This window comes from Bartonella harrusi (assembly GCF_024297065.1).
Lineage (GTDB): Bacteria > Pseudomonadota > Alphaproteobacteria > Rhizobiales > Rhizobiaceae > Bartonella > Bartonella harrusi.
In genome coordinates, this window is the sequence record NZ_CP101114.1 from 518366 (window position 1) to 576036 (window position 57671).

The 57671-nt window shown below is 37.5% G+C and carries 46 protein-coding genes and 1 pseudogene (2 of these 47 running past the window's edge); 26 read left to right on the plus strand and 21 right to left on the minus strand.

The genetic code is table 11. The annotated features are described in order from the left end of the window. The 5 genes from NMK50_RS02365 to NMK50_RS02385 form a co-directional block, all read left to right on the plus strand. On the plus strand, positions 1-668 hold the 3' portion of the coding sequence (locus NMK50_RS02365) for a response regulator transcription factor (RefSeq protein ID WP_254770728.1). The gene continues 19 nt to the left of window position 1, outside the view; 668 of the gene's 687 nt are visible here — the last part of the coding sequence; its start codon lies off the left edge, out of view; its stop codon occupies positions 666-668. Next, positions 665-2047 (plus strand): sensor histidine kinase, encoded by a 1383-nt coding sequence (locus NMK50_RS02370; RefSeq protein ID WP_254770729.1) that lies wholly within the window; start codon positions 665-667, stop codon positions 2045-2047. The genes NMK50_RS02365 and NMK50_RS02370 overlap by 4 nt, the downstream gene beginning before the upstream one ends. Positions 2048-2140: 93 nt before the next feature. Next, positions 2141-5065: a bifunctional [glutamine synthetase] adenylyltransferase/[glutamine synthetase]-adenylyl-L-tyrosine phosphorylase gene (locus NMK50_RS02375; RefSeq protein ID WP_254770730.1), complete on the plus strand. Its 2925-nt coding sequence runs from the start codon at positions 2141-2143 to the stop codon at positions 5063-5065. 909 nt (positions 5066-5974) lie between these two features. Next, positions 5975-6808 (plus strand): outer membrane protein, encoded by an 834-nt coding sequence (locus NMK50_RS02380; RefSeq protein ID WP_254770731.1) that lies wholly within the window; start codon positions 5975-5977, stop codon positions 6806-6808. Between the two features lie 1596 nt (positions 6809-8404). Next, entirely contained in the window at positions 8405-8938 is a 534-nt protein-coding gene (locus NMK50_RS02385) for a methylated-DNA--[protein]-cysteine S-methyltransferase (protein ID WP_254770732.1), read from the plus strand. Here the strand turns inward: NMK50_RS02385 and NMK50_RS02390 are convergent. From NMK50_RS02390 to thiC, 9 genes are all read right to left on the minus strand, one after another. Then, positions 8925-11246, minus strand: coding sequence for an ATP-binding protein (locus NMK50_RS02390; protein WP_254770733.1), 2322 nt, complete (start codon positions 11244-11246; stop codon positions 8925-8927). The two genes, NMK50_RS02385 and NMK50_RS02390, sit on opposite strands and share 14 nt — an antisense overlap. A gap of 284 nt (positions 11247-11530) precedes the next feature. Beyond that, entirely contained in the window at positions 11531-14158 is a 2628-nt protein-coding gene (pepN, locus tag NMK50_RS02395) for an aminopeptidase N (RefSeq protein WP_254770734.1), read from the minus strand. Between the two features lie 78 nt (positions 14159-14236). After that, positions 14237-15061 carry a uracil-DNA glycosylase gene (locus NMK50_RS02400; protein ID WP_254770735.1) on the minus strand — a complete coding sequence of 275 codons (825 nt, stop codon included), beginning with the start codon at positions 15059-15061 and terminating at the stop codon, positions 14237-14239. Between the two features lie 413 nt (positions 15062-15474). Then, positions 15475-16221 carry a hydroxymethylpyrimidine/phosphomethylpyrimidine kinase gene (locus tag NMK50_RS02405; RefSeq protein WP_254770736.1) on the minus strand — a complete coding sequence of 249 codons (747 nt, stop codon included), beginning with the start codon at positions 16219-16221 and terminating at the stop codon, positions 15475-15477. Then, positions 16212-16817 (minus strand): thiamine phosphate synthase, encoded by a 606-nt coding sequence (locus tag NMK50_RS02410; RefSeq protein WP_254770737.1) that lies wholly within the window; start codon positions 16815-16817, stop codon positions 16212-16214. The genes NMK50_RS02405 and NMK50_RS02410 overlap by 10 nt, the downstream gene beginning before the upstream one ends. Beyond that, positions 16814-17587: a thiazole synthase gene (locus tag NMK50_RS02415; RefSeq protein WP_254770738.1), complete on the minus strand. Its 774-nt coding sequence runs from the start codon at positions 17585-17587 to the stop codon at positions 16814-16816. Before NMK50_RS02415 ends, NMK50_RS02410 begins: the two co-directional genes overlap by 4 nt. 4 nt (positions 17588-17591) lie before the next feature. Continuing rightward, positions 17592-17789: a sulfur carrier protein ThiS gene (thiS, locus tag NMK50_RS02420; RefSeq protein ID WP_254770739.1), complete on the minus strand. Its 198-nt coding sequence runs from the start codon at positions 17787-17789 to the stop codon at positions 17592-17594. Positions 17790-17792: 3 nt separating this feature from the next. Beyond that, the gene (locus NMK50_RS02425; protein WP_254770740.1) at positions 17793-18743 is read right to left on the minus strand and encodes an FAD-dependent oxidoreductase; all 951 of its coding nucleotides are present in this window, start codon (positions 18741-18743) and stop codon (positions 17793-17795) included. Continuing rightward, positions 18740-20575, minus strand: a complete 1836-nt coding sequence (gene thiC / locus NMK50_RS02430) for a phosphomethylpyrimidine synthase ThiC (protein ID WP_254770741.1) — start codon at positions 20573-20575, stop codon at positions 18740-18742. The genes NMK50_RS02425 and thiC overlap by 4 nt, the downstream gene beginning before the upstream one ends. Positions 20576-22308: 1733 nt before the next feature. Between thiC and bgtC the strand changes: the two genes are divergently transcribed. Beyond that, positions 22309-23289, plus strand: a complete 981-nt coding sequence (bgtC, locus tag NMK50_RS02435) for a gene transfer agent tail collar protein BgtC (RefSeq protein ID WP_254770742.1) — start codon at positions 22309-22311, stop codon at positions 23287-23289. A gap of 634 nt (positions 23290-23923) precedes the next feature. On the opposite strand, the gene NMK50_RS02440 is transcribed toward bgtC, so the two are convergent. The 5 genes from NMK50_RS02440 to NMK50_RS02460 form a co-directional block, all read right to left on the minus strand. Beyond that, a complete protein-coding gene (locus tag NMK50_RS02440; protein ID WP_254771159.1) occupies positions 23924-24718 on the minus strand; it encodes a heme ABC transporter ATP-binding protein in 795 nt (264 codons plus the stop codon). After that, complete coding sequence (locus NMK50_RS02445; protein WP_254770743.1) at positions 24715-25812, minus strand: FecCD family ABC transporter permease; 1098 nt, start codon at positions 25810-25812, stop codon at positions 24715-24717. The genes NMK50_RS02440 and NMK50_RS02445 overlap by 4 nt, the downstream gene beginning before the upstream one ends. A gap of 5 nt (positions 25813-25817) precedes the next feature. Continuing rightward, complete coding sequence (locus NMK50_RS02450; protein ID WP_254770744.1) at positions 25818-26720, minus strand: heme/hemin ABC transporter substrate-binding protein; 903 nt, start codon at positions 26718-26720, stop codon at positions 25818-25820. A gap of 16 nt (positions 26721-26736) precedes the next feature. Next, a complete protein-coding gene (locus NMK50_RS02455) occupies positions 26737-27783 on the minus strand; it encodes a hemin-degrading factor (protein WP_254770745.1) in 1047 nt (348 codons plus the stop codon). Positions 27784-28052: 269 nt separating this feature from the next. Next, the gene (locus NMK50_RS02460) at positions 28053-30233 is read right to left on the minus strand and encodes a TonB-dependent hemoglobin/transferrin/lactoferrin family receptor (RefSeq protein WP_254770746.1); all 2181 of its coding nucleotides are present in this window, start codon (positions 30231-30233) and stop codon (positions 28053-28055) included. A 241-nt stretch (positions 30234-30474) separates the two neighbouring features. Here NMK50_RS02460 and NMK50_RS02465 point away from each other — a divergent pair, with 241 nt between their 5' ends. Next, positions 30475-31257 carry an energy transducer TonB family protein gene (locus tag NMK50_RS02465; protein WP_254771160.1) on the plus strand — a complete coding sequence of 261 codons (783 nt, stop codon included), beginning with the start codon at positions 30475-30477 and terminating at the stop codon, positions 31255-31257. A gap of 110 nt (positions 31258-31367) precedes the next feature. Here the strand turns inward: NMK50_RS02465 and NMK50_RS02470 are convergent, their stop codons facing one another. Continuing rightward, positions 31368-33479 carry a lytic transglycosylase domain-containing protein gene (locus tag NMK50_RS02470; RefSeq protein ID WP_254770747.1) on the minus strand — a complete coding sequence of 704 codons (2112 nt, stop codon included), beginning with the start codon at positions 33477-33479 and terminating at the stop codon, positions 31368-31370. A gap of 243 nt (positions 33480-33722) precedes the next feature. On the opposite strand from NMK50_RS02470, the gene dapA reads away from it, so the two are divergent. After that, complete coding sequence (dapA, locus tag NMK50_RS02475; protein ID WP_254770748.1) at positions 33723-34607, plus strand: 4-hydroxy-tetrahydrodipicolinate synthase; 885 nt, start codon at positions 33723-33725, stop codon at positions 34605-34607. A gap of 15 nt (positions 34608-34622) precedes the next feature. Beyond that, positions 34623-35099, plus strand: coding sequence for an SsrA-binding protein SmpB (gene smpB, locus NMK50_RS02480; protein WP_254770749.1), 477 nt, complete (start codon positions 34623-34625; stop codon positions 35097-35099). Between the two features lie 41 nt (positions 35100-35140). Here the strand turns inward: smpB and NMK50_RS02485 are convergent, their stop codons facing one another. Next, entirely contained in the window at positions 35141-35809 is a 669-nt protein-coding gene (locus NMK50_RS02485; protein WP_254770750.1) for a uracil-DNA glycosylase, read from the minus strand. A 599-nt stretch (positions 35810-36408) separates the two neighbouring features. Here NMK50_RS02485 and rpoZ point away from each other — a divergent pair. The 11 genes from rpoZ (at position 36409) to panB (ending at position 45785) form a co-directional block, all read left to right on the plus strand. Continuing rightward, the gene (rpoZ, locus tag NMK50_RS02490) at positions 36409-36807 is read left to right on the plus strand and encodes a DNA-directed RNA polymerase subunit omega (protein ID WP_241438354.1); all 399 of its coding nucleotides are present in this window, start codon (positions 36409-36411) and stop codon (positions 36805-36807) included. A gap of 136 nt (positions 36808-36943) precedes the next feature. Then, positions 36944-39169, plus strand: a complete 2226-nt coding sequence (locus NMK50_RS02495; RefSeq protein WP_254770751.1) for a RelA/SpoT family protein — start codon at positions 36944-36946, stop codon at positions 39167-39169. 16 nt (positions 39170-39185) lie between these two features. Continuing rightward, entirely contained in the window at positions 39186-39764 is a 579-nt protein-coding gene (pyrE, locus tag NMK50_RS02500; protein WP_254771161.1) for an orotate phosphoribosyltransferase, read from the plus strand. Between the two features lie 95 nt (positions 39765-39859). Continuing rightward, positions 39860-40459, plus strand: coding sequence for a DUF2062 domain-containing protein (locus NMK50_RS02505; RefSeq protein WP_254770752.1), 600 nt, complete (start codon positions 39860-39862; stop codon positions 40457-40459). Then, positions 40456-40857, plus strand: a complete 402-nt coding sequence (gene acpS / locus NMK50_RS02510; RefSeq protein ID WP_254770753.1) for a holo-ACP synthase — start codon at positions 40456-40458, stop codon at positions 40855-40857. Before NMK50_RS02505 ends, acpS begins: the two co-directional genes overlap by 4 nt. A gap of 82 nt (positions 40858-40939) precedes the next feature. Further along, on the plus strand, positions 40940-41752 hold the full coding sequence (lepB, locus tag NMK50_RS02515) for a signal peptidase I (RefSeq protein ID WP_254770754.1): 813 nt from the start codon (positions 40940-40942) through the stop codon (positions 41750-41752). Then, the gene (rnc, locus tag NMK50_RS02520; protein ID WP_254770755.1) at positions 41733-42440 is read left to right on the plus strand and encodes a ribonuclease III; all 708 of its coding nucleotides are present in this window, start codon (positions 41733-41735) and stop codon (positions 42438-42440) included. Before lepB ends, rnc begins: the two co-directional genes overlap by 20 nt. Then, positions 42433-43332: a GTPase Era gene (gene era / locus NMK50_RS02525; protein ID WP_254770756.1), complete on the plus strand. Its 900-nt coding sequence runs from the start codon at positions 42433-42435 to the stop codon at positions 43330-43332. The genes rnc and era overlap by 8 nt, the downstream gene beginning before the upstream one ends. Before the next feature lie 7 nt (positions 43333-43339). Further along, positions 43340-44086, plus strand: coding sequence for a DNA repair protein RecO (recO, locus tag NMK50_RS02530; RefSeq protein ID WP_254770757.1), 747 nt, complete (start codon positions 43340-43342; stop codon positions 44084-44086). 27 nt (positions 44087-44113) lie between these two features. After that, positions 44114-44959 carry a pantoate--beta-alanine ligase gene (gene panC, locus NMK50_RS02535; RefSeq protein WP_254770758.1) on the plus strand — a complete coding sequence of 282 codons (846 nt, stop codon included), beginning with the start codon at positions 44114-44116 and terminating at the stop codon, positions 44957-44959. Between the two features lie 10 nt (positions 44960-44969). After that, positions 44970-45785: a 3-methyl-2-oxobutanoate hydroxymethyltransferase gene (gene panB, locus NMK50_RS02540; protein WP_254770759.1), complete on the plus strand. Its 816-nt coding sequence runs from the start codon at positions 44970-44972 to the stop codon at positions 45783-45785. 413 nt (positions 45786-46198) lie between these two features. Here panB and NMK50_RS02545 read toward each other — a convergent pair whose 3' ends face one another. Further along, positions 46199-46819, minus strand: coding sequence for a YfbR-like 5'-deoxynucleotidase (locus tag NMK50_RS02545; protein WP_254770760.1), 621 nt, complete (start codon positions 46817-46819; stop codon positions 46199-46201). 3 nt (positions 46820-46822) lie between these two features. Next, positions 46823-47686, minus strand: coding sequence for a CAF17-like 4Fe-4S cluster assembly/insertion protein YgfZ (gene ygfZ / locus NMK50_RS02550; protein ID WP_254770761.1), 864 nt, complete (start codon positions 47684-47686; stop codon positions 46823-46825). Positions 47687-47750: 64 nt separating this feature from the next. On the opposite strand from ygfZ, the gene NMK50_RS02555 reads away from it, so the two are divergent. After that, on the plus strand, positions 47751-49079 hold the full coding sequence (locus NMK50_RS02555; RefSeq protein WP_254770762.1) for a dihydroorotase: 1329 nt from the start codon (positions 47751-47753) through the stop codon (positions 49077-49079). Positions 49080-49242: 163 nt separating this feature from the next. Here NMK50_RS02555 and NMK50_RS02560 read toward each other — a convergent pair whose 3' ends face one another. Further along, positions 49243-49659 carry a TIGR02301 family protein gene (locus tag NMK50_RS02560; RefSeq protein WP_254770763.1) on the minus strand — a complete coding sequence of 139 codons (417 nt, stop codon included), beginning with the start codon at positions 49657-49659 and terminating at the stop codon, positions 49243-49245. Between the two features lie 493 nt (positions 49660-50152). On the opposite strand from NMK50_RS02560, the gene cysS reads away from it, so the two are divergent. The 5 genes and pseudogenes from cysS (at position 50153) to pssA (ending at position 56025) form a co-directional block, all read left to right on the plus strand. Then, positions 50153-51661 (plus strand): cysteine--tRNA ligase, encoded by a 1509-nt coding sequence (cysS, locus tag NMK50_RS02565; RefSeq protein ID WP_254770764.1) that lies wholly within the window; start codon positions 50153-50155, stop codon positions 51659-51661. A 42-nt stretch (positions 51662-51703) separates the two neighbouring features. Next, positions 51704-52374 (plus strand): annotated as a pseudogene (locus NMK50_RS02570) (DUF421 domain-containing protein). A 111-nt stretch (positions 52375-52485) separates the two neighbouring features. Further along, entirely contained in the window at positions 52486-54363 is a 1878-nt protein-coding gene (locus NMK50_RS02575) for an ABCB family ABC transporter ATP-binding protein/permease (RefSeq protein ID WP_254770765.1), read from the plus strand. Positions 54364-54478: 115 nt separating this feature from the next. Continuing rightward, positions 54479-55177 (plus strand): phosphatidylserine decarboxylase, encoded by a 699-nt coding sequence (locus NMK50_RS02580; RefSeq protein ID WP_254770766.1) that lies wholly within the window; start codon positions 54479-54481, stop codon positions 55175-55177. 8 nt (positions 55178-55185) lie between these two features. Further along, positions 55186-56025 (plus strand): CDP-diacylglycerol--serine O-phosphatidyltransferase, encoded by an 840-nt coding sequence (gene pssA / locus NMK50_RS02585; protein ID WP_254770767.1) that lies wholly within the window; start codon positions 55186-55188, stop codon positions 56023-56025. A gap of 79 nt (positions 56026-56104) precedes the next feature. On the opposite strand, the gene NMK50_RS02590 is transcribed toward pssA, so the two are convergent. Next, on the minus strand, positions 56105-56854 hold the full coding sequence (locus NMK50_RS02590; RefSeq protein WP_254771162.1) for an SDR family NAD(P)-dependent oxidoreductase: 750 nt from the start codon (positions 56852-56854) through the stop codon (positions 56105-56107). Between the two features lie 4 nt (positions 56855-56858). Further along, positions 56859-57671: the 3' portion of an amidophosphoribosyltransferase gene (gene purF, locus NMK50_RS02595; protein WP_374112193.1), read on the minus strand. Its footprint extends 681 nt past the window's final position; only the last 813 of its 1494 coding nucleotides appear in the window; its start codon lies off the right edge, out of view; it ends in the stop codon at positions 56859-56861.

Genomic DNA, 57671 nt, shown 5'->3' on the forward strand with positions numbered 1-57671 from the left:
AAGATGATCGTGAGACGGGTCGTTATCTCGAAAAAGCTTTCTTGGAGGTAGGACATTCAGTTGATGTTGCCTATGATGGAGATACGGGATATACTTTAGCTGATACGGAAAGTTATGACGTTATGGTTATTGATAGGATGCTTTTGCATCGTGATGGTCTTTCTATTATTTCTGAATTACGTGCTAAGGGTAATGAAACACCCATTCTCATTCTTTCAGCTTTAGGACAAGTCAATGATCGTGTGACCGGTTTGCGTGCTGGAGGTGATGATTATTTGACAAAACCGTATGCTTTTTCTGAGCTTCTTGCTCGTGTTGAGGTGCTACAACGACGAAAAAATCCTAAAGAGGCAGAAACTGTTTATTGCGTGGGCAATCTTGAACTTGATCGGTTAGCACATACAGTAAAACGAGGGGAAAGAAATATCATATTGCAACCACGAGAATTTCGTTTACTTGAATATTTGATGCGTTATGCTGGTCAGGTTGTTACACGCACTATGCTTTTAGAAAATGTTTGGGATTACCATTTTGATCCACAAACAAATGTCATTGATGTTCATATATCCCGTTTAAGAGCAAAAATTGAAAAAGATTTTGATGCTCCACTTCTCCATACAGTACGTGGAGCTGGATATATGCTGAAAGCACCAGATAATAAAAGATGAATCGTCTGCTCAATATAATACGTACGACAGCTTTCAGGCTTTCAGCCCTTTATATTTTACTGTTTGGGCTTGTTGCAACAGGGCTTTCCATTTATATGACGTCGTTTTCTGCTTCGTTGTTAATGGAACAAACCGAGCAGGCTTTACATGAAGAATTGAGGTATATTGAAAATGCTTACAATTATGGTGGGCTTCCTTTATTAATGCGCACTATAGATTATCGTTCAAGGCAACCGGGAGCTTTTCTTTATCTTGTTGCTGACCCTATGGGGCGCATTTTAGCAGGCAATGTCGCGCGTATTGAGTTAGGTCTTTTAAATCATAATGGTTTTATTGCAAATTCTTTTTTGTATTCACGTTTTGGAGAACATGGCAAAACAAGTGAACATCGCGCTTTAGCCATTGTTGTTGATTTACCTAATGCTATGAAAGTTCTTATAGGACGAGATTTAGATGAACCAGAACGTTTTGCAGCGGTTATTCGTAAAGCGGTGATATTTGCCCTTGCAGCAATGCTTGGAGGTGCTTTGCTCATATGGTTTTTTGTTGGTAGACGCGCTTTACAAAGGATTGATCATGTGACAGCGGCGTCACAGCGCTTGATGGATGGTGATTTCAGTGGGCGTTTGCCTATTTCTGGGGTAGGGGATGAATTTGACCGATTGTCTGCTAATCTGAATATTATGTTAGATCGTATTGAAGAATTAAATGTTAGTTTGCGTCAAGTATCGGACAATATTGCTCATGATCTGAAAACACCGCTGACACGTTTTAGAAATCGTGCTGAAGAAGCGCTTTCTGGACAAAAGACGAAATCTGAATATCGTCAGGTACTTGAAGGGGTTATTGCTGAATCAGATCAACTTATTCGCACTTTTAATGCTATTTTAATGATTTCACGCATTGAAGCGAGCAGTGCGATTGAACATCTTGAGGTTATGAATATGAAACTCATCCTTGAAGATGCTGTTGAACTTTATGAGCCTTTTGCTGAAGAATCGGGTGTTTTGCTTCGGTTAGGAGATACATTTGATAAAGAGCTTAAGCTAAATCGTGAACTGGTTGCCCAATCAATTTTTAATCTTATCGATAACGCAATTAAATATGCACCGAAAGATAGAGGGAAAGCAAAGGTTTGTTTATCGATGGAACATCGTGGTGAACATTTATTGGTTGTCGTTAGCGATAATGGTCCAGGCATTGCAGCGGATAAACGTGAAAAAGTAACAGAACGTTTTTTTCGCCTTGAAGAAAGTCGCACACAACCCGGTTTTGGGATTGGTTTAAGTATAGCAAAAGCTGTTATGAAACTTCATGGTGGTGAACTTTTACTTGAAAATGCAAATCCAGGGCTTAGGGCTGTTTTATTATTTCCTTAAAGGTATGTCTGCTTCATTATTTTAATATCTCTAACTCTTTTCTTTGCAGTATAATGCAAAGAAAAAGGGAAAACGCCTTTTAGGGAAGGACAGATGAAAAGTGCTTTTTTAAAAACACAGCTTCTCTCATTATGCCCCCTTGATGAGAAAGGTTCACAGTGGCTAAAAGATATTGAAGAACAAGCAAGGAAGGAAAATTTAGAATCGCTCGTTTCTTATATTACAAATAAGGGAACGCAAATTGATTTCATAAACGCGGTTATGACCTTATCTCCTTTTTTGCGTGAGATTTTAATTGCGCATCCATCTTATCTTATCCCTTTATTAAATGTTGATATAGAAACGAGGCTGGGTGAAATTATAGACGATATTGCAGCAATTGATAAGAATGAAGTTATACAGGAAACTTCGTTAATGGCTGCTTTAAGGTGCAAAAAACGAGAAGCACATGTTCTCATTGCTTTAGCTGATTTAAGTGGTGTTTTTACTTACGAAATTTCATGCACTTGGTTAACCCGTTTGGGAGAGGTTACATTAAGTGTAGCTCTCCGTTTTCTTTTAAGAGAGGCCCATGATCATGGTAAGATAAGTTTGTCGAGTCGTGATGATCCAGAAAAAGATTGTGGTTTAATCATTTTAGGGATGGGAAAATTGGGGGCAGGAGAGCTTAATTATTCTTCTGATATTGATCTTATTGTTTTCATTGATGAAACATCAGCGCATATTGGTAATCTTTCTGAGAGTGTTGATGTATTCTCTAAAATGGTACGCCGACTCATTCGGATTCTTCAAGAACGCACTGCGGATGGGTATGTCTTTCGTCTTGACTTTCGTCTTCGCCCCGATCCAAGCTCAACGCCATTAGCTTTACCAGTAAGGACTGCATTGCGTTATTACGAGGGGCGCGGGCAAAATTGGGAGCGAGCAGCTATGATTAAAGCACGCCCAGTCGCTGGCGATAAAAGGGCAGGTTTTCACTTTCTTAAAGAGCTTTTTCCTTATGTATGGCGAAAATATTTAGATTATGCTGCTATTGCGGATATTCATTCGATCAAACGTCAAATTCATGCCTATAAAAATTATGGTCAAATTGCTGCTTATGGCCATAATATAAAATTAGGGCGAGGGGGAATTCGTGAAATTGAGTTTTTTGTTCAAACACAACAACTCATTGCTGGTGGTCGTTTCCCTCAATTGCGTGGACGTCAAACAGTCGCAATGTTGGCAGAACTTCACAAGCTTGGTTGGATTAATGAAAAAACAAAAAAGAACCTCGTAAAAAGCTATGCTTTTTTACGAAATGTGGAACATCGTATTCAGATGCTTGCAGATGAGCAAACCCACCTCCTTCCAAGTGATATCTCTCAGTTTACGAGTGTAGCCCATTTGATGGGTTATCAAGAGAGCAGCAGCTTTATTCGTGATTTATTAAAAACACTTCGGGTCGTTGAAAAGCATTATGCTGCATTGTTTGAGAATGAACAAGAGCTTGGTTTAGAAATTGGCAATTTAGTTTTTACGGGTGAGGAAGATGATCCAGAGACATTAGTAACATTAAATCGTTTAGGTTTTGCAAGAGCAAGTGATATTTGTCGTATTATGCGCACACTCCATTGTGGACGTTATAAAGCAACGCAATCTGCGGAAGCACGTGAGAGATTGACCGAATTGACCCCAGCGCTTTTAAAAGCTTTTGGTGCGACAAAACGTGCTGATGAAGTGATGTTATGTTTTGATAGTTTTTTGCAAGGCTTACCTTCAGGAATTCAGCTTTTTAGTTTATTACAATCTAATCCCTCTCTTTTAAATATGTTGGTGCTTATCATGGGAGCTGCGCCACGTCTTGCCGAAATTATTACCCGTAGGCCACATGTTTTTGATGGAATGTTAGAGCCAACTCTTTTTTCAGAATTGCCAACAAAAGATTATCTAGAAAAACGGCTTGAGTGTTTTCTTGAACGTATAATTTCGTATGAAGAAATCCTTGATCACTTAAGGATTTTTGCTGATGAGCAACGTTTCTTGATTGGTATTTGCATTTTAAATGGTACAATTACGGGAGAAAAAGCTGGTTTTGCATTTACCGCGCTTGCTGATACTATGATTGCCAAAACATTTGCTGTGGTTCAAAAAGAATTTTTAAGTCTTCATGGTCATATTAAAGGGGGACGCGTTGGCATACTGGGTATGGGGAAGCTTGGAAGTCATGAATTAACTGCGGGTTCAGATATTGATCTTATTTTGCTTTACGAACATGATGAGGATGCGGAAATGTCTGATGGAGAAAAACCGCTTTATATTCCTCAATATTATACTCGTTTGACACAGCGTTTAGTTGCAGCTTTATCTACTCTTACAAGCCAAGGAATTCTTTATACTGTTGATTTGAGATTGCGGCCATTAGGAAATAAAGGGCCCGTTGCTGTTTCTTTTCCATTTTTTAAAAAATATTATCGCAAAGAGGCATGGATATGGGAACATCTTGCTTTAACACGAGCACGGGGTATTGCTGGGGATCCTGATTTTTTACAAAAGTTAGAAAATGAAGTGTGTGAAATTATTTCTTTTCCTCGTAATAAGAAAGATGTAGCAAAAGCTGTATGTGAAATGCGTACTTTGATTGAAAAAGAAAAACCGCCAGAAAATCAATGGGATTTAAAAACAATCCCTGGTGGTATTATGGACTTAGAGTTTATTGCTCAATTTGCTCTTATTACGCATGTGAGTGCATTTCAAATTGGAGCGACGACAGCAGATATTTTAGCTCAGTTACCGAACAATTTTCTTCATCAGTCATTTATCTTTGATTTACATCATGCCTATAGCCTCTATACAAATTTGAGCCAAATGATACGGCTTTGTTTAAATACTTCTTTCGATTCCCACGACATGCCACCTGGACTGAGTGACCTGTTATTAAGGAGTGTTGGGGAGCCGGATTTGCTTCGTGTTGAAAAATTACTAGAGGAAACTGAGCAATCAGTTTGTTCAATTTTTACACGTGTAATGAAATATTGAATATATTTTGTAATAATTGATGAAATCATTATGTATGATTGTTATATAAAATGTAACAAAGTACTCTATAAATAATATAACATGTAATAATTTGAATAATAGAAAATAAGCAATTTTTTATTAATATTGCTTTATATAAATTTATATGATGCTATAATTTACTTTATTTTTAAATAATTTTTATAAGAAAAAATTATGATTCTTGGCGTATCATCGTTTTTTGTCTATAGACTGTTTCTTTATAGATTTTAAAGTATGTTTTTTAAGAGTATAATCAGTATAAATTATTTTTACTTTTTCTCTCATACGGGTTTGGATGATTTTTTGTAATAAAATCAGTTCATTATTAAATTTTATTGTTTTGTAAAAAAATTGAAAAGTCTTTTTTAATTTTTATTGGATAATTTTCTTTATTATTTTTGCTGAGTTAAAGTTTATCTATGATACAATGTTGCTTACTTTATTATAGAGATGCATATGAGAAGCATAAAGAAGATACATTTATGATCTAAAAGATACTATAAATTTTTTATCAGAAAATAAGAGTCTCTTTAGTGCAAATATTGGGTAAAATTTCATAGAAATCATAATTTTGTATATTTTTACAATGGACAGAATAGCAACATATTAAGAAAATGAGAACAACAAGCTTCACATCACGATGGAAGACAACCTCCTTTTCTTTTGAGCAACTGATATTATTATCATATGCATATTGCTGCCACAATGATAAGACTATAAAAAGAATAAAAAATTATAATAAATAATATTGATAGAAAATTATTAAAAATTATAGAAGGGTTGTTAATTTTATTTTTCTATATTTGTATCATTTTTACTATAGATTTTTTGAAAAAAATATGAAAATATCAAGCCATTATGTGTCACATTAGCTTTTAGGTGAGCATTATGACTATAAAACGCTTCATCATAATTTCTCTTTTTTCTTTAACTTTAATTTCTGTCGTGCAGGCATCAGATGTTGTAATTCCTGAGCAACCAGTACCTGTTGTTGCTGTTTCTGCGTTTTCCTGGACAGGCCTCTACCTTGGAGGTCAAATTGGTAATTTTTCAAGTAAGACCAGTGCAAGTTATTTAAGAGGTGATAATCCAGGAAAGTGGATTTCAGTTAACAAAGAGTTTCTGCCAAAACTCTCTGGTTTTGTAGGTGGTATCTATGCTGGTTCCAACGTTAATATTGACAATGGTTTTCTCATAGGTATCGATACAGATGTGATTTGGACTGGTAAAAAGAATACAAAAGATATAAGTCCACAAGATATTCATTCGCCACAAGAAAGTCTGGATGGAGCAGCGTTAGGAGAGAGGAGTCGATCAACAACACATCAACATGATTCTAATGTTGCGGGCGCTGAAACGGTGCAGTATACTTTGAAACAAAAATGGACTGGTGCCACACGAGTACGTGTTGGTTTCCCTGTGGATCATATGATGCCTTATCTTGCAGGAGGGATTGCTTATGTGCGGCTTCAAAATATTTTTGCAAAGGCAACGGATACAACAAGCAGAGCAATGAATTTGTCTGATTTTTTACATGATGAAAAAAAGACAATGATTGGTTATACTCTTGGAGGTGGTATTGATTTTGCGGTAACCGATAATGTTATTATGCGTGCGGAATATCGTTACTCAGATTATGGTAAGAAGAAATTTGCAAATGGGAAAATTGAAATTGGTTACAAAACGAATGATTTTCGTGTGGGTGTAGCATACAAATTTTAAAGTGTAGCAGAATGAGGAGATTTCAAAGTCCCATTTTCGAGTGGGGCTTTTTTACATACGCTAGAAAATATTTTTAAAGAAAAAGATCATCCTCTTTGAATTACAAATGGCTTTCTTTATTTCATATATCATAATATATTTTAGGTAAAAAATAAGAAGAAAAATATAGTTAATTTATAGATAATAATCTTATATTTATAATATAATTTAATAAATAAGATATATATATTTTATAATGTCATTGAAAAGCTGATATTCAAACATTTCATGATTTATAATAGAAATAATATAGTTTTATATCATTGAATTATAGAATATAAAATATTTTTATTAAAGTGATTGATAGAAAAAATGAGAAAGGAATTCAAAATATAACGAAAACGGAGCAAGCATAATGATCTTTGACACTTTTAAAACAGAAGTTATAGTTTTTTAGATTTGCTGTGAAAGAAGCAGTTATAAGTAATGTTTTTTCATTTCAATTTTTATGAAAAATAAAAAATCAATTACTGACATCTCATACGAGAAAAACAATCTAGAGATGAAATCTGTTTTGAAATAAGTTAGAAATATTTTTATAAATTATTTTAATTTAAAATTTATTGCATCATTAGGGAATGAGGGAATACAATAATGGTACAGATTTTTTACTCCATAAGCGAAGAAATTGTGGTATTAACAACTCTATGCATAATGGAGTGTAGTGCCAAAAGTAAATTCGAAGCAAAGTAAGATGTTTCTTTCAAGCATGCAAGTCATAATCAGGTGTGTAATATATATTTTTCTTTGAAAAACTTATCTTCTCGAAGAAAAATATAAAAAAGCCAACACGGCAAGTTTCTGCAATATCAGCTCTTTTAAAAAATGGTGCTATGAATGTTTTTAAAAGCGTAAAGCTAAATTGAAAGAGGAGCGTAAAACATAAACTGATTTTGTTCCTTTTAGAACATTCATATTTTTTTCTCAATGAGGATGTAATTTTGTTTTAGAAATAAATAGACAGAATATCCGCAACACTTTACTGCAATCGAGCATACAAAAGTTGATACAATGGTAAAGTATTCAAACACTATTCCCAATAAGATAAAGCTATTTTAAAATTGTATGTTTTTATAAAAATGAGCAGTTGAATGCATTAAGGCTGATATAGTGAATCAATAAGGCGCTGTAACAAAAGGAGTTTTTTAAGCAGAAGTAATATATTAGATTTTTATTATAACAATGCGCTATTATACAGCAAGTGAATAAGTAGTAATCTGTAAAAAACTCTGTTCAGATGTTTGCATAATTTATGATAACTTTATAAAATTTTTTTGCTATGCTCTTCAGATATGCCCTCTTAGGATTTTCATTTTTTTCAGAGATTTTTCTGTATTGTGCAGGTTAATTTTTTATCATTTGAGTTTCAAGTGTAAGGGTATCAGTGCCTCTCATTGTTCTTTTAATTATTCTATAAAGTAGTAAAGGATGATTTTAGGCAAATGATTAAGGAGATGAATTTTTAGGGTGATTTTGTTTCGCCTTGTAAAGAGTGTGGTAAGAAAATTTTCTTTGATTTATGATGTGTGAATCTTTTTGAAATGTAGAAAAGCCAAAATGCAGCACATTCCCCAACAAAGAATATTTTATTTGAGAAGCACCTCAATAGGAGGGCTTTTGGTGGCAAAGTCTCAAAAAGGGATTTGTAATATAGCATTGGGAGAGACTACAGAACAATTATTACAAGAGTTTATGGAACATTTTAGTGATGCAAAACAGGTAGAGAATGATGATAGACTGAAGAGGGAAGTTGCACATATTGTAGCAATGATAGAAACGCCTCAGTTGGTAAGGAAATATAATTTTTCCTTAGATATAAAGGGAACGGTTTTTCAACAGAAAGTATGGGCAGTATTATGTAATGTGCCGTGTGGTTCAACAATTTCATATGAAGCATTAGCGGAACGTATTGGTATACCTAAAGCTTTTCGTGCCGTCGCGAATGCATGTGCATGTAACGAATTAGCATTAATTATCCCTTGCCATCGTGTGATACGCAAGAATGGTTTTATTTCTGGATATCGTTGGGGCGCTTGGCGGAAACAGATTTTGCTACAGCGGGAACAAAAAGAGGGATTTAACTTTGTTTGATTGGCATTGTAATTGTTACAGTTGTTCCCTTCATTTCTTTAGAGATAATTTCAAGTTTCCCTTTATGGAGCTCTAGAAGAGAGCGCGAAATGGCTAGCCCAAGACCTGAACCAGTATGGGTTTTAGTGAGTTGATTTTCAACTTGTTCAAAAGGCTGTCCAAGTTTTTTAATTGCTGATTGAGGAATCCCAACTCCCGTATCTTTAATGCTACAAATAAGGTTATTTTTTTTCTTAAAAGCGCAGATATCAATACTTCCTCCAGAGGGTGTAAATTTAACAGCATTAGAGATGAGGTTAAGAAAGATCTGCTTCATGGCACGGCCATCAACTTCTGCGTGCAGTTCTGGAGCAATATTTGTTGTAACAGAAATATTTTTCTCTTGAGCTTGTGGCGTGAGTGTTCGTGCCGCTTCACTAATGATCGGTTCGAGATTGATATTTTTATAATCAAGAGAAAATCTACCCGCTTCGATTTTGGACATATCAAGAATATCATTAATAAGAGTGAGAAGATGTGTTCCTGAATTGTAAATATCATGCATATATTCTTTGTAGCGTTGTGAGCCAAGAGGACCAAAGGTGGATTGTAACATGATATCCGAAAAGCCAAGAATAGCATTAAGTGGAGTGCGCAATTCATGGGACATATTGGCTAAAAACTCAGATTTAGCTTTATTAGCACTTTCAGCACGCTCTTTTTCAGCTTTCAGACTTTTATTAAGTTTTTCAACTTCTGTTGCACGTTGTTGCGCACTTCCTCGAGCGCGTTTGAGTTCTTGAATAAAAGAAAAAAGGCGTCTTTCACTATCTTCGAACTTTTCCTGCTGCTGTTTAAGTTCAGAAATATCTGTACCGATGCACACAAGTCCTCCATCTTGTGTACGGCGTTCATTAATTTTAAGCCAACAACCATCTGCTGTTTGGCGAATACTGGTTAAGTTACCACCACCATCATCTTTGAGGGGATATTCGCTGATTGCAGGGCGAGCCATAGCTTCGACGGTTGCACGTTGGATTCCTGACTGTAAAACCTGTTTAGGGATAGCAGCATATTCACAAAATTTGCTGTTGGACATAACCAAACGTCCTTCGGAATCCCATAAGACAAAAGATTCTGAAATATTTTCAATTGCGTCGCGAATCCGAAGATCAGCTTGTGCTGTTTTTTCTGCGAGTTGTCGTTGTTCACTAATATCGAAGGTAATACCAACCAAATGAGGTTCTTCTTCATCCGTAACTTCAGCACGAATGCGCATCCATATATAATGACCATCGGCATGACGCATGGGGACATTAATATCAATATGCTTTTTTTGACCACTCATTAATTCTTGAGCAAGATCGAAAAAATTAGCATCATTTGGGTCGATAATGGCGGTAATTTGGGAAATTGAAAGCAGTGCATCTTGAGGCACATAACCGAGCATTTCATAAATTGCCCGTGACCAGTAAACACGTCCGCTAGCCATATTCCAATCCCATAGGCCACAACGTCCACGCATCATAGCCATATCAATACGATTCTGAACTTTTTCTGAAATCAAATCTGTCTTGCGTGCTCTTATAATTTGATTATAATAGCCGTAGAGGAGAGCCAAAATGACAGCGCTTGTTCCTATGAACAGGGTCATATTTAACGAAAAAATTTTGCGCCATTCCATAGAGATATGTTGTGTTTTTTCGCTGATGAAAACACCATATTGTCCATTTTCTGTTTGCTGAAAGGAAGCAAGAGCGGGTACGTCTTTACCTATTGTAATTTTCATAACTCCAGCATGTTTTCTCAGAGATTGTAAAGCAATGCTGTCAGAGATAAAATTCTGTAAGGGTTTTCCTAAAATAATCTCAGAACTTGATGAAGCTAGGACAGTGCCTTTTTGATCAACTATGGCAATAACAATGTTGGGATTGACAAGTTTTTGATTACTAAAACGGGTAAGGATATTTTGTAAATGATTATGAGAAGGAGGAGTGCCTTTGCCTTTTTGTGTAGCAGAAAGTAAATCACGATCAATTATATTGGTAATATGAGAGGCTAAGAGAGTGAGAGTAGAACGTGTGTTTTTGTCAATCCCATGGCGCCAATCATAGATTGATATGAAACGAATTGTTGCCAGCACAACAAGAAAAGCAAGAATTACAAATGGGATGGAACGCCGCAGCCAAGGTTCAATAAAAAGAAGTTTTTGATAGGCAGAGCCAGAAAACAGATGAATATGCTCTTCCTGTGCTTTGTGGTTTTGAGCGTTTAATTTTGAACCAGCATACCCCTCTGTTGGCGCATTATATGCGTCCAATTTAGCCATTTCTCATTCCTTTAATTCCGCAATAATGTATTTTAAAAACTGCTTCGATATTCATAAACAACACCATGGAGTGCAGTGAATCAAAACAGGAGTCCTCTGTCCAGCTTTTTTTTAGAAAAAATAATTTTACTGTTATTGAATGTGGATTATAGAAGAGAAAAGAAATTCTAACATGACTTATAAACAGGTTTAAACTCCCTGTTTATAAGTTCAGTTTTCGCACCTAGAGCGCTGGTGTGATTTTAAAAAATATTATAACATATTGATTATAAATATTTTTTATTTCAAGCGAGGAGACGATTGATGATATCAGCAACATCACTTGATAATTGAGAAGTTTCTGCAATCCTTTTTAATGCAGTTTCAAGTTTTTGTTGCCGAATAGGTTCTAATTGTCGCCAAGAGCGCATCGTTGTTAATAACCATGCAGCGAGCTGTGGATTTTTTTTGTCAATTTCTAAAATGATTTGGCAAAGGAAATGATAGGATGCACCATCAGCTCTATTAAAACCGGTTAGATTATGAGAGGCAAACACACCAATCAAAGCGCGTACACGATTGGGATTATCTTTTGAAAAAAGCGGATGCTGCATGAGTTTTTGAATATGGCCAAGTGTTGATGTTCCTGCAACCATTGCTTGAATCGAAAACCATTTATCCATGACCAGAGGGTCATGCCGATAGCGGTTTTCAAAGTCATTTAAGGCATTTTGTGTTTGCTTACTTTCAGTAAAGTGCCGCACTAAAATGGTGATACTCGCCATACGATCAGTCATATTATTCGCTGTTGCATAGTGTATGGCAGCACGATTTTGTTGAGCTTCCGCAATGGAAAGATAATCTAACATAATATTGCGTAATGCTCTTTTTCCAGCTTGGATAGTATTTGGTAAATAAGGCTCATCGGTCTCCATTTGCATATAAATTTTTGTAAAGAGTTCCTGATGTGTATGTGCAAGTGAAGCTAAAAACTGATTGCGCACATGGTGAATACGTTCTGGATCAACATTTTTACCAATAGTATGGGCAAGTTCAATTTCGCTCGGTAAACTTAAACAAAACGCACGAAATTCTGGTTCAAGGCTTTCATCTTTAACGATGTTTTCAACCAATTTTAGTAAAGCAGAGGGCATATTCTCTTTTGTTTGTGTTTTATTCTGAATAGCTTCAATAAGAGCTTGCATCATCAAATGGTTAAGCGATTGCCAACGATTAAGTTGATTGCTGTCATTTTGTGCAAGAAAGATGAGTTCGCTTTCATTGAATGAAGTTTGTAGGTTGATAGGTGTAGAAAAATCTCTAAGCAGTGATAAAACAGGTTTTTCGCGTAGTCCTCTTAATATGAAGGTTTGGTTTTCTTTGGAGAGCAGCATAACATCTGATTGAATATCTGCGTCAGATTCATAAGTAAGAGATTCTCCATTATGTCCTAACAGGCCAAAAGCGATAGGGATAAGCATAGGCTTTTTTGTGTTTTGTTGCGGTGTTGCTGGAATATGTTGCTTTGCATGAATTGTTAGAACACCATCATTATAATGCGTATCGATTATCACATGAGGTGTACCGGCTTGTTCATACCACAGCATGAATTGTGAAAAATCTTGATGAGAAACTTCCGCAAAACAGGCGATAAAATCTTCAATTGTGCAAGCTTGCCCATCATGGCGTTGAAAATAGAGATCCATCCCTTTACGAAAGAGAGAGGAGCCTAAAAGAGTATGCACCATGCGAACGACTTCAGCGCCTTTCTCATAGACGGTTGCAGTGTAAAAATTGTTGATTTGGCTATATTGACGAGGGCGTACAGAATGAGCAAGGGGACCAGAATCTTCCGTAAACTGTTTATTTTTCAATATTTTTATATTTTCAATTCGCTGTAGGCTGCGTATATTTTGATCTGAGGAAAATTCTTGATCACGATAAACCGTTAAGCCTTCTTTTAAGCAGAGTTGAAACCAATCACGACAGGTAATACGATTACCGGTCCAATTATGAAAATATTCATGAGCAATGATACGTTCGATATTTCTATAATCCTGATCGGTTGCTGTTTCAGGATCAGCAAGAACATATTTATCATTAAAGATGTTAAGGCCTTTATTTTCCATTGCGCCCATATTAAAGTCGGAAACAGCCACAATATTGAAAACATCAAGATCATATTCGCGTCCGAAACATTTTTCATCCCAACGCATAGAGCGTTTGAGCGCATCCATTGCATAAGCTGCACGTTTGGTTTTTCCTTTTTCAACATAGATCCCAAGTTCGATACGCCGACCAGATATGGTGGTAAAATGGTCTTCTAACTTATCAAGATCGCCACCAACTAAAGCGAAGAGATAAGATGGTTTAGGATAAGGATCTTCCCAAAGAGCAAAATGACGGTTATCCTCAAGGGTTCCTGTTTCTACGAGGTTACCATTGGAAAGCAAGATAGGAATTTTCTGAGAATCTGCTTCAATTTTTACCGTATAGGTAGAAAGAACATCTGGGCGATCATAAAAATAAGTAATGCGACGAAATCCTTCCGCTTCGCATTGTGTACAATAGACACCATTGGAAAGATAGAGCCCCATGAGTTGGCGATTTTTTTCAGGATTCAGTTCTGTAATCAATTGCAATGTAAAAGGAGTTTCTGGTGGGGTGGTAATTTCTAAACATGAAGGAGTAACTTTATAAGCATCTTCAGACAATTTTGTACCATTAATAGCAACAGAAATTAATGTAAGATCATCCCCAGAAAGCACAAGAGGCACTCCTTTTTTTGCATTTTGGCGTGCTTCAATGAATAATGTTGCTGTCACAAAAGTTTTTTGAGGTTCTAAACAAAAGTAAAGCTGTGTTTTTGGAATAGCATAGGGCGTTGGTTGGTAATCTTCCAAACGATAAATGAGCGTTTTTGGTTGTTCCATAATTTTTTCCTGTCTGTATTTAAGAGTGGGAATGATTGAAAGGGTATTTACAGTTTGGTGTAAAGGAGGCTTAAGGAATTACGAGAGATTGTTTAAGCGATTCTTTACTTCCAAAAAGTCCATCCATGTAAGTTTTTTTTGACTCGGCGTTCGAAGAAGGTAAGCAGGATGAAAGGTTGGCATAACAGGTATTTTGATATTATTTTCGCTTTCATAGGTAAACCATTTACCTCGAGTCCGAATAATTCCATTTTGAGCTCCGGTAAGAAATTGCATAGCAATTCCTCCCAGCGCTATAAGAACACGCGGATTAGCTAAAGAAATTTGTCGTTCAATGAAGGGACGGCACAATGCAACTTCTCTTGGTGTTGGTGTGCGGTTTCCCGGTGGGCGCCAGGGAATAGTGTTGGCTATGTAAACATCCTTTCTTGTTAAGCCAATTGATGCGAGAATTTTATTAAGCAACATGCCTGCTTTTCCCACAAAAGGAATGCCTTGAATATCTTCTTCTCGTCCTGGTGCTTCTCCTATAAGCATGAGCAGACTTCCTGCTGTTCCATCTGAAAAACAAGTATTTTTTGCTGTCAGCTTTAAAGAGCAGCCATTAAAAGCGAGGAGGGCAGATTTTAATTCATCAAGTGTGTGAGTATTTTTTGCTATTTCTATAGCGGAAGGTTCACGTTGCACTCTATCATGGTTAGGGAGCAGATGATGAGCGAATTTGGTTGGTGATATCGGTTGATCATGAGAGGTATTTACGGTTTGTGTTGATTTTTTCTCTAAGGTGACAGATTGACTAAAACGATCAATAGGCCAATCTGTTAGAACAGCATCTACCCCACTTTCTTTATAAAAGTTTAAGAGTTCTTCATATGAGATTGCGTACGGTATTTGATTTAACATTTTATTTTTCTAATGATCTATGGACTACGAATAGATCAGACTACATTATCCTGCAAGCTTTTTGATATATTTATTTGTGATTTCTGTCTGAAACAATGATAGCTTCTTTTTTTGACAAAAAAACTATAAAGTAGACTCGTTTGCAGTTTTCAATGTGTTATTTTTATCGATTAGGACATATTACCCCCTCTATAATAAAAGATTATGCACTGAATGGAATATTTATAAATAATAATCTTATATATTTATAAAAAAGTAAAATATAATTTTATAAGAGTATATTTTTAGTTATCATTTTTTAATAAAATAAATAATTATTTTATATATTTACACTAAATTTAAGACAATAAATACACACACTAAAAAAATCAATAATATTTCATGATATTATAATTAATATTTTAATATTTTTTTCAATTATGATTTAACAACAATGTGTGGATATATGTTTTTGCTTTTTTGACGGCTTCAATGAGAGATTCATTTAATGCCAAATGTGCAGCAGTAGCAGTTGAAAGGATACAACCTGTTCCTCGCATTGTTCCCTTTAAACGTGGAGTGGAAATGTTTATTATCTCAGTTTTGTTAATGAAGCTATCAGTTGCGAGACGACCCTCTGCATGCCCACCTTTTATTAAGATAGAGCACGGACCAAAAGAGAGAAGCTTTTTTGCTTGTTGTATTGCTTGCTCATCATCAGATGCCAATGGACTTTTGCTGAGAAGAGCGAGTTCTTCTCTATTTGGTGTTAAAAGATCAACATGAGGAAGAAGTTTATTCATCATACTTTCGATAATTGTTTCCGTTGTTAGTTTTCCTCCTGATGAGGCGACAAGTACAGGATCTAGAATAACGGGAATATGGGGATAGTCTTCTAAGACATCACAGATTGCTGCTATAATTGTTTGTGTACCTGTCATCCCAATTTTTATTGCGCTTATGGAATTAGCTTCTAAGGCACAACGCATTTGCGCAGCGATAAGTTTGCCAGTCATAGGAACAATTTCAGTAACGTGGTGATCATCTTGTACATTAACGCATGTAAGAGCGATATTTGCTTTTATTTGAAAATGTGCTGCTGTTTCTATGTCACGAACAATACCAGCTCCCCCTGTTGGATCTGTTCCTGCAACAATAAGAATAGAAGGAATTAACGCCATTCTTGTGTTGCCTTTATCCACTGTTGGGTACGCTGTTCAGGTTTTTTGTGAAGAATAATATCGGTTACAACAGCAGCACTGTTGGCACCTGCTTTTAAAACACCAATTGCGCGTTTTGGTGTTAAGCCACCAATGCCTACTAAAGGGAGAGCACCAATTCGTTTTTTCCATTGTTTGATTTTTTCTAATCCTTGAGGTTTCCATTTCATCTCTTTTAAGATTGTTGGATAAATAGGACCAAGGGCGATATATTCAGGATGAACAGATATTGCAATATCGAGCTCATGTTCATCGTGTGTACTCAGACCAAGTCTTATACCGTTTTTACGAATTGCAGGAAGATCAGCATTGTTTAAGTCTTCTTGTCCAAGATGAATAAAGTTGCACTTTTCATCAATTGCTAATGACCAATGATCATTAATAATTAGTTGTGCTTCCAATTTATCGCATATATTTTTTGCACGTTTAATATGTTGGCTAATCGTTTTTGAGTCTTCATTTTTCATGCGCAATTGTATGAGTTTTATTCCAAGAGGAACCAAGCGTTCAACCCAATCAGCACTGTCAACGATAAGATAAAAGGGGTCCAGTTTCATGAAAATACTGCTTTTCCAATGACAGGTGTTGATGGAATTGCTGTGTCACGTGCTTCAAGAAGACCTGCTTTATACCCCATACGCCCTGCCAGCACGGCTTGAGAGAAGGCTTCAGCCATTAAGACAGGATCACCTGCTTTGGCAACAGCAGTGTTAAGAAGGACAGCGTCATATCCCAGTTCCATAGCAACAGCAGCATGGGATGGGCGCCCAATTCCAGCGTCAATAACAAGAATTACATCAGGAAGGTAAGCGCGTATAGAACGTAATCCATCGGTATTATGAGGACCTTTGGCAGAACCAATAGGCGCACACCAAGGCATAATGACACGGCATCCAACGTCTAGGAGTTTTTCAGCAACAATGAGATCATCTGTTGTATAGGCAAAAATTTGAAAACCTTCATTGTTTAAGATTTGCGCTGCTTCGATTAAGGAAAAAACATTTGGTTGTAAAGTGTCTGGATTACCAATGATTTCAAGTTTAATCCAAGATGTTTTAAAGAGATCCCTTGCGAGTTGAGCTGTTACAACAGCTTCTTTAACAGTGTAGCAACCTGCGGTATTGGGAAGCACGGTTACATCAAGTTTTTTCAGAAATTGCCAGAATTGTCCACCTTGTTTGCCACCAGCGGTTTCACGACGCAATGAAACGGTTACAATTTCTGTATTTGCTTTATGAATAGCCTTACGAAGGATTGCTGGTGAGGGATATTGCGCTGTACCTAACATAAGACGAGAAGAAAATTGACGTCCATAAAGATTCAGCATAGTCTTAGCCTCCTTGCATTGGGCTTAAAATTTCAATTTTATCTCCTTCATGCAAAATAAATTGGTGTCGTTCCTCTACGAGAACAACTTCAGCATTCACCGCAGTTGCAAGCCAATTGCCTTCATACCCCAATTCTTCAAGCAATAGACTGAGGGTAATAACTTCTGTTTGGATTATTTCACCATTGACAAATATCTGCATGTTTTACTCCAATGCCAATTCCATTGCGCGTTTTGCCATTTCTGGAGATAAAAGGAAACCATGTCTATAAAATCCATTAATAGAAATATGATTACCATTTTTATACACAGAAGGGAAGTTATCAGGATAGCATGGTCGTATACCAACGCCAGATTCAATAATTTCTGCTTCGGCAAAAGCTGGATGCAAGGTATAAGCTGCATTGAGTAATTCCATCATTGACCGCACTGAGATGCCTCCATCAAAGTCACTCTCAATCATTGTTGCACCAATCATAAAAATATTATCTTGGCGAGGAACAATGTAGAGAGGAATGCGTGGATGGAGAAGGCGAATTGGACGAGAAATTTTAATATCTGTACTGCGTACAAGAAGCATTTCACCACGCACACCGCGTATATTTTTATCTTTTCCTAAACGTGCTATTCCCGTTGCATCAATAACAATATCAAAATTTGTTTCAGATATTTCTCTATCAACAAAACACGCTCCATTTTTTATAAGATCTTCTTTTAAAACCATAAGTGCTTGGCGAGGATCAAAATGTGCTTCATTTTCATAGAAAAGTGCACAGTTGAAACGTTCGGCAAGATCAGGTTCAAGAAGAGCTATTTCAGCAGCATTTATCGTTTTATGATTGTGTGTGCGCATTGCAAATCGTTCAAGTTCTACTCTATCGCGTATAGGCGCAACAACGAGTGTTCCCTTTTTTATGACAAGATTGGGAAGTGTTTTATTCCACCAATCTATGGCCTTTATACCAAGGTCTTCAACAATTTGTTCAGCACTTTCTCTCTCACAGTAAGGTGCAAGCATTCCTCCCGCATACCAACTCGCAGACCCTATAGGAGAATGAGGGGGAGCCGATAGAGTAACAGAAACGCCTTTTTGCTGTAACATAAAAGCAACTGTTAATCCCCCTACACCGGCACCTTTGATAAGAATATTCTTCAACTGTTGACACTCTTTTTTTGAGCAGGAATAGCATTTACATAAAGATCACCATTCTTTTGATACTCCTTAGACATAACAATCATACCTTCATCTTTTGTTTTTTGCATTGCTGCTGCGTCACGAATATCATGAGAAATACGCATGGAACAAAACTTTGGCCCGCACATGGAACAAAAATGTACCAATTTATGGGCTTCTTTAGGCATTGTTTCATCATGGAAAGCACAGGCCGTTTCTGGATCAAGGGAAAGATTGAATTGATCATGCCATCTAAAATCAAACCGCGCACGTGAAAGAGCATTATCACGTAATTGTGCTCTAGGCAAACCTTTAGCAAGATCAGCAGCATGCGCAGCAATTTTATAAGTGATCACACCAGTTTTTACATCATTTTTATCGGGAAGCCCTAAGTGTTCTTTAGGCGTTACATAACACAACATGGCTGTTCCAAACCATCCAATCATAGCGGCACCAATTGCCGATGTAATATGATCATAGCCAGGAGCGATATCAGTGGTAAGTGGTCCCAAAGTATAAAAAGGTGCTTCATGACAGAGCTCTAATTGTTGCTCCATATTTTCTTTAATTTTGTGCATTGGGACATGTCCTGGACCTTCAATCATAACTTGTACATCTTTTTCCCAAGCCATTTTTGTTAATTCTCCCAGAGTGTTAAGCTCAGCAAATTGCGCTTCATCATTGGCGTCGGCAAGAGAGCCAGGGCGCAGTCCATCCCCCAAAGAAAGAGAGATATCATAAGTGCGTGCAATATCACAAATTTCATCAAAATGTTCATAGAGAAAACTTTCTTTATGATGATGAAGACACCATTTTGCCATAATAGAACCACCTCGTGAAACAATACCTGTTACTCGATCAATCGTCAGAGGGATGAAAGATAATCGTAATCCTGCGTGAATGGTAAAATAATCAACCCCCTGTTCTGCTTGTTCAATGAGTGTATCACGGAAAATGTTCCATGTTAAATTTTCCGCAATACCTTGGACTTTTTCGAGTGCTTGATAAAGTGGAACAGTTCCAATCGGTACTGGTGAATTTCTAATAATCCACTCACGAATATTGTGAATATTCCGCCCTGTTGAGAGATCCATAACTGTATCTGCTCCCCAACGAATAGCCCAAACCATTTTATCGACTTCTTCTGCCATAGATGAAGTAACGGCTGAATTACCAATATTAGCATTAATTTTAACACGAAAATTACGTCCAATAATCATAGGTTCGCATTCTGGGTGATTGATATTTTGAGGAATAATGGCGCGTCCACAGGCAATTTCATTGCGAACAAATTCGGCCGTATAAAATTCTGGTATTGAACCATGAAAATTTTCATTTGATTGCGTTTTTTGCGTATCTTGTATCACAAGTCCTTCATTTTCTCGTATAGCGACATATTCCATTTCTTCAGTAATAATACCTGCGCGTGCATAAGCCATTTGCGTAATTGCTTTACCATTTTTTGCTCGCAAAATAGGACGCTTATGCTCAAAGGTTGGTATAGGGGGACTCTCATAGGTTAACCCATTATCTTCAGGTTTAACAGGGCGTGCAGTATAAGCTGCAGTATCAGCACGTTTAGAAAGCCAAGATAAGCCAATCGCTGGTAAGCCTTGTGTAATATCAATCATCATATCTTTATCGGTATATGGGCCGGAAGTGTCGTAGATGTTTAAAGGTTCCTCACCGCTACCATCAGTCAATAAAATCTCACGCAATGGAACACGTACATCAGAAAAGACAGAACTTTGTTGGTAGATTTTACGTGAGGCGGGAAAAGGACTACAACTGATTGATGGAATATTTTTCTGCATAAATTTTTTCCTTATAAACAGAGAGTTCAAAAACAGATGATGATGGTCAGGGGAGATATATTCAAATTATCAATCATGTGTGCTTGAATGAAAAGGTGTATAGAATATCATTTTTATACCAAGACACCTTAGAGAAAAATCAAGACGCTTTATTGAAAAATTGATTGCAATATCTTTTATAATATTTGCATTCGCCCATTTAAAAATCTTTTACTTAAAAGAATATGGTTGGCTTAAATACTTGTCTTGTCAATCGTAAAGATATGTTTTTAACGATTTTTATGTATTTTGAGGAATGAACACAGGTGCTATGAAGTGAAAAGTTAAATTCTAAAGTTTTTTATAAAGAACAGTGAGAGCAAAAATTTCTTGCCAAAATGATAGGATTTGTGCCTATTGTTTCTTGCATATTTTTTAATTTATGTGCTCATTATTTTATTGACTTAGTCATAAGCTTAGAAGCACTTTTTGGGGTGATATTGAGTTGCTTTTATCCCACATAATCATTTTATTTTCAGTATAATGAGGATGTTGCCTTTATGAGGTAGGATTATTTAACAGAATAGTTTGGCAAATACTGACTTTGATATTCCTTAGAATTTATTATTCTTGCAAAAAAAAACGATATATAATAGAATATATAAGGAGGCACTTGTATTAGGTGTTAATGGGGGAAACGGCTACAGTAAGTGATTTGTCGAAGCGTGTTGCCGTGTTTTTACAGGGGAGGTAGGTTCACAATTCTTAATTTACCTAAAGAAGATTTTTAATTTACTTAAAGAAATTGTGCATATTCTTCATATGTAATGGAAATATGTGATGCACTCTTTAGTGCCTTTAGGAGATATCCATAAGTTGTTAAGTTAAAGTGTGGGATGATTGTCTGTATTGAATATATCCTCTTTGGTCTGTTAGATTGGAAAGAAGAAGCGTTCAATAAGAACGTTGGTCTTTATCAGCAAAAACAGTTTTCAGGGTAAATTTACAAACAATTTATGTCTGAAAAGGTTTTTGCATGCAAATAAAATGTGATAGGGAAGGCAAAGAACGAAAAGAAAACTTTTTATCTTATGTCATACAGAAAAAAGACAATAGAAATCATAATTTCTTTGAAAGAATGAGGTAAAATAAGCTATATAAATTTTGCAAATACAGATTGAGAGAATGCTGTTCTTTACAAAAGTTCTCATAATCATAATAAAATAATTGGTATGGAATAAGATATTGTAGACTAAATTATTAAAAGTGAACGAGCGTGCTACGAAATGCAGCACGATTTATTAAATATACAAGTGTTTCAATGCGTTTCTTAATTGATCGATAAGTCATTACATTTAACCTTAGCTATGTTTAATCAATGGCAAAGAATCTTATGAATAATATTGATAAAATTTATAAGAAAACTTCAAAGTAGGATTGCATAACGATAGCGAGAGCATAATAGACGCGTATTATCAAATGAAGTGATTGCATTGCAAAGCAAAGGCGGGAGCTGTTTTTATGAAAAAATAGAGTGAATTGAATTTATTGAATTGGGGGAATCAAGAGAAAAACAAACCATAGGAAGAGACGTACAGCAGAAATAATGTATCGACTGATGATGGCATTTTTCTACATTTTTGCATGTATCTACAATTCTATTGCTGTTAATTGAAATCTGTTGTGAGGAAGCGTTTCTTCATAGAGATTAACAACAAGAAAAAAATTCAAGAAGAATTATTGAGGGGGGAAGAATGTCTAATATTTATGACTGGTCGTTAAAGGCTGATGAAAACGCTAATTCAGATAGTATCATTAATTGGGCAGAAGGTCAGCCGCCTAGTTCTGTCAATGATAGTGCACGAGCAATGATGCAGCGTGTGCGTGAATATCTTGCAGATAGTGGAGGCTCTATTAACTCACATTTTATGGTGAACGTGGAAGATAAAACAACATTTATTACGTTGAAGACAGCTTCACCTATAGAGAAATACAAAAATGATATCATCATACGTTTTAAGTCTCGTGGTGTAAACCTTGGTACGACAACGATAGCCATTAATAACATAGGGGAGAAACCACTTTATAAAGCAACCAATACGGGTATTATGCCATTAGAAGGCGGAGAGTTACAAACAGGCGGTATTTATGAAATGGTATATCATGCCGATATTTCAATGGAAGATTGTGATGGTTGGTATCTCTTAAATCCTACACCTCTTCCACCACCAAAAGTAGAAATCTTTCCTTCAGGGTTTATTGCTACATTTGCGATGCAAGAAGTACCAAATGGTTGGCTTTTATGTGACGGTACTGCTTATAAACGCAAAGATTATCCGCAGCTATTCAAAGCCATAGGTGATAAATGGGGAAAAGACAGTGAGACAACCTTTAAAGTTCCTGATTTTAGAGGGATGTTTTTACGTGGCTTTGATAATGGCCGTGGTTTAGATAGAGGTCGAAAATTTGCAGATGAACAGCAAGATAGCTTTAAAATGCATACGCATGATTGCACTATTGAAGAGGCAGGTAAGCATACGCACGATTTTCAGTATGATGGAGTTGGGTGGAGTGCCAATGATATTGGTAGAAGGAATCCAAATTATCACTATAGCGTTATAGCAGGGAGGACAAAACCAGCTGGTGTGCACACGCATAAAGCAAAACTTGCCACAACAGGTGAAAGAGAAACACGACCTGTTAATACAACTGTTGTTTACGCTATAAAATCATGAAGACTATCAGGTGACAAATAAAAAAAACTCCTTTTGATGCTTTTGTTAACGCGGAGTCATTTCGCGTTATTTTTTTATGCAAGTAATAAAAGGTTTATCTCTCAATGAACAAGAATATTTGAAAGTATTAAAAAAAACTTTTGGAATGTTCTGGAAGCAATTTCAAAGAGCTATAGAGTTGAGGGACAGAATTGATTGACAAGAAAAAGAAAGTTATGATTTTTTAAATCTATCATTGCATAGAAAATGGGCAAACAATAATACATTTTTCTTAACAATTCTTTATCAATTGCAAAAGCATTCTCATGGATCCTTGATGTTGTTTTATAAAGATCAAAGTGATAAAAAAGAGGGAAAGTTCTTATTGATGTTAGAAAAAAAAAAACATCCTCGTATTAAAGCCTTAAGTATTTTCATTAAGGGAAGTTTCGAATACTATTGAAATTGAAAAGGCGTATTTTTTTCCGCAGTATTTTGGAGGAAAGAGGATTATAGTCTTCTTTTAAAATAGTATATCTACTATACAGAAAACTATTCATGAAAAAATGACATCTAAGCACGTTTTTACATTTTACTTTGCTAGATCATTGAATTCTTTGATTAAAAAAACAGAATTCAAAATAAATTGGTTATCTTATAGGCAAGATGCTGTTTGAGGTAATATAAATGGAATATCTGCTTTAGGTAATTCAGAAACAGTTAAAGGACAATGATAAACATCACGTAGATTTTGCGTTGTCAAAACAGTAGAGGCATTTCCTTCACAATGAACCTTTCCTTGCTTTAGCAATATCATTTTATCTGCATAATGTGAGGCAAGATTAAGATCATGGAGAACAGCAAGAACACCTCCACCGCAACGAGCAAAATTTTTAGCAATCTCCATCACAACAAGCTGATGTTGAATATCAAGGCTAGCAATAGGTTCATCTAAGATCATCCAACGAGAAATTCCATTATCAATGGGTTCCCAAACTTGGCAAAGCACACGAGCAAGTTGCACCCTAGCTTGTTCCCCTCCTGATAATTTATGATAATATTGCTTGCTATAGTCAGCAAGTCCGACACGCTCTAAAGCTTTTTGGATAAGATTTTGTAATTTAATTTTTGCAAAGGCACATTTATTTACCGAAAGACCAAGTTCTACAACCTCATGGACTAAAAATGGAAATGCCAGTATTGTTGATTGTGGAAGAACTGCGCGCATTTGCGCCATTTCACAAGTTTTTGTCTGACGAACATCATAACCGTTTAAGGTTATTTTTCCACTAAAGGAAAGCTCTCCACTCAGTGCTTTAATAAAAGTACTTTTCCCAGATCCATTAGGACCGATAATAATGGTAAGATCACCACAATTCGCTTGAATGTCTATATGGTTAAGAATTTGTTTTTTCCCGCGTTGAACGCAAATATCGGTTGCCTCAATCATGAAAATTCCGTTCCTCTTTTGCATATAAGAATCCACAGGAAAAAAGGAGCACCAAAAAGCGCTGTCACGATGCCTATTGGTAATTCTGCTGGAGCAACAATTAAACGTGCAAAGGTATCAGCAAAAACAAGCAACGCTGCTCCCAACAGAGCAGAGCAGGGGATGAGATAACGGTGATCTGGACCAATGAGTTGACGCAAAATATGGGGAACAACAATACCGATAAAACCAATGCCTCCACTCATAGCAACTGCACTACCACACATAAGGGCAACAAGGAGAATAGCAATATTTTTAACCCATTGAATATTAAAACCAATATGCCCAGCAACGGCTTCTCCAAGAGCAAGAGCATTGAGTGCTCGTGATAAAAGGGGCGAAAAAAGAAGACCAACACAGATAAAAGGCAGTATAAGCCAAACTTTTAACCATGTGGCACCTGCAAGAGAGCCAAGGCTCCAGAAAGTAATATCGCGCAGTTGTTGGTCGTTTGCAATAAAAATAAGTGTTCCCACAACAGCACTGCTTAAAGCACCAAGAGCAATACCTGCAAGAAGCATTGTTGCAATAGAAGTAAAACTATGGTGTGTTGCTATTGTATAAAGAACAATTGTTGACAGAAGACCACCAAAAAAAGCACCTATGATAACTTTGTAGGGTTCTAGAAAAGGTGCTAATGAAGCAGGAAAAGCAATACCAATAACAATGGCCAAAACAGCACCAAGACCTGCTCCTGCTGATACGCCTACAATTCCAGGATCTGCAAGAGGATTACGGAAAAGCCCCTGCATAAGAACACCAGAGACAGCGAGAGCTGATCCAATCAATAATCCTAACATAATACGAGGAAGCCTAATATCGATAAGCACAAGATAATCACGCGTTTTACTGCTTATGGAAAAGTCTTTAGTAAGCATACCATGAAAAAAATCAAAGAAAGAAACCTTTGAAGGACCATTTAAAATCGCAGCAAAAATGCTAAAGGTGAGAAATATAATAAGACCTAATAATATAGTCTTTCTCAAATTGGCACGGTCTATGTTTTTCTTCTCTTTTGTTTCAGGTGCATACATTATGGATGTACTATCGACCATTTTTATCAGCTCTTACTCTTTTTGTTTGCACCATAAAATAAATTAATAAGTTCTCTTGATGCATCTGCGGTGCGCGGACCAAACCCTAAAAGATACATAACATCCATTTTTTTAATGGCATTATTTTTTGCTGCATTGGTTGCTTGAACTGCTGGTATCGCTAAAATCTTTTCAAGGTTAGTTGATTTTCCTCGATGTGCCACAAACAAAATAACATCAGGATTTGATTTCAATAACGCTTCGCTGTTGAGTAACTTATACCCTTTGTAATCGCTTATGGCATTGATACCACCTGAAAGCTTTATCATACTATCTGCAGCTGTATCTGTTCCAGATGCCATAACACGCCCATTTTGTATGGAAAAAATAAAAAGAACACGCTTTGGTTTTGTAACTTTTGCCAAAAGAGCATCATTTTCCACAAAGTCACCACTTACTTTTTTAATTAATGCTGCTGCTTCTGCCTCACGATGAAGCGCTTTACCAACGAGGCGAATCTTTTCTATAACACTTTCACGGGAGTAGTTTTCCGGTATAATGACAAGAGGAATTGATGCTTTTTTTAGAATTTCAATTGCTGAAGGGGGACCGCTTCCTTCAACTAATAATATACCTTCTGGAGCAAGTGATAAAACACCTTCAGGTGAGAGAGCGCGCATATATCCAAGGACAGGAAGTTTAAGCGCTTCTTGCGGATAAACGCTTGTACTATCACGGGCAACAAGTTGGTCTTGTGCTCCCAATGCATAAACAATTTCTGTAAGAGAACCGCCAATAGAGACAATGCGCGCATTTTTAGAAAATTGTGTTGTAGGCTCAGCAATGACTGGTTGAGAAAAGATGGGAAGAGAAAACAGTATAAAAATAAAGAAAAATTTTAGCAGTCTATGCAAAAAAAGCGTAAGCATGTGACTTTACCTTGATCTAAGCGATTGCTGTTTTTCTGTACGAGGGCAAACTGTTTAATAAAGAACGCCAATCCTCACGCTCTTTTTGGCCTTCCTTTCGCAAGCCAAAAAATTGAATAATCATCTCACTTTTTTTATCAAAAACTTCAAGAGAACTAACATAACCATCACTGGTAGGTTTGCGAACATGCCATATTTTATCAATTCCAGAAAGTAACAAATGCATGTCGAACTTATGATCAAGAATATTAATCCAAGGTCCCATTTGCTTAATATTTTTTATTTTTCCACTGAAAATTTGGATACAGCCTCTGTTGCCAATAAAGCACATAATTGGGATCTCCTGTTGTGCAGCTTTGTTTAGCATAATTTCAATAGCTTCTATTGCTAATTCATCAGCAAATTCGCTACCAGCACATTTCACAGCATCATGTCGATTCATTTTCAGTTCAGAAATAATTTTATGAAGCTGATGTACGTCCGTCATTTGCCGCCAACGATCACGAAATTCTTCAACATTTAGTTTTGTTATATCACATTGAGCTGAATCTGGCGCAGGAAGAATATCAAGAACAGGGGACTGATCTTCATGAAGAAGCTTATCAACAAGTTTACTCCACTCTTCCATATCTGTTGTATCCTTAGGATAGAGTTTAAAAATAGCAACACCACTTTGATCAAAGAATTGCAAACTTTTCGTAGGCTTTCCAAGAACAATCATGTCATATTCGAAACCAAATTTCCATTGTTTTGGAAAAATACGCAAATCGATTTCACCAAGTGTGATTGGAATATGTTGGCTTTGAACAACTTTTTCAAAGCGTCCTGTTATTTCGTGAACAGCGTAATCATTACGCGTCAATGCCATAACTGTTCCAAATTTAGGAGCACTTTCCAAGAATACAGCTACATCAGCTTCTAGTCTTTTAGCTTTCCCGATTGTACAATAGGCAGCAATAAGCTCTGCCTCAGATATCCCAATAGAGATTGCAAAATCACGATTTCGTATTTCTTTTTTTTCTTCACGCAAGCGAAGAATCGTTTCGGCTGTATAGGATGACATGGACTTTCCTTATGTTACTTTAGAGAGTTAATTTTCAAAACATTACAATTCTAAGGCACTAGGTTGAATCACTCTCAATGAATGATTCAACCTTTCACAAAACAAAGCCGCTATTTCTAACAGCAGAACAACCAAAAACCGATTAATAAGGAAAAATAAAAGCTTTTCTTTCAAGTCTTTGTAATTTAAAGAACAACGATAACAAAAACACAATAACTCATCCTTTTATCGACAAAATTCTATATTGATCTCACAGTTAATAAGAGTGACTAAAATTTTTGTACGAACGACACCTTAAAATTACGCCCAGGTTGACTATAATAATCATCTGGTGTTGCACTTTTACTGGAAGGAAGATCAGACACATTCCAATATTTCGTATTGAAAAGATTATAGACACCAGCTCTTATAACAAACCCTTTTTCACCAAACGGTTTCCACCACCCAGTCATATCAACAATGTTATATCCTAGAATTTCTGGATAGCTAGCTTCTTTAGTCGCTTTATCACGTTTTGCAGATGAAGTGAGCACAACATCCGCTCCCCAAGTTTCTTTTGCATATCCTAATCCAATAACTGCTTTCAAAGGTGGAATGGAGTCTAGAGTTTCATTTTTATCAAGATCTTTTCCTTGCAAATAGACAAGGGCAAAGTTGCTATGTAATCCACTTTTAAGCGCCAAATGTCCTTTTGCTTCAACACCAAAAATACGTACATTTGAACGATTCATGTAATGCCGACGGGCAAACCGGAACTCTTCTGATGGCCCCTTATCTATGGTATCTATGAAATTTTTATATTGATTGACAAACCCACTAAATGAACCACCGAAGTTTTTATCCCCATATCTTATACCAACATCATATCCATTGCTTATTTCTGCTTTAAGGTCAGGATTTCCCTTCACATAATAAGCACCGGGTTTGATATAAGAGACGTACAGTTCTGAAACACGTGGTGCGCGAAAAGCTTGTGCCCATTGAGCATAAAGCGCTATTTGATCACGAACATCCCACTCCATCCGTAATTTAGGAGAAACATGTGAACCACTCTTTTCTGGTGGGAATTGATCAGAAATGAGAGCTTTCTCATAAGCGGAGGTTTTTTGAGGAATATTCTTATACCAATCATAACGAACACCAGGTGTTACACGGAAACGATTATGGGAAAAGCCAATCTCATCTTCAAAAGCTAAACCAAAGTTGTAACTCTTCGCATCTGGTGAATCGGATCGATTAGCAGGAACAAACAGACATCCTTGCGCATTTTCCTTCAAATGACAATTATCTCTTCCTAACAAATAATGATGAAATTGAGATGACGAAACATCGGTGGCAAACTTTAATGTATGGCTTACAGTGCCAATATTCACTTTTTTGGAAGCATGAGCATTTAAACCATAATTGGTATTGCGCACAAGATTATCTCTCAAATAATCTCCTTTTGGTGCTCTAACACGAAACCCGCTCATAATATCATTATTTGACTGTTTTAGCCAATACAATTGCCCGCGGAACGTATCAAAAAGCGCATCTCCATTACCATTATAATCATAAGAAAGAGAAAGACGTTCACGGCGCTTATTTTCCTGATCATAAACAGAACCAGGAGAGTATCTTTTGCTCATATTTAATAAATGCGTGTTTCTATTCTGGTCAAAGCGTTCTGATGTAAAACCAAGCCGGTGCTTGTCATTGAAATACTGATGAACTTTAAAAAGCAAATTATTTTGATCAAAATGAGCCGGGTTTTTACGGGTGCGCTCTTCATAATACCCTTCTATGGTTCCCATATTTTTGCGTTCATTGCCTTGCTCATGTGAGCCTTGGAAGAGCAAAAATGTTTGTTGAGCACGCACAGCAAAAGCTTGGTCTATGCGCCAACTGTTATTAACAGAATGATAACCACCTTTTATAAGGCTACCCCAATTCTTTTCATCAGAAATAAGATCTTCAGGATTAAGAGTACGTAAAGCAATAACGCCCCCTAGCGCACCAGATCCATAAAGACTAGAATCCGATCCGTGAATAACATCAAGTGTGGAAATTGCACTAAAGTCAAACGTTGCATTGCCACTGTTTCCACGCAATATATCACTTACCCATGGAAGAACAATGCCATCCATCGTTGTGAGAATACGATCTCCATTCAAACCACGAATCACAAAGCTATTTTTTTCCGAATTATAGGCTACGGATGGATCGAGACGACCAATTTCATGAACATCACTGATTTGCTTTTCATCAATATCCTTAGCAGTTTTACGATCGGTTAGAATGGTTACGGGACCCGAATTCCCCTCTGTTTTGTTCCCTTTAATCACAATTGGGTTGAGCTCAGTTACAGAATTCTTTTCATTGTTTTGCGCAAAAACAAATGAAGGTATAAAGACTGACAACGCACCTAAAATCACGCAGTTTTTATGAATATTCTCTCGTCTTATTCGCATAACACATTATAACCTTTATCTTAAACATCCCCTCTCTCGCTTGAAACTTATATCAAAACGCTTGACTCATCGACTAGGCATTAGCTCGCCAAGCAAAAGTGATTAATTCAGCAAAAAACCACGCAGAGACCATATTAAACATGATAAAATCAGTCAAGAAAAAAGTTGCAATTTCAAAAGAGCCTGTTTTAATAAAACTTGTACACCAATGTTGGGCTTCAGAATAGCGGTTGAAGAAATGATGATTTTTACAAATACGAGACGGTTATTCATTCTTTGGATTGGTGCGTTTATTTGCGCTTTTTCTTTGCATATAGCATTGGGTGCACAGTTTTATTCTTACAGTACTGGTGTAAGCAATGGAATACATTCATCTACAATTGTGCTGTCTTTTGTGCAAGAGACTGTAGATCCAAATGCTAACACAGATTCTTTCGATATTGATACAGATTTATCGAATGTGAGTGCAGAGTCAGAATTGTTGCAGTCTGGCCCTTTAGAGCAAGAATCAGAGATATTAGAAGCAATGGATAAGGTTCAACCTGAAGAGCCTCAGCATATTGTGGAAAAGAATGATTTTGCAGTTCTTAAATCTTTGGAAAAACCTCTTCCTCAAAAAGTGGAGCATAGAGTCCTCGATAAAAAACTGATACCAATACGAAAGACTATGGTGAGCCGTGCCCCTGTGAAGGCCGTTCGTTCGTCTGCGAGCAGTCAGGGCGGTGATACAGCTGCACTTGAAGATGCCTTGTTAGTAGAATGGTTGACAAAAGTGCAGGCGCAATTAGAAATGCAAAAAGAATATGTTGTAAAACAACGTGTCAGTCGTGCCAAAGGAACAGTCAAGTTAGAATTTAGGGTGCGTGAGCAGGGTAATATTTTTGCTAGACGCGTTGTAATCTCTTCGGGTGATGCGGAACTTGATCGATTAGCTATGGCAGCACTTTATCGGGTTGGCTCTTTTCCTCCTCCTCCTTCATCAAAAGTAAACAAGATTATCAGAGTATCATTGATATTTAGCTAATTTTTACGATTTTTTTCATTTTCATATCTCTTATTTTATTATTGCTGTAATGATGTGGTTTGTGTATTGAGAAACGAGAATGAATGACCTTGAGATAGATTGAAATGATGTTATTTCAATCGCCCATAAAGAAGGGCCGTTTTTATATCTATTTTTCCTGTAAACCTTGCTTTATAAACCTCATAATTTTCCATGACACGCATCACGTAATGACGTGTTTCTGTATAAGGAATACGTTCGATCCAATCTACGACTTTATCAAGGGGTTGTCCTCGAGGATCGCCATAACGTTCTATCCATTCGTCGACACGACGGGAACCTGCATTATAACCAATAAGAGTCAATATATAAGATCCGTTAAAGCGTTCCAATTGCTCGCTGAGAAAATAGGCGCCTAATTTAGCATTATAACTGGCATCGCTACTCAATTTTTGGGGAGACCATGTGATTGAATATTTTTTTGCAAGTGTTTTTGCTGTTGTCGGTAGTAATTGGAGAATGCCTCGTGCACCTGCTTTTGATATCGCTGTTGGATTAAATTCACTTTCTTGGCGCGCAATAGCATAAACAAGCGCTTGTCCTGCGGCAGAAACATTGGTCGAGGCTGGAATAGCACCTATTGGGTGCGAAAGTGCACCAACATTTTTTCCTTGAAAAGCAGCAGTTTTTCCAATTTTGAGACTGGTATAATAGTCTCCATTTTTTTCTGCCATCACAGCAAGGAGAGCTAATTCGCCAGGACTTTCTATTGTTTTACCAAGTTCTCTATAAAAAATTTTAGCTAAATGTGTATAATCAACTGCTTCGAGGCGTCGAATTGCTTTAATAGTAGTGCGTGTATTAAAGCGATGTCGCTCATTGGCTGTTGGTTTAGGAAAAGAAATTTCAAGCTTTTTTTTGTTAAGTCGTGCTGCCGCTAATTGACCATAATAAGTTGCAGAAAAATGAGCGGCAAGACGAAAATAATTTTGGGCATTTTTATGTTCACCAAGAGTCTCTGCTGTTCGTCCCATCCAATAATATCCACGAGATGTATAAAGAGGTGCAGAAGATAATTGAGGAATACGTGAAAAATGGTGCATTGCTAATTGAGGATTATGAAGAAACCGTAGCGCGTACCATCCTGCATGAAATTCAGCATCAATTGCCAACGAGGATGTCATACCAGGGTATGTGGCAACCAGTTGATAAGCAATTTTAGGTTTGTTTAAATCAAGCATTTCGCGAGAAAGGGCACGTTTCTCTTTCCATAATGCATGAGGATCCATAAGTTTTAATACACCGCTTGGTGTTTTCATCATGAGTGATGCAGCGACATTATATTGCCCCGTTCGCCGAAGATGGCGCATTCGAGCAAATTGTAACAGAGGATTTTTTTGCCATGATCGCTCCGCAGCACGTAATTTTTGTGCAGCTTTAGGGTCATTCTTTTCAACGGCAACAAAAGCATTAAAAAGGGATTGAGCACGGGCTAATTTTGCAACACGCTCAGCAGAATCGAAGCGATGTGCATAAAGCATAAATTGCATGCGTTTTAGGTGATCGATAGGTTTTAATGCAGCATTTGCGTTTTTAAGAATAAACTCTTCTTCTTTTGCATTAAGCTTTTCTTTATGCCACCATGGTGCAATGACTTGTCGAGCACGGACGGTTTGTCCGGTTGCGATAAGTGCTTTAGCAAATAGAGCTATACCTTGTGCTGTAAGGGGGGGATGATGAGAAAATTTTTCGATGATGAGATGTGCGGAATTGGTTTCATTAATAAAAGCACGTTCAGCATTACGTTGCATAATGTTTATGCCGGGCCATCCTTTTAGTTCTTTGATTGCATGAAATATTTCAGAACTTGGCACATTGGCTTGGTTTGATATACCGATTGCCCATGTCAAAATATGACGGTCGAGGCTCTCTTTTCCCATGGAGTTACGAAGGCTTATTGTTGTTGCAATATTGTTGTTTAAAAGTGCATCTAAACCAGTTTTAAGTTGCTTGAGAGTAAAATTATTACTTGATATGGGGGTATCATGGGGGGAGATATAAAACTGTTTTAGAGGTTTCTGAGTCTCTTTTTTTATGACAAAGGGGGTAGGGCGTTCCAGAGGGATTGGTGCTTTCCCATGTAAAAGGTGTGTTTGTGCACATGCACTTGAAAATAAAATCGTTGTTTCCAGTATAAGTGCAGTAAGGGATTGTACAAAAAAGGGGGTAGAAAGTGTACGCATAGAGAAAAACTTTGAGACCTTGATTTTGGAAAACACTTAAAAGATTTTAGAACATAAACATGAAAAACGCGTTAATAGAGGTGAAGACTGTTAAAAAAGATTCAGAATTGAAGGAGATCCATATTAAATCTTATGAAAGCTGTTATGAAATTCATCTTGCTTCAATGAGAGAGCGATACTATGCTCTATCATGAGTAATTTTAAAGGCTAAAAAAATAAAGAGAACATTACAGGGAGTCTATCATGCTCAAGGGAGCTGTAACCGCGCTTATCACACCATTTGATGGTGAAGGTGCTATTGATGAGAAGGCATTTTGTCATTTTATTGAGTGGCAGATAGCACAGGGTATTAATGGTGTAAGCCCTGTTGGGACAACAGGTGAATCACCTACTTTAAGTCATGAAGAACATAAGAGGGTTATAGAATTATGTGTTAAGCAGGTCGCCAAGCGTGTTCCTGTTGTTGCTGGAGCAGGGTCAAACAGCACAAGTGAAGCAGTAGAGCTTGCGCAGCATGCGCAAAAGGCTGGTGCAGATGCAGTTTTGGTTGTCACACCTTATTATAATAGGCCTAATCAGTCTGGTTTATACACGCATTTTTCTTCTATTGCGAAAGCTATTTCTATTCCTATCATAATTTATAATATTCCTGGTCGTTCTGTTATTGATATAGCTGTAGAAACGATGAGAGACTTGTGTCAGGATTTTAAAAATATCATTGGTGTTAAGGATGCAACAAGCAAAATTGAACGTGTAAGTGAACAGCGTGAAAAGTGTGGTACGGATTTTGTGCAGCTTTCCGGTGATGATTGTACAGCGTTAGGTTTTAATGTCCATGGAGGTGTTGGGTGTATTTCTGTTTCATCCAATGTTGCTCCAAAACTGTGTGCAGAACTTCAAGCTGCGTGTTTGCGTGGTGATTATAAAACGGCTCTTAAATTAAATGATCTTTTGATGCCTCTCAATCGTGCAGTATTTATTGAACCAAGTCCTGCGGGTATTAAATATGCTGCTGAAAGATTAGGGATTTGTGGTAGCTTTGTTCGCTCTCCGATTGTTCCGCTAAAAGACAGTACAAAGGAAATGATTAATGCGGCTTTGCAGCATGCAGGTCTGCTTAAAGAATAAGATGATATTGTAGCCATGAACAAAAAAAAGAACGCGCCAGTACGAAAAATAATTGCTGACAATCGTAAAGCCCGTTTTAATTATGAAATTCTTGATAATCTTGAAGCTGGTGTTGTACTTCAGGGAGCGGAAGTGAAGTCTTTGCGTTCCAATCAGGCAAATATTGCCGAAAGTTATGCCAGCTTTGAAAATGGGGAATTATGGCTCATCAATAGCTATATTCCTGAATATACGCAAGCTAATCGTTTTAATCATGAGCCGCGTCGTTTGCGTAAATTATTAATTTCAAAACGTGAAATGGCACGATTTTTTAATGCGATTTCTCGTGAAGGAATGACTCTTATTCCCCTTAAACTTTATTTTAATGAAAGAGGGCGCGCCAAGTTGGAAATTGCTCTAGCACGTGGGAAAAAGCTTCGTGATAAGCGTGAAACAGAAAAGAAACGTGATTGGGGGCGTGAAAAAGCGAGACTTTTAAAGAGATATGGATGAGAAAGTAAGTTTCTATCTCTAATTTATAACTCTATGCTATTTTAGCATTGATCAAGATATGTTTTTACTGCTTCAAAAATTTGATGAAACATAGCATCTGTTAAACGTCCCGTATTGGTGTTGTAGCGTGAACAGTGATAGCTTGAAAAAATGCGTAATCTGCCAATGTTGTTTATTTTTCCATGCCCAAAAGGATGGGCTAAAGTTTTTGCATTGAGAGCACGCAGTGTTGAATGATGTGCTATAGTGCCGAGGGTAATAACAGCTTTAAGTTTGGGAAGGTTTGTAAGAAGAGGAGAAAAGAAATATCGGCAAGTGTTAATTTCTGCACCCGTGGGTTTATTTTCTGGTGGAACGCAACGAACTGAGTTAACAATTGCTGTATCAACCAATTCAAGAGTGTCATCTGCTCTCTCTTCAAAAATGCCTTGAGCAAAACCAAATTTTTTTAAAGTGGAATACAGTAAGTGCCCGGCATAATCGCCAGTAAACGGGCGTCCAGTTCGATTTGCTCCGCGTAATCCAGGAGCAAGACCAACAATGAGAAGGCGTGTTGTGTCTGCACCCTTATAAGGAAAGAATGGGCGTACTGGTGCGTTATGCCAGTTTGGTTCTTTCATACGCCACTCAGAGATAAACTTGTGTAAGCGTGGGCATAAGTTACAATTTTTCGGCGGTTCTGGGCAAAGAGATGTTAATTGGTTATTCATGAGGTGGTATTCATCATTTCTTATAAAAATTATATTGGGCTGTTTATAGGGTATATGACGGATTATATCTTGGTAAACAATTACGATGAATACAAATGAACTATTTAATAACAGTAATAATAAGCTTTCACATAAAGTCATTGCTTGTTTTTTTTCAAAGAACTACAGACATTTAATGATTTTTTCCATGAATAAAGAGAGGAATGGATGATGATGTTTAATGTGTAAAGTTTTTATTCGCAACGAAAGATATTACCATAAAGTGTGTGTAACTGTTGCTCTTGCAGAAGATTTTTAATAAATTCGAATGGTTGGTACAATTTAAAGGGTGAATTTTTTAAAGAGAGAGAGGAATTTGAACAGATAAAGAGAATTTTCTGTTGTGAAACCACCACTCTTGGGGCTTTTTGTTATGAGTGGTCCTGATAACAGATGTGAGAGGGTTAGGGGGTTATGCACTTTGATAAAGCGTCCAAGTTTTTTAATAAGCTTTTGAGCAAAAAATAAATCTTGTGTTGTTTTTCTTGTGTTTTATTTTGATTATTGTATATACTCCATAATTGCGATGAAATTTTTTAATCTTTAAGAAAGAGATGTAAATGGCCCGCGTAACGGTAGAAGATTGTATTGATAAAGTCGATAATCGCTTTGAGTTGGTACTTTTAGCGGGACATCGAGCACGACAGATTTCACAAGGTGCACAGATTACGATTGATCGTGATAATGATAAAAATCCAGTTGTTGCTTTGCGTGAAATAGCAGAAGAAACATTGTCACCTGCCGATTTGAAAGAAGATCTTATTCATTCATTGCAAAAGCATGTGGAAGTGGATGAGCCAGAAGCAGAAAATGAATTGATTACACATTTAGGTGAAGCTGAAGATGTCTTTAGATCCTCATCAGAAGAAGGGGGAATTTCATTTGATCATATGTCAGAAGAAGAACTTTTAGCAGGGATTGAAGGTTTGGTTGTTCCGGAGAAGAGTGACGATTATTAATTGCGGTGATTTATAGTTACGGAAGCGTATATAGGTTATTATAGAGTGACAGTCGTTTTTTCTCTTGTGCTTTATTGACGGAATGCATTCATGTTCAATAAAGATTAGATTGTGAAGAGATAAAGGATATGCTCGTATGATGCGTCAGTGTGAGCTTGTTGGGCGTGTTCAACGTTACAAGTCTGACGTGGATGAGGTTTTGTTAAAGAAAGCCTATGATTATGCAATGCGAAAGCATGGTCATCAAAGGCGTGCTTCGGGTGATCTTTATTTTTCTCATCCTTTAGAAGTTGCCACTATTTTAACAGATATGCGGTTGGATGAGGCAACAATTGCCGTTGCTCTTTTGCATGATACAATTGAAGATACGAGTGCGACACGAGCAGAAATTGATCAACTTTTTGGGTCTGAAATTGGCAAGTTGGTTGAAGGGCTTACAAAACTTAATAAGCTTGATCTTGTATCGAAGAAGGCTGTACAGGCAGAGAATCTCCGAAAGCTTCTCATTGCTATTTCTGATGATGTTCGTGTTCTTTTAGTCAAACTTGCTGATCGTCTTCATAACATGCGCACCCTTGGCGTTATGCGTGATGAGAAGCGTCGGCGAATTGCTGAAGAGACGATGGATATTTATGCGCCACTTGCAGGTCGTATGGGGATGCAAGATATGCGTGAGGAGTTAGAAGATCTTTCTTTTTTTTATTTAAATCCAGAAGGTTATCGTACGATAACCAATCGACTTTCTGAATTATCAAAGCGCAATCGTGATTTGCTTTCTAGGATTGAAAACGAATTGGCAAAACTTTTTTTCGAGTATGGCATTAAAGCCGATGTTAAAAGCCGTCAGAAAAAATCTTATTCAGTTTTTCGCAAAATGGAAAGTAAAGCATTATCTTTTGAACAATTATCAGATATTTTTGGATTTCGAGTGATTGTTGAAACAGTAAATGATTGTTATCGTGCTCTTGGTGTTATCCATACGATGTGGCCAATGGTACCGGGCCGCTTTAAAGATTATATTTCTATCCCCAAGCAGAATGATTATCGTTCCATTCATACAACGATTGTAGGTCCTTCGAGGCAACGTGTAGAACTACAGATTAGAACTGCTGCTATGGATGAAATTGCTGAGTATGGCGTTGCAGCACATTCTATTTATAAAGAGCGAGGTTCTCATTATTCGACTTCGAGGTTATCAAATGAAACAAATGCGTATGCATGGTTGCGTCAAACGATTCAATCTTTGTCAGATGGGGATAATCCAGAAGAGTTTTTAGAGCATACAAAGCTTGAGCTTTTTCAAGATCAAGTTTTTTGTTTTACTCCGAAAGGTCAATTGATTGCTTTTCCAAAAGGCGCTACTCCAATTGATTTTGCTTATGCCGTTCATACAGACATTGGTAATTCTTGTGTGGGGGTCAAAATCAATGGTCGTATTATGCCTTTAATGACCAAATTAAAAAATGGCGATGAGGTTGATATTATACGTTCACAAGCCCAAATTCCGCCAGCGGCGTGGGAGTTTCTTGTTGTAACCGGAAAAGCACGTTCAGCTATTCGTCGAGCGACCCGTGCAGCGGTACGTAAGCAATATTCAGGTTTGGGATACCGTATACTCGAGCGTTCGTTTGAACATATGGGAAAACAATTTTCAAAAGATATTCTGAAGCAAGTTTTGCCTCGTTTGGCACGCAAAGATGTGGAAGATGTATTGGCTGCGGTTGGGCGTGGTGAATTACTTTCTGCTGATGTGGTTAAAGCGGTTTATCCTGATTATCAAGATCACCGCGTTGTACAAAAGCCGTCTTTTAAGCCAGGAGAAGAAGGTTGGTTTAACATTGAAAATGCTCAAGGGATGATTTTCAAAGTTCCAGAAAATGAAAAGGATGCAACTGCGGAGAAACATCAGTCCAAAGCATTACCTATTCGAGGAACCCGTGGAGATATTCCTGTTCGTTTTTCTCCTGAAGGAGCAGTGCCAGGAGATCGGATTGTTGGCATTATGCAGCCAGGATCGGGGATTGTTATTTATCCGATACAATCTTCAGCTTTGATGGCGTATGATGATCAACCGGAACGATGGATTGATGTCCGCTGGGATATTGATGCTCAAATGAGTGAACGTTTTCCTGCTCGTGTGAATATTTTAGCTGTTAATAGTCCAGGCTCTTTGGCTGAAATTACTCAAGTGATTTCAGCGCATGATGCTAATATCCAAAATTTATCATTGATCCGCACAGCACCAGATTTCACAGAAATTTTGATTGATTTGGAAGTTTGGGATTTAAAACATTTGAATCGTATTTTTTCTCAGTTAAAAGAAGCAGGTTCAGTGAGTGCAGTACGGCGCGTTCATGGGTAAGAAGAGAGGTTTTGCGATGGATACACAAGATGTCATTGATATATTTAAACAAGCAGACGCTATTCTGGAAGGGCATTTCATTTTAACATCAGGCCGTCATAGTGCTACTTATATGCAAAAGGCGAAAGTTTTTATGCATGCTGATTTGACAGAGAAGTTATGTCGTGGTTTGGCTGAAAAAATCAAAAAATTGATTAAAGAAAAAATTGATTATGTAGTTGGTCCTGCAATTGGTGGCCTTATTCCTTCTTACGAAACGTCACGTCACCTTGGTATACCTTCTCTTTGGGTAGAGCGCGTAAATGGTGTCTTTGAATTGCGTCGTTTTGAAATCAAGAAGGGTGCACGCGTTGTGATTGTTGAAGATATTGTCACAACAGGTCTTTCCATTCGTGAGACAATTGAGGCTCTGGTGGCGGCAGGGGCAGATGTATTGGCGAGTGCATGTATCCTTGATCGTTCTGGTGGTAAGGTTGATGTCGGAGTTCCATTGATTGCACTTGCTGAATATGAGATAGCATCTTATGCGAGTGATGCACTTCCTGCTGAACTCGCTACGCTTCCAGCCATTAAGCCAGGAAGTAGAAATATTTAATTGCTTTTCTCTTTTTTTTGTGCAAAGGCCTAGAGGAATTAATTTGAGTTATACGGGTTATTTTTTCTTGTCACAAGATATGTATTGAGAATTATATGCTTTTTCGTCCCAGAGAACCAGTAGATTTTATGAAGCGTATTCGACTTTGGTTGTGGCCGCGTCGTTCATTCTCGCGTTCATTTTGTTATATACGCAAACGTATTTTGCGTATATCAGCAACACCACATAAAGTTGCGTTAGGGTTTTCTATTGGCATTTTTTTAGCTTGTTCACCTCTGTTTGGGATGCATATTATTTTGGCAATATTTTTTTCTTGGATTTTGCGCGGAAACTTTGCGGCAGCAATTATTGGAACGGTTTTTTCTAATCCACTCACATTTTTATTAATAGTAATGGCCGATTATAAGGTGGGTTACTTCTGTTTATCGCTTTTTAGTGATGTAAATGAGATTTCCCTTTCTCAGATTCGCCTTTTGTTTAATGATTTAACACTTTCAAATGTCCCTTTGCTTTTTAAGGGCGCTTGGGATTCTATTATGAGACCAATGATTATAGGTGGCACCCTTTTAGGCATTATTTTTGGTGCTCTCTCTTACATAGGTGTTTACAGAGCAATTGCCCGCTTTCAACAAAGGCGATATCAAAAGCTTATAAAAAAGCACTTCTATCAAAGGAATTCGGGTAATATCTCATGATTATTGGACTTGGAAATGATCTCGTTGATATCAGACGCATTGAAAGAATGTTGATTCGTTATGGTGACCGTTTCATTCAGCGTATTTTTACTGATATTGAGCAAAAAAAGTCTGAAAATCTTCAAAAGAGGTCTTTTTCTTATGCCAAAAGATTTGCCGCTAAAGAAGCATGTGCTAAGGCTTTAGGGACAGGAATTGCTCGTGGTGTGGGGTGGAAAGATATGGGAGTGGTCAATTTGCCCTCCGGTAAACCAATCATGAAACTTACCGATCGCGCACAAATGCAATTGCAAAAATTATTGCCTCCTCATTATGAAGCTGTCATTCACTTGAGCATGACAGATGATTTTCCTTGGGCGCAGGCATTTATTATTATCGAAGCACTTCCGCGTGGATAGAGAGTGTTGGAGATTGTGCTTTTGTTATTTGAATATTATGATAGGAAATGAATTATATTCTGTGATGGGAAGGTAGTCTGTAATGATACAGGAAGAGAAATTGTATAAAAAGAAAGAAAAAGGTGGAATTCTTGAGTTTATTTGGGTTTTGATACAAGCTCTATTTTTAGCAGCGCTTATTCGTACAGTCTTTTTTCAACCTTTTAGTATTCCTTCTGGTTCAATGCGTCCTACTCTTCTTGTAGGAGATTATCTGTTTGTTTCTAAATATGCATATGGATATTCTCGTTTTTCCATCCCTTTTTCTCCTCCTCTTTTTTCGGGGCGAATTTGGGCATCTCAGCCTCAGCGTGGAGATGTCGTGGTTTTTCGTTTACCAAGTAATCCTAGTATTGATTATATAAAACGTGTTGTTGGGCTACCGGGTGATCGTATACAAGTTCGTCAAAGTGTTCTTTATATTAACGATCAGCCTATTTCGCGCCATTTTATAGGGAAGATTAGTAATTCTGATATAACGGAGGTAAATTCCCCTGTTGATGTTTATCGCGAGACTATGCCAAATGGTGTGAGCTACGATACACTTGATTTAGCTTTCATCCCACAAGTTGATGATACGAAAGTCTTTGAAGTTCCACAGGGGCATTATTTCATGATGGGGGATAACCGCGATAATTCAGACGATAGTCGTTTGGATGTAGGTTATGTTCCAGAGGAAAATCTTATTGGGCGCGCAAGTATGATTTTTTTCTCTATCAGCAATGGCTCAAGTGCTTGGCAAATTTGGCGGTGGCCGTTTGATGTACGTTGGAGTCGTTTGTTTTCTTTTATCAATACTGTTCATGATTTGCCGCTTGTCAAGCAAGGAAACAACGATGAAGCGTCCAATAATTGATCAGCTTAAAAAGCTGACAGGGCATCGTTTTCAAGATGAGGAGAGATTAAAAAGGGCATTAACACATTCTAGTGTGCAAGATTCGGAACAGGGCAATTATGAAAGGTTGGAATTTTTAGGTGATCGGGTTCTAGGTCTTTTGATTGCAGAAATGCTCTATCAGTTTTTTCCGCAAGCAAGCGAAGGTGAGTTATCTGTACGTTTAAATGGTTTGGTCAATGCGCAGACATGTGCCGATATTGCGCGAGAGATGGGTTTACCTAGTATGATTCATGTTGGTTTTGAAATGAAAGACTTTGAAGGACGCCGACTCATCAATATGCATGCTGATGTCGTAGAAGCTTTAATAGCTGTAATGTATCTAGAGGGAGGGTTGGAGAGTGTTCGCCCCTTTATCGAAAAATATTGGCAAAGTCGGGCAAAACAAATGGATGCTAGTCGACGTGACGCCAAGACGGAATTACAGGAATGGGCGCACATGCAAGGAAATGCACAACCACATTATAGAGTTATAAAACGTTCCGGCCCAGATCATGATCCTGTTTTTATGGTAGAGGTAAGCATTTTGGGGTTTGCTCCAGAGATTGGGCAGGGCAGCTCTAAACGCTATGCTGAAAGAATGGCAGCTGAAAAAATTTTACAACGGGAGGGTATATGGGAAAAAATGGGAAAAAATAATCATGGATGACGCTATGAAAACGCGTTCTGGTTTTGTTGTGCTTATTGGGATGCCGAATGCTGGAAAATCAACATTGGTTAATCGGTTAGTTGGAACAAAGGTTTCAATTGTAACGCATAAGGTACAAACAACACGAACTTTGATCCGTGGTATTGTCATTCATGACAAAACGCAAATTGTGTTGATTGACACACCAGGTGTTTTTCATCCCTATAAGCGATTGGAACGTGCAATGGTGTCTGCTGCGTGGGGGAGTGCTAAGAGTGCTGATATTCTTTTAGTTTTAATTGATGTGCAAAATGGTCTTTCCGACGATGTTTATGCAATGTTAGATATTGTCAAAACTATTAAACAGGATAAGATTCTCGTTCTTAATAAGGTTGACACAGTTGTTAAGTCGTCCCTTTTAGCGTTAACCACTAAAATTAATGAGCATGTGCAATTTGTGCAGACATTTATGATTTCGGCTCTAACCGGGTCTGGTTGCAGCGATTTGCTCTGTGCTTTGAGTAACATGATGCAGGAGGGGCCATGGTATTATCCAGAGGATCAAATTTCAGATATGCCGATGCGTCATCTTGCTGCTGAAATTACCCGTGAAAAACTTTTCTTTCGCCTTCATGATGAGTTACCTTATTCTTCAACAGTTGAAACAGAAAACTGGGAAGAGCGTCCAGATGGTTCAGTTAAAATTAACCAAGTGATTTATGTGGAACGTGATAGCCAGAAAAAAATTGTTTTAGGAGCAAAAGGCGATACAATTAAAGCGATTGGTCAGGCCGCACGTAAGGAATTAATGGAAATTATGGATCAGAAGGTTCATCTTTTTCTCTTTGTGAAAGTGCGTAATAGTTGGGATACTGATCCAGAGCGTTATCGTGAAATGGGGTTGGATTTTTGAAAATAACATGAAATGGAAAGAACAAGCCATTATCCTTGCAACACGCCAATATGGTGAAACGAGTGTTATTCTCGAGATTATGACGCGTCAGCATGGCCGTTATATGGGAGTGGTAAAAGGGGGACGTTCGCGTCGTATGGCGGCTCTTCTTCAACCTGGGAATTTAGTTGAAGCTGAATGGTGGGCGCGTTTAGAAGAACATCTAGGACTTTTTAGACTTGAAGCACTTGATCTATATGCAGCACGATTAATCCTTTTACCAGAGGCACTTTATGCTTTGCAGCTGATGGCGTTTCATTTGCGTTTTCTTCCTGAGCGTGATCCACATCCCATATTATATGATCTGTTACATCTTTTTATGCGCAATTTTGAGGAAGCATCTGTCATTGCAGAATTGCTTGTGCGTTTTGAAATGCGACTCCTTGAGGAGTTGGGCTTTGGTCTTGATTTATCTCGTTGTGCAGCAACAGGGAATTCAGAAAAGCTTTGTTATGTATCTCCAAAATCAGGACGGGCTGTCTGTGAGGAAGCGGGGCATCCTTGGAGAGAGAAGCTTTTACGTTTACCGCAATTTCTGTTACAAAGAACTGTTCGCCCTATTGATTTTAAAGATATAATAAATGGTTTTACTCTAACAGGTTTCTTTTTAACACGTCATGTTTGGGAGCCACGGGATATAAGGCATCCATCCGTCCGTACTCATTTGATAGAATTATTTGAACGGCGATTTCATATGCAAAAATTAATTTGTTGATTTTGATGAGAATGGATAATTGTAAATATGCGAATTTTAAAAACAATTACTGAGGTACGTCACTTTCTCAAAGAAGAGAGACTTTTAGGACACTCTATTGGTTTTGTGCCAACCATGGGGGCATTGCATGAAGGGCACCTTGCATTAGTACAGCAAGCAAGGGCCATGTGTGATCGGGTGGTGGTGTCTATTTTTGTCAATCCAAAACAATTTGGTCCCCATGAAGATTTTGATAAATATCCAAGAGATTTGAGAGGCGATTGTGCTTTGTTAAAGAAAGCAGGTGTTGAATATGTTTTTGCACCTTCTGTAGAAGAAATGTGGCCCCATGGCAATGACACAATTGTAAAGGTAAAAAAATTATCACGTATTTTGATGGGAAGATTGCGTCCAGGACATTTTTGCGGTGTAACCAGCGTTGTTGCTAAGCTTTTTAATATTGTTCAACCAGCAAAGGCTTTTTTTGGAGAAAAAGATTTTCAACAAATTTTGATTATTCGTCGTATGGTTGAAGATTTGGCTTTTCCTGTTGAAATTGTTGGAGTGCCTATTTTACGCGAAGCAGATGGTGTGGCTAGTTCTTCACGTAATCAACTTTTAACATTAGAAGATCGCAGAGCGGCAAAAATTATTCCTAACAGTGGTAAAGTTGCTGAAAAGCTTTATCACCAAGGGGAACGATCGGTTGTTAAGCTATGCAAAATTGTGCGCGATATTTTACAACAAGAATCCCGTGCGGTCATAGAATCAATAGATTTACGAGATATGGAAACTTTATCTGTAGTGAAGGGGATGTTAGAGAAACCTGCTGTTTTATTACTCACTGTCCGCTTTGGTGAGGTTAGGCTTATTGATCAATATATTTTGCAATGAAGGGCTTAAAATGAGTGTACAGAAAACCATAAAGCGAATGACTGCTTCTGAAATAAGGTCGAGAAAAGGACAAGCGCCAATTGTATCTTTAACAGCTTATCAGGCTTATAGTGCACGGATTGCTGATCCATATTGTGATTTTCTTTTGGTTGGTGATAGCGTTGGTATGGTTGTACATGGGTTTGAAACAACTCTCCCTGTGAGTGTAGATATGATGATTTTGCATGGGCAGGCAGTTATGCGTGGCTCTCAAAAGGCTCTTGTCGTTGTGGATATGCCTTTTGGTTCTTATGAAGAAAGTCCACAACAAGCTTTTTCTAATGCGTCACGGATTGTTGCAGAAACAGGGTGTGGTGCAATTAAGCTTGAAGGTGGTGTTTATATAGCAGAAACAATTGGTTTTTTGTGTAAACGCGGTATTCCCGTTATGGGCCATATTGGTCTTACACCACAGGCCGTAAATCGTTTTGGTGGTTTTAAGACGCAAGGGCGTGATGAAAGAAATTGGCGACAAATAGAAGAAGATGCGGTAGCGATTGAAAAAGCAGGGGCTTTTGCTGTTGTTGTAGAAGGGGTTATTGAACCATTAGCGGTAAAGCTGACAGAGATGCTTTCTATCCCGACCATTGGTATTGGAGCATCTCGTCGATGTGATGGGCAAATATTGGTGATGGAAGATATGTTGGGTTATGGCACTTGGGTTCCTAAATTTGTACGCCGTTATGGTGCTCTTGAACAAGCAATGGAGACCGCAATTAAGAGTTATGCAGAGGATGTGACATCTCGTGCTTTTCCAACAGATAAGGAAGTTTATAAACTTAAATAAAATCCCATTTCATACAAAAACTTTACGAGAGAGAGTTTATTATTAAAACTTTGATAAAAAATTAATGCGTATTCTCTGATATATTCTTTATTCATATTTAATTTGAACTCTGATTTTTTGCCTGTTATCTGTTGATATTATAGAAAAAAGTTATTTTTTAAGTTTTCTGGACTCTTACTAAAATATCTTTTACAGAAGATCTTGGGATTTAATAGCAGCCACTTTTTGTTAGTTATGAAGCTACAAGTTATTATAAAGGAAGAAATTTTAGATATCAGATAGTTATGGGGCAATGGGGGTAAGGAGAAGATTTGTTTTTTATGAGTGTATTCAAGGAGGGAATAAGGGAAAGAAGTTTGCTCCATTCATTTTTTAAATAGGAGCTATAAAAGAAGAACGATGCAAGGAAAATATTAGTATGATCTCTGAGTATCAAGGTTGTGAAAACGGATTAAAAACGTGTTTTCAATTTGTTGTGTAGAGGATGGTTGCAAATTGAGGTCATTGGGTAGAATATTATTTGGAGAGCCAAAATAGCGAAGAGCTTCTTCTCTATGAAATCCAGCAAGTGTGATAGCTTCGTAGAATGCAGCGATACGGTCAGCTTGTTTGATTTTTTTTAAAAGTTTTTGAGAAGGATTCACAGGGAGAGAAAAGCGCATGTGGATAGCATCTTGTATACGCTTTTCGATAAGTTCATATTGTTTTCCTATGGCAGCTTTAAAGGGTGAAATCATGTCACCAATGACATATTCTGGTGCATCATGCAAAAGAGCGCATAAGCATTCATCATTACGCGATTGCGGAAAAAGCTTCTGGAATATTTGTTCTACCAAAAGTGAATGTTGTGCAACAGAATAGGCATGTTCTCCTCGTGTTTGACCGTTCCAACGCGCAACGCGGGCAAGCCCATGGGCAATATCTTCAATTTCAACATCAAAAGGGGAAGGGTTGAGCAAATCAAGTCGCCGACCAGAAAGCATTCTTTGCCAAGCCCGCGCGTGTCCATTTTGTGCGAATTCAGCTTTAGCCATGCGTTAAGTTTCCGTAGTATTTTCAGGAAAGGTAAAGTTCATATTTTCAGCAATGCTTACAGTGACGGGAACATTGTCTACTGTCAATGGAAGGGCTTTGTCCATAGCATTTTTGACATGGTCAATACGCATTAAAGCGAGCGCTTCATTTGCAACACATGTTCCCAAAAAACCAAGGACTTTTGTTCCAGCTACAATACTAGAACCTGAGGTTAATTCATGCTGGCTTTTGATGATGAGAACACGGCGACGCGTTGCGCGACGGTGATGCATTCGTGAAACAACTTCTTGCCCTATATAACAGCCTTTATCAAAGGCTAATCCACCAATTTGATCGTAGTTAATATCATGGGGAAAGACTTTTCCTATTTCATAGTCTTGACCGCTTTCAGCAAGTGCATAACGGATACGCAATTGCTTCCAATTGTCATGGTCTTCTGGAGCAGAAAAGGGTATTTTCCCATAGATTCGTATTACTTTTTCTTTTTGTGGAAATCGTTTATCCATAAAACTTGAATCAAAATCTAAAGTATCAGATTCATTTTTCCAAAAAACTGTAATAAGTTCTTGTAATGGTTGTGTAACTTCTACTTTTTTATGAAGTTTATAGAGGAGCAGGCGCTTATAGAAGATATCAGCTAAAGAGACAATGATATCAATAAAATAACCGTCATCTTTTCTACCGATAAGAAAATCAGCAATAACTTTTCCTTGTGGTGATAAAAGAGCTCCAGGAAAAATTTCTTGTGCACCGATTTTTGTCACATCTGTCGTGATAAGAACTTGCAAAAAATCTGTTGCTTCTTCTCCAGTAACTTTAATAATTCTACGGTTTTTAAAGAGAATGGCATTTTGTTTTTCAATCATGGTTCTTGCCTTTCTACCCAAAGTTACATAATCGATAAAGAAAGGATATGTAAGGAGCTCGGCTATGTTTAAAACATTTGATACAATTTTTAAAGGTGCAACAGTTGTAAATCATGATGGCAGTAGTAAACGTGATATTGGTATTACCAATGGCCGTATTGCTGAAATTGGTGATCTCACATGTGCCTCTGCTGGTGAAGTCATTGATTGTACAGGGCTCCATATTTTGCCGGGAATTATTGATAGTCAAGTTCATTTTCGTGAGCCGGGCAATGAACATAAGGAGGATTTAGAAAGCGGCTCCTATTCTGCAGTGTTGGGTGGTGTGACAGCAATATTTGAAATGCCTAATACCAATCCATTAACCATATCGGAAGAAGCATTATCCGATAAGATGAAACGTGGATTTCATAGGATGCATTGTGATTTTGCATTTTGGGTTGGAGGAACACGTGAGAATGCACATCAATTGGCAGAATTAGAAAGACTTCCTGGTGCTGCTGGGATTAAAGTCTTCATGGGGTCTTCTACCGGCGATCTTTTGGTAGATGATGATGAAAGTGTGCGTCTTATTTTGCAAAACACACATCGTCGTGTGGCTTTTCATTCTGAAGATGAGACAAGGCTTAGAGAGCGCAAAATATTGCGTATTGAAGGAGATGCGTCATCACATCCGGTTTGGCGTGATGAGGTTGCAGCATTAAAATGTACACAACGTTTAGTAAAAATTGCGCATGAAACAAAGTCACGTATCCACGTGTTGCACCTTTCTACAGCAGAAGAAATTGCGTTTTTAAAACATCATAAAGATGTTGCAACGATTGAAGTAACACAGCATCATTTAACTTTAACGGCAGATGATTACCAGCGATTTGGGACATTGATTCAAATGAATCCACCAATTCGTGAGAGCCACCATCGTGAATCTCTTTGGTATGGTGTTCAACAGGGTATTGTTGATGTGTTAGGTTCTGATCATGCTCCTCATACACTTAAAGAAAAGAGCATATCTTATCCTGCTTCACCCTCAGGGATGACAGGTGTGCAAACAACAGCAGCAATTATGCTAACCCATGTCAATGCAGGGAAGATATCTCTTGAACGTTTTGTTGATCTCACGTCGCATGGTCCTAGTCGCGTTTTTGGTATAAGCTGTAAAGGGCGCCTTGCTGTTGGATATGATGCAGACTTGACTGTTGTTGATCTTAAACGGGAAGAAGTTATTACAAATGCATTGATTGGTTCGCGCGCAGGGTGGACACCTTATGATGGTAAAAAGGTTAAAGGTTGGCCTGTTGGGACTATTATTCGCGGCAGGCGTGTTATGTGGGAAGGGGAAATTATTGTATCTTCACAAGGTGAGCCTGTTAAATTTATAGAAGCTTTGGCATAAGTACACAAACTTGATGGATTTTTTAAAATAATTTTATGGGTGAAGAGGTGCTTATGGTGCTTTATTATAGGAAGATAAAAGCATGTGAAGGTTTTATTCTTCAAAATTTACTATAATTTATAGAAAAGTAAACTTATTGATCTCTTCGTTTTAAAGAGTATTATCATTTGGATAGATCAAATCGCGTGTTTGGTAACTTTTGTACAGGTTGATTGTTATAATAGGTGAGAAGACTTTCAGATAAAGTCCTTCCTTCTTGAATGTATCTTTGCTTTGCTATAATTGCTGATTGTGTACAATGATGATAATTTTCTGAAAAAGCACGATAAGCACCATTAAACGCTTGGTAAAAATAAGCGCGTCTTTGTGGTGCGGGTTGTTCTGCATCAATGAGCGCACCCATATAGTCATACCATTGATTTGTTGGAGTACTGCAAAGATTTTCTAGATAGTGAAGGGATCCCAAAATTTCTGCTAGCCGTAGTAATTTTTCCTCATAGGGTGGTCGTTGTTGTGTAAAGGTTGGTGTTGTAGCTAAAAAAAATATAAAAAAAGTAATTTTTATCAATACGTTACGCATTTTTGTTAAAACTTTGTAGATTGCAATCGTGGATAAAATGGCTTGGTTATAGAGCATATGTTAAAGGTGCCGACAAAAATGGTTTGCACATTATTACCAATAACGGATGTGTTGTAGAATTTAGGGCGCAAAAGAAGAGAAGAAAAGTGTTAGAGGGGGTTTATTGAAGATTCTAACAAAGTTTTATGTGGTTAAAAATTTCAAACTTTCTACAATCTATTTTTCGTATAAATTTATCGAGTGTTTTGCAGATTTCTTCTTGAGGCGCTTTTTCATCAAAAAAAATTATGCTTTTTGTAAGGAGAACACTTTTATACAATCAAATAAAGTGGGTTCTTTTTGTGGCAAACGATAAATACAGCCTAGAAATGGAGTAACGATTAAAAATTTTATAAGAGATACGAAAGTTTTCATTTAAAACCGCATAATGCAATGATTTGGGATAAGATTCATCTAGAAGAACGGTACGTAATATCGTTAACGGAGTGTAATAATGAGAGAGTTGCGATTTTATAACACGCTTACACGTAAAAAAGAAATTTTTACACCGATAGATGCAACGAGAGTACGCCTTTATGTTTGTGGTCCAACGGTTTACGATTATGCGCATATAGGCAATGCACGTCCGGTCATTGTTTTTGATATGTTGTTTCGTTTATTACGTCATATTTATGGTAAAGAGCATGTTATATACGCACGTAATATTACAGATGTAGATGATAAAATTAATGCACGAGCAGCTTGCGAATATCCAGAGTTAGCACTTAATGAGGCTATTCGTCGATTAACGGAGCAAACCTATTCTCAATTTCAAAAAGACACGATAGCACTTGGTTGTTTGTTACCAACCAGTCAACCCCGTGCAACGGATCATTTAGAAGAGATGCGTTGTTTGATTAAACGGCTGCTTGAAAAAGGACATGCTTATATAGCGGAAAATCATATATTATTTTCTGTAAGCAGCATCAAAAATCATCCCCATTACGGAGAATTTGCAAAACGTTCTTTAGAAGAAATGAGGGCAGGGGCACGTGTCGATGTTGCTGCTTATAAAAGGGAGGAGATGGATTTTGTTTTATGGAAACCTTCTCTAGAGGGGGAACCAGGTTGGGCATCGCCGGCAGGAATTCCTGTTTTAGGTCGTCCAGGGTGGCATATTGAGTGTTCAGCAATGTCAATGGCAAAACTGTTAAAACCTTATGGAGGTGGTTTAACTTGTGATAATCCAACAGCCAATATTTTTGATATTCATGGTGGTGGTATTGATTTGATTTTTCCTCATCATGAAAATGAGATTGCCCAAAGTTGTTCAGCTTTTGCAACAGAGCGAATGGCTAATTTTTGGATGCATAATGGTTTTTTACAGGTTGAAGGCCAAAAGATGTCTAAAAGCTTTGGTAATTTTATTACTATACGTTCTGTTTTAGAGAATGATTTTTTTGAATTTAATGATGTTTTAACAAAAGAAATGAAACAAAATTGGGCTGGTTTGTCCGCACGTTTTTCAATGTTACAAACCCATTATCGAGAACCATTAAATTGGACAATGCAGCGTTTAGCGCATTCTAGTAGAGAATTGTATCGTTGGTATGAATTGCTTCGTCGTGAAAGAACATGTTTAGAGGAGAATGAAGTTTTTGATGACTCTTTGATCAATGCATTAAGTGATGATCTTAATACTCCAAATGCATTTGCTCGTTTACGGCAATTTTATAAAACAGGCAATGCTATCGCTCTTGCAAATGCGATGCGTTTATTTGGGTTCTTGTGTCAAGAGTGGGTTATAGATGCAGAGTGCCCATTATTTATGAAAAAAACACGTCTTGATTCAAAATTTATCGAACAGCGCATTGCCGAAAGGCTACAACTTATCCATAATAAAGAATGGGCAGCTGCGGATACTATTCGTGATGAGCTTGCAGCCGAGGGGGTTGTTTTAAAAGATGAAAAAGACCCACAAACTGGCGAGCGTATAACTGTGTGGGATATACGAAATTTATAATTCGGGTACTTTAGCAGCTTCCATAACAAGGGAGACAGTTTGATGGAATTTTTATATCATTACGGTTATGTCACACTTAAATTGGTTGTAGGACTTATCGCCTTCCTCTTGATTTTAAGAACAACAGGGCGCGGAAGTCTCAGTCAAATGACACCCGTTGATTTGGTCAGCAATTTTGTCATGGGGGGTATTCTTGGAGGCGTTGTTTATAATCCCAATATTACGACTGTTCAATTGTTGCTTGTTTTATTGATTTGGCAAACTTTGATTGTATCTCTTAATTTTTTGGCACGCTATTCAGTTTTTTTTCGTCGTCTGATTGCTGGGCAGAAGACAGCATTGGTTTTAGATGGTGTCTTTCAAATAGATAGGATTAAAAATTTGAATATCAGTGTAAATAATTTGATCACGATGTTACGGATTAAAGGTTGTAGTTTACATGAAGCCGCTTTTGTTCATTTAGAAACCAGTGGTGATTGTTCTGTAGTTAAAAAGGAAGAAGGAAAGAAGTCTGTCATTTTAGTAGAGAATGGTGAAATTATAGATGATGGACTTCAAGAGATTGGTAAATCAAAGACATGGCTTCAAGCAGAATTAAAAAAAAGCGTGTAAAGGTTGAGAATTTATTTGCAGCAGAATGGTATGAGAATACAGACCAAAATAATAAACCTTATAGTGGATTATTTCTTGTCCCTTTTTCAAAAACAGTCTAACTTAACCGCTAATACATATACTGACTAAAAGTGTATAAAGATGAGCTGTAAATGGCAAGAGGGGAGGCATTCCCGTGCTTGTTAAGTGGATGATAGAGAAATAAGAGTTTTATGAAACAGAATAAAATGACAAAAACCGTATCGTCAGATACAGGTCAGACTTTTCGCACACTTTATAATCTATGGCCTTATATGTGGCCTGCGGATCGGCGTGATCTAAAAACGCGTGTTTTATGGGCGATATTTTATCTTGTTTTAGCTAAACTTATTCTCATATCTGTACCGTATTTCTTTAAATATGCTACAGATACTCTTGATGCAAGTCTCTCCACATCGAGATCATCCAGTTATATTGTTCCTATCATGCTTGTTTTGGCATATAATGTTGCACGGATTGTTCAAGCTGCATTAAATCAGTTGCGTGATTCTCTGTTTGCAACCGTTGGTCAACATGCCATCCGCCAGTTAGCCTATAAAACCTTTATACATATTCATGGATTATCTTTGCGCTTTCATTTGGAAAAGCGAACTGGTGGGCTTTCTCGCGTCATTGAGCGTGGCACAAAGGGAATTGAAGCGATTGTTAGATTTTCAATTCTCAATACAGTGCCAACGGTTTTGGAATTTGTTTTGACAGCACTTGTCTTTTATATAGGTTATGGATGGCATTATCTGCTCATCGTTGTAATAATGGTTTGTCTTTATACTTGGTTTACAATTAAGGCAAGCGATTGGCGTATTCGTATTCGGCATAAAATGAATATGGCAGATACTGAGGCCAATACGCGTGCTGTTGATTCTCTTTTGAATTTTGAAACAGTCAAATATTTTTGCAATGAAACTCTGGAAGCACATAGATTTGATTCTTCTATGGAAAATTATGAAAAAGCTGCAACCAAAATTTGGACATCATTAAGCTGGCTTAATTTTGGTCAGGCTTTTATTTTCGGTATCGGAATGACTATTCTGATGTTGATGTCCGCGTATGAAGTTTTTCATAAGACACAAACTTTAGGAGATTTCGTTTTTATTAATGCACTTTTAATACAGCTCTCTATTCCATTGAATTTTATTGGTTCAATTTACCGTGATGTTCGACAAGGATTAACTGATATTGAAGCCATGTTTGATCTTTTAGATGTTCCACAGGAGATCATTGATAAATCAGATGCCAAACCATTAATAGTGCGTTGTGGAGCTATTAGGTTTCATCAGGTAAAATTTTCCTATAGTCCAGATCGCCAGATTCTCAAAGATATTGATTTTGAAGTTCCTGGAGGTAAAACAGTTGCAATTGTTGGTCCATCAGGTGCTGGCAAATCGACTATTTCTCGATTACTTTTTCGTTTTTATGATGTTGATTCAGGTTCCATCACAATTGATGGACAAGATATTCGTGATGTAACGCAAAAAAGTTTACGTGAAGCTATTGGCATGGTACCGCAGGATACGGTATTATTTAATGATACAATTGCATATAATATTTTCTATGGGCGTCCAGCTGCTACAGATGAAGAGATGCGCAAAGCTGCTGAAATGGCACAGATATCAAAATTTATTGAGATGCTTCCGGAAGGTTTTCAGTCTATGGTAGGTGAACGTGGACTTAAACTATCAGGTGGTGAAAAGCAACGTGTCGCTATTGCACGGACATTATTGAAAGCACCCCCCCTTCTCATTTTGGATGAAGCAACAGCAGCCCTTGATACGGCAACAGAACAGGAAATTCAACAGGCTCTAGATATCGTCAGCCGTGGGCGGACAACCTTAATCATTGCGCATCGTCTTTCTACTGTTATTAATGCTGATGAAATTTTGGTTCTTAAAAATGGCCGCATTATTGAAAATGGCACACATGCACAGCTTTTACATAAGAAAGGTCTCTATGCTTCAATGTGGAATAAGCAGCTTGAAGCATCGCAAGCTGAAGAAAAATTACGTAAAATGCGTGAAGAAGATGAGATAGGCGTTGTTAATCGTAAAAAATAAGCTATGTAAACGTGACCGATAACTTTATAGGGAGTGATGCGTTAAATACACAAAAGGATAAGAAAAAAACAGAAGGTTTATGACTTATTAAAATGATCTATGAATAGGAAATTATATGAGTATTCTACAATCTATCCATAATGGCTTTGTGCCAATTCATAAAGAAGGTTATCCTTTTATTGTCGTATTTTTTGTTCTTTCTCTCATTCTTGGTTGGATGTGGAATCCACTGTTTTGGTGTGGTCTTGTCCTCACGGTGTGGTGTATTTATTTTTTTCGTGATCCAGATCGCGTCATTCCTTTAAATTCAAATTGGATTATGTCGCCTGCTGATGGTCGTATCTCGTTTGCCGAACCGTGTGTTCCACCTGAGGAATTGGGATTAGGCAAAGAAGAAATGATCAGAATTTCCGTATTTATGAATATTTTTTCGTGCCATATTAATCGCATTCCTATAAGTGGTACAATAGAATCTATAGTTTATCGTCCAGGACAGTTTGCCAATGCAGAGCTTGATAAGGCCAGTCAGTTTAATGAGCGGAATGGGGTGGTTATTGATAGCAAACATGGTAAAATTGGGATGGTGCAAATAGCTGGAATGGTTGCTCGCCGGATTGTTTGTTGGTCAAAAGAACATGATTCCGTTGTTACTGGAGAAAGATTTGGATTAATTCGTTTTGGTTCTCGCCTTGATATTTATATCCCAAGAGAAGTGAAATTGCGTGTTGCTGTTGGTCAGACGGCAATTGCAGGAGAAACGGTTTTAGGTTCTTTTGATGATAAGAGTGCTACAACGGATTTCAGATTTGATTAGGATAAAAAATGAAAAACTTTTCGCTCTTTTCTTCATTTAATCCTGAAGGGCAGCATGATGATGGTGCAAATCGCTGGCGTTCACCTACACCGATGCGGTATGTCATTCCAAATGTTATCACTATTTTGGCAATTTGCGCAGGGATGAGCAGTATTCGTTTAGCTTTTGAGCATCGTTATGAAGCTGCTATTTTAATGGTGCTTTTAGCAGCAGTCTTAGATGGCGCTGATGGACGTATCGCTCGTTTGATGGATGGCAGTTCATCTTTTGGAGCACAGATGGATTCTCTTGCTGATGTCATTAATTTTGGTGTTGCACCTGCGCTTATTGTCTACTCCTTTGTTTTGGCTCAAGCACACCAAGTTGGTTGGGTGGCAGCACTTGTTTATTGTGTTGCTTGTTGTTTGCGGTTAGCGCGTTTTAATGTGATGTTAGATAATAAGGATACACCAAAATGGCAGGATAATTATTTTATTGGTGTTCCTGCACCAGCAGGAGCGTTATTGCTTCTTTTGCCTATGTATCTAGGGGCTCTTGGTTTGATGCCGAGTTGGAGCTGGGCATTATTTTTTAGTCTTTATACTGTAATTATTGCTTTTCTGTTGGTTAGTCGTTTACCGGTGTGGAATGCAAAGACAATCGACCAAAATTTGAGGCGTGATATTGTTGTACCATGCATGTTGGGGGTTGTGATTTATGTAGGTTTTCTTGCAACTTATACATGGTATACTTTACTCATTACAGCTGTTTGCTATATGATTTTTCTCCCCTGTAGTTTTGTGGTTTATCATAAACGGGCTCTTTTGGAAGAAAAAAAGAGTAATACGAAAACTCTCCAAAAATCATAGAACTTTATATTTTTTTGCAAAGAAAAGCAGCAATAGAACGAAGTCTAATTCAGATTTACGTTTTCATTCATGTCTATAGTTAATCAGGAACATGATAATCCATGAACCTATTTTTACGGACATTAAAAAGTTTTCCTGTTTCTTTTAAATGAGGTGAGGATAAATGTGCTATTTTTGCTGCAACTTCTTGTGGTGAAGGGAGTGTTTGAGGATCTTCACCAGGCATGGCTTGTGCACGCATGGCAGTGCGTGTTGCACCGGGATCAACACAGTTAACTTTGATAGAAGTTTGTTTTAGTTCTTCTGCCCAGCATCGCGCAATAATTTCTAAAGCAGCTTTAGAGGCAGCATAGGGTCCCCAGAAAGCGCGTGCAACATGAGCAACGCTTGAAGATAACAAAATTGCTCGTCCAGCATCAGATTTACGCAATAAAGGTTCTACAGCTTTCATTAACCGCCATTGGCTGATAAGGTTTATCTGTAAAACATTTTCAAATACTCTATTTTCGGTATGTGCTACTGGTGAGAGTGTTCCAAGGATTCCCGCACTGGTGACCATAATATCAAGCTTTTCCCAGCGTTTTGCAATTGAAACGCTAAGAGTGTCGATATTTTCCATATGATGTAAGTCGAGAGGGACTAGTGTTGCATGTGCACCTTTTTCTCGAATTTTATTGTCAAGTTCAGTGAGCCCACTCGTTGTTCGTGCAAGAGCGATAATATGAGCCCCGCGTGCCGCGAGCTCTAATGCTAAATGGTAACCAATACCCCTTGAGGCACCGGTAACAAGTGCAACACGACCAAAGAGACTAAAATCAAGTTTTGTCATCATATTAATCTCTTGTTTTAAGAACAGAGGATTGATGAATTTGAGGAATACTTTCTTGATCAACGAGCTGTGTAGGGTAATGTCCGGTAAAATAATGGTCAGTAAATTGTGGATCAGTATTATTTCGTTTTTCTCCTGCTACAGCAAGATAGAGACCATCAATTGAAAGAAACTCTAATGAATCAGCACCAACAAAATTGCACATGGATTGTAAGTCTGGATATTGATTAGCCAATAAGCTTTCAACTTTAGGTGTATCAATGCCATAGAAATCGGGATAAAAAATCATAGGGCTAGAAATGCGCATATGCACTTCTTTTGCTCCTGCATCGCGGAGCATTCGTACAATTTTGAGGGATGTTGTTCCCCGTACAATGGAATCATCAACTAAAATAACACGTTTTCCTTGGATAACAGAACGATTTGCAGAATGTTTTAATTTCACTCCAAAAGCGCGAATTTGTTGTGTTGGTTCAATAAATGTGCGACCAACATAGTGGTTACGAATAATACCAAGTTCAAAGGGAATGCCAATTTCTTGCGCATAACCAATTGCTGCGGGTGTTCCACCATCAGGAACGGGAACCACGACATCACCTTCATACGGCGCTTCTTGGGCCAAATGAATACCCATATTTTTACGTACCGTGTAAACACTGCGTCCTCCAACGATTGAATCAGGACGCGCAAAATAAACATATTCAAAAAGACAAAGCTTTTCTGGTTTATCACTCTCTGGTTTTATAATTTTTTTAGTAATTTCCCCATTTTTCTGTATTTCACATATAATAATTTCTCCATTTTTAACATCGCGCAC

What these genes read in the sequence shown, in the direction of transcription:
- NMK50_RS02370 (WP_254770729.1), top strand. Translation starts at nt 665, where the DNA reads ATGAATCGTCTGCTCAATATAATACGTACGACAGCTTTCAGGCTTTCA.
- NMK50_RS02375 (WP_254770730.1), top strand. Translation starts at nt 2,141, where the DNA reads ATGAAAAGTGCTTTTTTAAAAACACAGCTTCTCTCATTATGCCCCCTT.
- NMK50_RS02380 (WP_254770731.1), top strand. Translation starts at nt 5,975, where the DNA reads ATGACTATAAAACGCTTCATCATAATTTCTCTTTTTTCTTTAACTTTA.
- NMK50_RS02385 (WP_254770732.1), top strand. Translation starts at nt 8,405, where the DNA reads ATGCAGCACATTCCCCAACAAAGAATATTTTATTTGAGAAGCACCTCA.
- NMK50_RS02390 (WP_254770733.1), bottom strand. Translation starts at nt 11,246, where the DNA reads ATGGCTAAATTGGACGCATATAATGCGCCAACAGAGGGGTATGCTGGT.
- pepN (WP_254770734.1), bottom strand. Translation starts at nt 14,158, where the DNA reads ATGGAACAACCAAAAACGCTCATTTATCGTTTGGAAGATTACCAACCA.
- NMK50_RS02400 (WP_254770735.1), bottom strand. Translation starts at nt 15,061, where the DNA reads ATGTTAAATCAAATACCGTACGCAATCTCATATGAAGAACTCTTAAAC.
- NMK50_RS02405 (WP_254770736.1), bottom strand. Translation starts at nt 16,221, where the DNA reads ATGGCGTTAATTCCTTCTATTCTTATTGTTGCAGGAACAGATCCAACA.
- NMK50_RS02410 (WP_254770737.1), bottom strand. Translation starts at nt 16,817, where the DNA reads ATGAAACTGGACCCCTTTTATCTTATCGTTGACAGTGCTGATTGGGTT.
- NMK50_RS02415 (WP_254770738.1), bottom strand. Translation starts at nt 17,587, where the DNA reads ATGCTGAATCTTTATGGACGTCAATTTTCTTCTCGTCTTATGTTAGGT.
- thiS (WP_254770739.1), bottom strand. Translation starts at nt 17,789, where the DNA reads ATGCAGATATTTGTCAATGGTGAAATAATCCAAACAGAAGTTATTACC.
- thiC (WP_254770741.1), bottom strand. Translation starts at nt 20,575, where the DNA reads ATGCAGAAAAATATTCCATCAATCAGTTGTAGTCCTTTTCCCGCCTCA.
- bgtC (WP_254770742.1), top strand. Translation starts at nt 22,309, where the DNA reads ATGTCTAATATTTATGACTGGTCGTTAAAGGCTGATGAAAACGCTAAT.
- NMK50_RS02440 (WP_254771159.1), bottom strand. Translation starts at nt 24,718, where the DNA reads ATGATTGAGGCAACCGATATTTGCGTTCAACGCGGGAAAAAACAAATT.
- NMK50_RS02445 (WP_254770743.1), bottom strand. Translation starts at nt 25,812, where the DNA reads ATGGTCGATAGTACATCCATAATGTATGCACCTGAAACAAAAGAGAAG.
- NMK50_RS02450 (WP_254770744.1), bottom strand. Translation starts at nt 26,720, where the DNA reads ATGCTTACGCTTTTTTTGCATAGACTGCTAAAATTTTTCTTTATTTTT.
- NMK50_RS02455 (WP_254770745.1), bottom strand. Translation starts at nt 27,783, where the DNA reads ATGTCATCCTATACAGCCGAAACGATTCTTCGCTTGCGTGAAGAAAAA.
- NMK50_RS02460 (WP_254770746.1), bottom strand. Translation starts at nt 30,233, where the DNA reads ATGCGAATAAGACGAGAGAATATTCATAAAAACTGCGTGATTTTAGGT.
- NMK50_RS02465 (WP_254771160.1), top strand. Translation starts at nt 30,475, where the DNA reads ATGATTTTTACAAATACGAGACGGTTATTCATTCTTTGGATTGGTGCG.
- NMK50_RS02470 (WP_254770747.1), bottom strand. Translation starts at nt 33,479, where the DNA reads ATGCGTACACTTTCTACCCCCTTTTTTGTACAATCCCTTACTGCACTT.
- dapA (WP_254770748.1), top strand. Translation starts at nt 33,723, where the DNA reads ATGCTCAAGGGAGCTGTAACCGCGCTTATCACACCATTTGATGGTGAA.
- smpB (WP_254770749.1), top strand. Translation starts at nt 34,623, where the DNA reads ATGAACAAAAAAAAGAACGCGCCAGTACGAAAAATAATTGCTGACAAT.
- NMK50_RS02485 (WP_254770750.1), bottom strand. Translation starts at nt 35,809, where the DNA reads ATGAATAACCAATTAACATCTCTTTGCCCAGAACCGCCGAAAAATTGT.
- rpoZ (WP_241438354.1), top strand. Translation starts at nt 36,409, where the DNA reads ATGGCCCGCGTAACGGTAGAAGATTGTATTGATAAAGTCGATAATCGC.
- NMK50_RS02495 (WP_254770751.1), top strand. Translation starts at nt 36,944, where the DNA reads ATGATGCGTCAGTGTGAGCTTGTTGGGCGTGTTCAACGTTACAAGTCT.
- pyrE (WP_254771161.1), top strand. Translation starts at nt 39,186, where the DNA reads ATGGATACACAAGATGTCATTGATATATTTAAACAAGCAGACGCTATT.
- NMK50_RS02505 (WP_254770752.1), top strand. Translation starts at nt 39,860, where the DNA reads ATGCTTTTTCGTCCCAGAGAACCAGTAGATTTTATGAAGCGTATTCGA.
- acpS (WP_254770753.1), top strand. Translation starts at nt 40,456, where the DNA reads ATGATTATTGGACTTGGAAATGATCTCGTTGATATCAGACGCATTGAA.
- lepB (WP_254770754.1), top strand. Translation starts at nt 40,940, where the DNA reads ATGATACAGGAAGAGAAATTGTATAAAAAGAAAGAAAAAGGTGGAATT.
- rnc (WP_254770755.1), top strand. Translation starts at nt 41,733, where the DNA reads ATGAAGCGTCCAATAATTGATCAGCTTAAAAAGCTGACAGGGCATCGT.
- era (WP_254770756.1), top strand. Translation starts at nt 42,433, where the DNA reads ATGGATGACGCTATGAAAACGCGTTCTGGTTTTGTTGTGCTTATTGGG.
- recO (WP_254770757.1), top strand. Translation starts at nt 43,340, where the DNA reads ATGAAATGGAAAGAACAAGCCATTATCCTTGCAACACGCCAATATGGT.
- panC (WP_254770758.1), top strand. Translation starts at nt 44,114, where the DNA reads ATGCGAATTTTAAAAACAATTACTGAGGTACGTCACTTTCTCAAAGAA.
- panB (WP_254770759.1), top strand. Translation starts at nt 44,970, where the DNA reads ATGAGTGTACAGAAAACCATAAAGCGAATGACTGCTTCTGAAATAAGG.
- NMK50_RS02545 (WP_254770760.1), bottom strand. Translation starts at nt 46,819, where the DNA reads ATGGCTAAAGCTGAATTCGCACAAAATGGACACGCGCGGGCTTGGCAA.
- ygfZ (WP_254770761.1), bottom strand. Translation starts at nt 47,686, where the DNA reads ATGATTGAAAAACAAAATGCCATTCTCTTTAAAAACCGTAGAATTATT.
- NMK50_RS02555 (WP_254770762.1), top strand. Translation starts at nt 47,751, where the DNA reads ATGTTTAAAACATTTGATACAATTTTTAAAGGTGCAACAGTTGTAAAT.
- NMK50_RS02560 (WP_254770763.1), bottom strand. Translation starts at nt 49,659, where the DNA reads ATGCGTAACGTATTGATAAAAATTACTTTTTTTATATTTTTTTTAGCT.
- cysS (WP_254770764.1), top strand. Translation starts at nt 50,153, where the DNA reads ATGAGAGAGTTGCGATTTTATAACACGCTTACACGTAAAAAAGAAATT.
- NMK50_RS02575 (WP_254770765.1), top strand. Translation starts at nt 52,486, where the DNA reads ATGAAACAGAATAAAATGACAAAAACCGTATCGTCAGATACAGGTCAG.
- NMK50_RS02580 (WP_254770766.1), top strand. Translation starts at nt 54,479, where the DNA reads ATGAGTATTCTACAATCTATCCATAATGGCTTTGTGCCAATTCATAAA.
- pssA (WP_254770767.1), top strand. Translation starts at nt 55,186, where the DNA reads ATGAAAAACTTTTCGCTCTTTTCTTCATTTAATCCTGAAGGGCAGCAT.
- NMK50_RS02590 (WP_254771162.1), bottom strand. Translation starts at nt 56,854, where the DNA reads ATGACAAAACTTGATTTTAGTCTCTTTGGTCGTGTTGCACTTGTTACC.